The 57,671-nt window shown below is 35.3% G+C and carries 56 protein-coding genes (2 of these 56 running past the window's edge); 39 read left to right on the top strand and 17 right to left on the bottom strand.

Annotation, left to right across the window (positions count from 1 at the left end):
* A protein-coding gene (locus tag MG292_RS07770) for an LOG family protein (RefSeq protein WP_264533290.1) crosses the window boundary here: on the top strand, positions 1-118 show its final stretch. 494 nt of this gene lie to the left of the window's left edge; 118 of the gene's 612 nt are visible here — the last part of the coding sequence; its start codon lies off the left edge, out of view; the stop codon is at positions 116-118.
* On the opposite strand, the gene MG292_RS07765 is transcribed toward MG292_RS07770, so the two are convergent.
* On the bottom strand, positions 111-2,234 hold the full coding sequence (locus MG292_RS07765; RefSeq protein WP_264533291.1) for a PAS domain-containing hybrid sensor histidine kinase/response regulator: 2,124 nt from the start codon (positions 2,232-2,234) through the stop codon (positions 111-113). The genes MG292_RS07770 and MG292_RS07765 overlap by 8 nt on opposite strands.
* A 368-nt stretch (positions 2,235-2,602) precedes the next feature.
* Between MG292_RS07765 and MG292_RS07760 the strand changes: the two genes are divergently transcribed.
* The 3 genes from MG292_RS07760 to MG292_RS07750 are packed head-to-tail and all read left to right on the top strand — an operon-like array spanning position 2,603 to position 4,302.
* The gene (locus tag MG292_RS07760) at positions 2,603-3,058 is read left to right on the top strand and encodes a MarR family winged helix-turn-helix transcriptional regulator (protein ID WP_264533292.1); all 456 of its coding nucleotides are present in this window, start codon (positions 2,603-2,605) and stop codon (positions 3,056-3,058) included.
* 15 nt (positions 3,059-3,073) lie between these two features.
* Positions 3,074-3,706, top strand: coding sequence for an NAD(P)H-dependent oxidoreductase (locus MG292_RS07755; protein WP_264533293.1), 633 nt, complete (start codon positions 3,074-3,076; stop codon positions 3,704-3,706).
* A gap of 29 nt (positions 3,707-3,735) precedes the next feature.
* On the top strand, positions 3,736-4,302 hold the full coding sequence (locus tag MG292_RS07750; protein ID WP_264533294.1) for a YceI family protein: 567 nt from the start codon (positions 3,736-3,738) through the stop codon (positions 4,300-4,302).
* Between the two features lie 59 nt (positions 4,303-4,361).
* On the opposite strand, the gene MG292_RS07745 is transcribed toward MG292_RS07750, so the two are convergent.
* A protein-coding gene (locus MG292_RS07745; RefSeq protein WP_264532517.1) for an IS3 family transposase occupies positions 4,362-5,629 on the bottom strand; the annotation gives its coding sequence in 2 pieces (ribosomal slippage) (positions 4,362-5,290 and positions 5,290-5,629; 1,269 coding nt in all).
* Positions 5,630-5,791: 162 nt separating this feature from the next.
* Here MG292_RS07745 and kdsA point away from each other — a divergent pair.
* Both kdsA and MG292_RS07735 read left to right on the top strand, forming a co-directional pair.
* Complete coding sequence (gene kdsA, locus MG292_RS07740; RefSeq protein WP_264533295.1) at positions 5,792-6,610, top strand: 3-deoxy-8-phosphooctulonate synthase; 819 nt, start codon at positions 5,792-5,794, stop codon at positions 6,608-6,610.
* 6 nt (positions 6,611-6,616) lie between these two features.
* A complete protein-coding gene (locus MG292_RS07735) occupies positions 6,617-7,459 on the top strand; it encodes a hypothetical protein (RefSeq protein ID WP_264533296.1) in 843 nt (280 codons plus the stop codon).
* A 43-nt stretch (positions 7,460-7,502) separates the two neighbouring features.
* Here the strand turns inward: MG292_RS07735 and MG292_RS07730 are convergent, their stop codons facing one another.
* From MG292_RS07730 to corA, 5 genes are all read right to left on the bottom strand, one after another.
* Positions 7,503-8,879 (bottom strand): M20/M25/M40 family metallo-hydrolase, encoded by a 1,377-nt coding sequence (locus MG292_RS07730; RefSeq protein WP_264533297.1) that lies wholly within the window; start codon positions 8,877-8,879, stop codon positions 7,503-7,505.
* Between the two features lie 103 nt (positions 8,880-8,982).
* The gene (locus tag MG292_RS07725; protein WP_264533298.1) at positions 8,983-11,082 is read right to left on the bottom strand and encodes a glycoside hydrolase family 97 protein; all 2,100 of its coding nucleotides are present in this window, start codon (positions 11,080-11,082) and stop codon (positions 8,983-8,985) included.
* Between the two features lie 45 nt (positions 11,083-11,127).
* The gene (locus tag MG292_RS07720) at positions 11,128-12,321 is read right to left on the bottom strand and encodes an acetate/propionate family kinase (protein WP_264533299.1); all 1,194 of its coding nucleotides are present in this window, start codon (positions 12,319-12,321) and stop codon (positions 11,128-11,130) included.
* An 18-nt stretch (positions 12,322-12,339) separates the two neighbouring features.
* Positions 12,340-14,433, bottom strand: coding sequence for a phosphate acetyltransferase (gene pta, locus MG292_RS07715; protein WP_264533300.1), 2,094 nt, complete (start codon positions 14,431-14,433; stop codon positions 12,340-12,342).
* A 27-nt stretch (positions 14,434-14,460) separates the two neighbouring features.
* Positions 14,461-15,531, bottom strand: a complete 1,071-nt coding sequence (gene corA / locus MG292_RS07710) for a magnesium/cobalt transporter CorA (protein ID WP_264533301.1) — start codon at positions 15,529-15,531, stop codon at positions 14,461-14,463.
* Positions 15,532-15,792: 261 nt separating this feature from the next.
* Here corA and MG292_RS07705 point away from each other — a divergent pair, with 261 nt between their 5' ends.
* The gene (locus MG292_RS07705; protein WP_264533302.1) at positions 15,793-18,354 is read left to right on the top strand and encodes a zinc-dependent metalloprotease; all 2,562 of its coding nucleotides are present in this window, start codon (positions 15,793-15,795) and stop codon (positions 18,352-18,354) included.
* An 89-nt stretch (positions 18,355-18,443) separates the two neighbouring features.
* Here MG292_RS07705 and dnaK read toward each other — a convergent pair whose 3' ends face one another.
* Positions 18,444-20,330: a molecular chaperone DnaK gene (gene dnaK / locus MG292_RS07700; RefSeq protein ID WP_264533303.1), complete on the bottom strand. Its 1,887-nt coding sequence runs from the start codon at positions 20,328-20,330 to the stop codon at positions 18,444-18,446.
* 412 nt (positions 20,331-20,742) lie between these two features.
* Between dnaK and MG292_RS07695 the strand changes: the two genes are divergently transcribed.
* Both MG292_RS07695 and MG292_RS07690 read left to right on the top strand, forming a co-directional pair.
* Positions 20,743-21,471 (top strand): restriction endonuclease, encoded by a 729-nt coding sequence (locus tag MG292_RS07695; RefSeq protein WP_342032622.1) that lies wholly within the window; start codon positions 20,743-20,745, stop codon positions 21,469-21,471.
* Positions 21,472-21,670: 199 nt separating this feature from the next.
* Entirely contained in the window at positions 21,671-22,333 is a 663-nt protein-coding gene (locus MG292_RS07690; RefSeq protein ID WP_264533304.1) for a DUF1349 domain-containing protein, read from the top strand.
* A 16-nt stretch (positions 22,334-22,349) separates the two neighbouring features.
* Here MG292_RS07690 and ytxJ read toward each other — a convergent pair whose 3' ends face one another.
* Positions 22,350-22,739, bottom strand: a complete 390-nt coding sequence (gene ytxJ, locus MG292_RS07685; RefSeq protein ID WP_264533305.1) for a bacillithiol system redox-active protein YtxJ — start codon at positions 22,737-22,739, stop codon at positions 22,350-22,352.
* Between the two features lie 144 nt (positions 22,740-22,883).
* Between ytxJ and clpB the strand changes: the two genes are divergently transcribed.
* From clpB to MG292_RS07615, 14 genes are all read left to right on the top strand, one after another.
* On the top strand, positions 22,884-25,487 hold the full coding sequence (gene clpB / locus MG292_RS07680) for an ATP-dependent chaperone ClpB (protein ID WP_264533306.1): 2,604 nt from the start codon (positions 22,884-22,886) through the stop codon (positions 25,485-25,487).
* Positions 25,488-25,756: 269 nt separating this feature from the next.
* Positions 25,757-27,157 carry an anthranilate synthase component I family protein gene (locus MG292_RS07675; RefSeq protein WP_264534599.1) on the top strand — a complete coding sequence of 467 codons (1,401 nt, stop codon included), beginning with the start codon at positions 25,757-25,759 and terminating at the stop codon, positions 27,155-27,157.
* A 72-nt stretch (positions 27,158-27,229) separates the two neighbouring features.
* On the top strand, positions 27,230-27,796 hold the full coding sequence (locus MG292_RS07670; protein ID WP_264533307.1) for an anthranilate synthase component II: 567 nt from the start codon (positions 27,230-27,232) through the stop codon (positions 27,794-27,796).
* A 104-nt stretch (positions 27,797-27,900) separates the two neighbouring features.
* The gene (gene trpD / locus MG292_RS07665; RefSeq protein WP_264533308.1) at positions 27,901-28,893 is read left to right on the top strand and encodes an anthranilate phosphoribosyltransferase; all 993 of its coding nucleotides are present in this window, start codon (positions 27,901-27,903) and stop codon (positions 28,891-28,893) included.
* A 110-nt stretch (positions 28,894-29,003) separates the two neighbouring features.
* Positions 29,004-29,783, top strand: coding sequence for an indole-3-glycerol phosphate synthase TrpC (gene trpC, locus MG292_RS07660; protein WP_264533309.1), 780 nt, complete (start codon positions 29,004-29,006; stop codon positions 29,781-29,783).
* Between the two features lie 71 nt (positions 29,784-29,854).
* Positions 29,855-30,511, top strand: coding sequence for a phosphoribosylanthranilate isomerase (locus tag MG292_RS07655; protein WP_264533310.1), 657 nt, complete (start codon positions 29,855-29,857; stop codon positions 30,509-30,511).
* A 12-nt stretch (positions 30,512-30,523) separates the two neighbouring features.
* The gene (trpB, locus tag MG292_RS07650; RefSeq protein ID WP_264533311.1) at positions 30,524-31,705 is read left to right on the top strand and encodes a tryptophan synthase subunit beta; all 1,182 of its coding nucleotides are present in this window, start codon (positions 30,524-30,526) and stop codon (positions 31,703-31,705) included.
* Positions 31,706-31,819: 114 nt separating this feature from the next.
* Positions 31,820-32,188, top strand: a complete 369-nt coding sequence (locus MG292_RS07645) for a four helix bundle protein (RefSeq protein ID WP_264533312.1) — start codon at positions 31,820-31,822, stop codon at positions 32,186-32,188.
* A gap of 54 nt (positions 32,189-32,242) precedes the next feature.
* Positions 32,243-33,004, top strand: coding sequence for a tryptophan synthase subunit alpha (gene trpA, locus MG292_RS07640; protein ID WP_264533313.1), 762 nt, complete (start codon positions 32,243-32,245; stop codon positions 33,002-33,004).
* A gap of 11 nt (positions 33,005-33,015) precedes the next feature.
* Positions 33,016-33,465, top strand: a complete 450-nt coding sequence (locus MG292_RS07635) for a GNAT family N-acetyltransferase (RefSeq protein ID WP_264533314.1) — start codon at positions 33,016-33,018, stop codon at positions 33,463-33,465.
* A 123-nt stretch (positions 33,466-33,588) separates the two neighbouring features.
* Positions 33,589-34,218 (top strand): TetR/AcrR family transcriptional regulator, encoded by a 630-nt coding sequence (locus MG292_RS07630; protein ID WP_264533315.1) that lies wholly within the window; start codon positions 33,589-33,591, stop codon positions 34,216-34,218.
* Positions 34,205-35,533, top strand: coding sequence for a TolC family protein (locus tag MG292_RS07625; RefSeq protein ID WP_264533316.1), 1,329 nt, complete (start codon positions 34,205-34,207; stop codon positions 35,531-35,533). Before MG292_RS07630 ends, MG292_RS07625 begins: the two co-directional genes overlap by 14 nt.
* 12 nt (positions 35,534-35,545) lie before the next feature.
* The gene (locus MG292_RS07620) at positions 35,546-36,625 is read left to right on the top strand and encodes an HlyD family secretion protein (RefSeq protein ID WP_264533317.1); all 1,080 of its coding nucleotides are present in this window, start codon (positions 35,546-35,548) and stop codon (positions 36,623-36,625) included.
* A 1-nt stretch (position 36,626) separates the two neighbouring features.
* On the top strand, positions 36,627-38,204 hold the full coding sequence (locus MG292_RS07615) for a DHA2 family efflux MFS transporter permease subunit (RefSeq protein ID WP_264533318.1): 1,578 nt from the start codon (positions 36,627-36,629) through the stop codon (positions 38,202-38,204).
* A 113-nt stretch (positions 38,205-38,317) separates the two neighbouring features.
* On the opposite strand, the gene yaaA is transcribed toward MG292_RS07615, so the two are convergent.
* A complete protein-coding gene (gene yaaA, locus MG292_RS07610) occupies positions 38,318-39,076 on the bottom strand; it encodes a peroxide stress protein YaaA (RefSeq protein WP_264533319.1) in 759 nt (252 codons plus the stop codon).
* A 238-nt stretch (positions 39,077-39,314) separates the two neighbouring features.
* On the opposite strand from yaaA, the gene MG292_RS07605 reads away from it, so the two are divergent.
* From MG292_RS07605 to MG292_RS07595, 3 genes are all read left to right on the top strand, one after another.
* Positions 39,315-39,689: an iron chaperone gene (locus MG292_RS07605; RefSeq protein WP_264533320.1), complete on the top strand. Its 375-nt coding sequence runs from the start codon at positions 39,315-39,317 to the stop codon at positions 39,687-39,689.
* Positions 39,690-39,850: 161 nt separating this feature from the next.
* Positions 39,851-40,150: a helix-turn-helix domain-containing protein gene (locus tag MG292_RS07600; protein ID WP_264533321.1), complete on the top strand. Its 300-nt coding sequence runs from the start codon at positions 39,851-39,853 to the stop codon at positions 40,148-40,150.
* Between the two features lie 119 nt (positions 40,151-40,269).
* The gene (locus tag MG292_RS07595; RefSeq protein ID WP_264533322.1) at positions 40,270-40,659 is read left to right on the top strand and encodes a hypothetical protein; all 390 of its coding nucleotides are present in this window, start codon (positions 40,270-40,272) and stop codon (positions 40,657-40,659) included.
* Between the two features lie 81 nt (positions 40,660-40,740).
* Here the strand turns inward: MG292_RS07595 and MG292_RS07590 are convergent, their stop codons facing one another.
* Together MG292_RS07590 and MG292_RS07585 are read right to left on the bottom strand one after the other, a co-directional pair.
* The gene (locus MG292_RS07590) at positions 40,741-41,778 is read right to left on the bottom strand and encodes an RluA family pseudouridine synthase (protein ID WP_264533323.1); all 1,038 of its coding nucleotides are present in this window, start codon (positions 41,776-41,778) and stop codon (positions 40,741-40,743) included.
* Positions 41,768-42,388 carry a PASTA domain-containing protein gene (locus MG292_RS07585; protein WP_264533324.1) on the bottom strand — a complete coding sequence of 207 codons (621 nt, stop codon included), beginning with the start codon at positions 42,386-42,388 and terminating at the stop codon, positions 41,768-41,770. Before MG292_RS07585 ends, MG292_RS07590 begins: the two co-directional genes overlap by 11 nt.
* Before the next feature lie 206 nt (positions 42,389-42,594).
* Between MG292_RS07585 and MG292_RS07580 the strand changes: the two genes are divergently transcribed.
* The 3 genes from MG292_RS07580 (at position 42,595) to MG292_RS07570 (ending at position 44,680) form a co-directional block, all read left to right on the top strand.
* The gene (locus tag MG292_RS07580) at positions 42,595-43,566 is read left to right on the top strand and encodes a D-alanine--D-alanine ligase (RefSeq protein ID WP_264533325.1); all 972 of its coding nucleotides are present in this window, start codon (positions 42,595-42,597) and stop codon (positions 43,564-43,566) included.
* 10 nt (positions 43,567-43,576) lie between these two features.
* Positions 43,577-44,032 carry a pantetheine-phosphate adenylyltransferase gene (gene coaD / locus MG292_RS07575; protein WP_264533326.1) on the top strand — a complete coding sequence of 152 codons (456 nt, stop codon included), beginning with the start codon at positions 43,577-43,579 and terminating at the stop codon, positions 44,030-44,032.
* A 63-nt stretch (positions 44,033-44,095) separates the two neighbouring features.
* A complete protein-coding gene (locus MG292_RS07570; RefSeq protein WP_264533327.1) occupies positions 44,096-44,680 on the top strand; it encodes a PhnA domain-containing protein in 585 nt (194 codons plus the stop codon).
* A gap of 129 nt (positions 44,681-44,809) precedes the next feature.
* On the opposite strand, the gene MG292_RS07565 is transcribed toward MG292_RS07570, so the two are convergent.
* The gene (locus MG292_RS07565) at positions 44,810-46,153 is read right to left on the bottom strand and encodes a DEAD/DEAH box helicase (protein WP_264533328.1); all 1,344 of its coding nucleotides are present in this window, start codon (positions 46,151-46,153) and stop codon (positions 44,810-44,812) included.
* Positions 46,154-46,266: 113 nt separating this feature from the next.
* Here MG292_RS07565 and MG292_RS07560 point away from each other — a divergent pair, with 113 nt between their 5' ends.
* Positions 46,267-47,997: a M14 family metallopeptidase gene (locus MG292_RS07560; RefSeq protein ID WP_264533329.1), complete on the top strand. Its 1,731-nt coding sequence runs from the start codon at positions 46,267-46,269 to the stop codon at positions 47,995-47,997.
* Between the two features lie 321 nt (positions 47,998-48,318).
* On the opposite strand, the gene MG292_RS07555 is transcribed toward MG292_RS07560, so the two are convergent.
* Positions 48,319-48,513, bottom strand: coding sequence for a hypothetical protein (locus MG292_RS07555; protein WP_264533330.1), 195 nt, complete (start codon positions 48,511-48,513; stop codon positions 48,319-48,321).
* 139 nt (positions 48,514-48,652) lie between these two features.
* The gene (locus MG292_RS07550; protein ID WP_264533331.1) at positions 48,653-49,255 is read right to left on the bottom strand and encodes an NUDIX hydrolase; all 603 of its coding nucleotides are present in this window, start codon (positions 49,253-49,255) and stop codon (positions 48,653-48,655) included.
* A gap of 7 nt (positions 49,256-49,262) precedes the next feature.
* Here MG292_RS07550 and pyrE point away from each other — a divergent pair, with 7 nt between their 5' ends.
* Together pyrE and MG292_RS07540 are read left to right on the top strand one after the other, a co-directional pair.
* Positions 49,263-49,904 (top strand): orotate phosphoribosyltransferase, encoded by a 642-nt coding sequence (gene pyrE, locus MG292_RS07545; RefSeq protein WP_264533332.1) that lies wholly within the window; start codon positions 49,263-49,265, stop codon positions 49,902-49,904.
* A gap of 16 nt (positions 49,905-49,920) precedes the next feature.
* Positions 49,921-50,313, top strand: coding sequence for an SRPBCC family protein (locus MG292_RS07540; protein ID WP_264533333.1), 393 nt, complete (start codon positions 49,921-49,923; stop codon positions 50,311-50,313).
* Between the two features lie 50 nt (positions 50,314-50,363).
* Here MG292_RS07540 and MG292_RS07535 read toward each other — a convergent pair whose 3' ends face one another.
* Entirely contained in the window at positions 50,364-51,092 is a 729-nt protein-coding gene (locus MG292_RS07535) for a biotin--[acetyl-CoA-carboxylase] ligase (RefSeq protein WP_264533334.1), read from the bottom strand.
* 97 nt (positions 51,093-51,189) lie between these two features.
* Here MG292_RS07535 and rsfS point away from each other — a divergent pair, with 97 nt between their 5' ends.
* The 7 genes from rsfS (at position 51,190) to MG292_RS07500 (ending at position 56,794) form a co-directional block, all read left to right on the top strand.
* Positions 51,190-51,561 carry a ribosome silencing factor gene (gene rsfS / locus MG292_RS07530; RefSeq protein ID WP_264533335.1) on the top strand — a complete coding sequence of 124 codons (372 nt, stop codon included), beginning with the start codon at positions 51,190-51,192 and terminating at the stop codon, positions 51,559-51,561.
* Between the two features lie 15 nt (positions 51,562-51,576).
* A complete protein-coding gene (gene ftsH, locus MG292_RS07525) occupies positions 51,577-53,499 on the top strand; it encodes an ATP-dependent zinc metalloprotease FtsH (RefSeq protein ID WP_264533336.1) in 1,923 nt (640 codons plus the stop codon).
* Positions 53,500-53,609: 110 nt separating this feature from the next.
* On the top strand, positions 53,610-54,212 hold the full coding sequence (locus MG292_RS07520; RefSeq protein ID WP_264533337.1) for a lactate utilization protein: 603 nt from the start codon (positions 53,610-53,612) through the stop codon (positions 54,210-54,212).
* Between the two features lies 1 nt (position 54,213).
* A complete protein-coding gene (locus tag MG292_RS07515) occupies positions 54,214-55,104 on the top strand; it encodes a phosphatidate cytidylyltransferase (protein WP_264533338.1) in 891 nt (296 codons plus the stop codon).
* A complete protein-coding gene (locus MG292_RS07510) occupies positions 55,094-55,747 on the top strand; it encodes a phosphatidylserine decarboxylase family protein (protein WP_264533339.1) in 654 nt (217 codons plus the stop codon). Before MG292_RS07515 ends, MG292_RS07510 begins: the two co-directional genes overlap by 11 nt.
* On the top strand, positions 55,747-56,016 hold the full coding sequence (locus tag MG292_RS07505; protein ID WP_264533340.1) for an acyl-CoA-binding protein: 270 nt from the start codon (positions 55,747-55,749) through the stop codon (positions 56,014-56,016). Before MG292_RS07510 ends, MG292_RS07505 begins: the two co-directional genes overlap by 1 nt.
* A 7-nt stretch (positions 56,017-56,023) precedes the next feature.
* Complete coding sequence (locus MG292_RS07500) at positions 56,024-56,794, top strand: superoxide dismutase (RefSeq protein ID WP_264533341.1); 771 nt, start codon at positions 56,024-56,026, stop codon at positions 56,792-56,794.
* A 13-nt stretch (positions 56,795-56,807) separates the two neighbouring features.
* Here the strand turns inward: MG292_RS07500 and MG292_RS07495 are convergent, their stop codons facing one another.
* Positions 56,808-57,671 carry the end of an alpha-amylase family protein gene (locus MG292_RS07495; RefSeq protein ID WP_264533342.1) on the bottom strand. It continues 1,002 nt past the right edge of the window, so only the last 864 of its 1,866 coding nucleotides appear in the window; the start codon falls outside the window, past its right edge — the gene reads right to left on this strand; the stop codon is at positions 56,808-56,810.

The following is a 57,671-nucleotide window of genomic DNA, read 5'->3' as shown; positions in this document are numbered from 1 at the left end:
TTTTGTTACAGACTCTGTAAAAGAGCTTGTTAATCATATCGAAAAAAATAGTATTAAAAAATTTGGTTTAATCAAAGAAAAGTACACCCCAAGATGGTGGTATGGAGAAACTAGGTAACTATTCTTTTATCGTATAAACATTTAATAATGGCTTTTTGTAAGTCAGCTGAATTAATCGGTTTAGAAATATATCCATCCATACCTATTTCAAAGCATTTTTTCTTCTCTTCATTTAAAATACCAGCTGTCAAAGCGATGATTCCAGTTCTTTTATATTTTTCCAATTGTCTAATTTCAAAAGTGGCTTCATACCCATTTTTTTTGGGCATTTGAATATCCATCAATATAATATCTAGTGGAATACTTTTAAAAATAGTTACTGCTTGTTTTCCATTACGAGCCTCATATAGCAACGCTTTTGGAAACATTTTTGATAAAATCTTTTTTACCAAAAGCAAATTAATTTCGTTATCTTCTGCTATTAAGATTTTAATATTTTCTACTTCCATTGAATCAACTTCTGTTATTCTTGATTTAGGAATGAAAGTGGGTTTTAGTTGTTCTTTTCTATTTATTGATGTTCTAAACTGAATTGAAAAATAAAATTCACTTCCTTTTCCAAATTCACTTTTCAAAAACAATTTACTTTGCATCAATCCTAACAATTGATTGGAAATAGATAGCCCTAAACCAGTTCCTCCAAATTTTCTTGTAGTACTTGATTCTTCTTGAACAAACGAATCAAATATCTTTTCTTTATTATGCTTTTTTATCCCTAAACCGGTGTCTTTTACAGAAAAATGTAAGGTTGAGAAATTACCACAGGTTTTTAACTCTGTGATTTCTAATTGAATCTTACCTTCATTAGTAAACTTTATTGCATTGCCTATTAAGTTCACCAAAATTTGCTTCAATCGAATAGAGTCTGAATAAATATATTGAGGAATATTATTCCCAATATTTAATATAAGTTCAATATTCTTTGTAGTGGCTTGATGCTTGAATAAATTAATTACTTGATGGGATAACTCATATAAATCGGTTTCTTCTACATTCAATTCTAAACGACCTTCTTCAATTTTTGAAAAATCAAGAATATCATTAATAATTTCCATTAACAAAATTGCCGATTGATTTACAATACCCATGTACTCGGCTTGGTCTTGGTCTAATTTTGTCTTTAATAATAAATCTGTAAAACCAATTATTCCATTCAAAGGAGTTCGAATTTCATGACTCATATTGGCCAAAAAACTAGATTTTGCTTTATTTGCAGCTTCTGCCTGTTCTTTTGCTTTTATTAGTTCTGTTTCCATCTGATTTGCATCAGTAATATCTATAAAACTGATTACAATCTCTGATAATTCGCCATTATAATTTTTTAATGGAAACCCATTTACTAACAACAAACTAGAATCATTAGTTTTACTGCGGATTACTTTTGCTTTAAAATTTTTAAGTGGTCGACCTGTCTTTAAAATTACATTAACAGGATAATCCTCAACTGCTAATGGTAAATTATTTTCGTCAAAGAATAACCAATATGGATCTGTAGACAACATTGATTTCATCTCCTCAATAGTAACCCCTAAAAGTTCGGCTGCTTTTGGATTACTCATGATAATAGCGGTTTCTAAACTATGAATGACTACTCCTACATCAAGATTACGAAGTAACTCACGATGCCTATCTTCACTATCACGTAATGCCTGCTCGGCTATACTTAAATTGGTGATATCCACTACAGTTATATGACACGATTTCCTATCTAAGTTTAATACCCCTGTTAAATAAACATGGTATATTTGGTTTTCTACGGTAAGACTCAATTCACAACATTCTTTTATCTCTTTATTAAAAATTTTATCAAAAAAAAGATCAAATTCAATTTTGGTTTTTGCAGATACAAAAGTTCTAAATTTAACACCTATTAATTCTTCTTGTTTTATTGCCAATAACTTAGATCCATTATGATTTACTTCCAAGATAGATCCATCATTCGAAAGAGTAAAGTACCCTAATGGGGAAAAGTCATACAAATCAGAATACTTTTGAGTAGCTAACTCAGCCTCTTGGTTTGCTAACATTAGTACTTCGTTTTGTTTTTTAAGATAAACTTGATTCTCCTGTAATTGATGAACAAGATCGATTTTATTAGTATTTACACTATTTGAAGATAAAAATTTACTCAAATAGGGTTCATTTTGAGACATTTCACTTTCTTTATTTTCCATAAATAAAATTGTTTTAGTTTTATAATTATTTGAAAATAAATATTCCAGAAAAGCAAGCATTATAACTTCTTTTTCAAATTAGTTTTATTCATAAATAAATGAAAAAGACAGTTATTGATTTATAAATGTAAGAATTATTTTGTAAAAAAATATAATTTAAACGTTTTTTTATTGTTGTTCTTCTTTTACAAACATAATCCCTCTATTTATTTTTTTAAACCCAAAAAATAAATTAAAGTACTACAAACCAATTATTTAAAAACAAAAGACAAATCTCTTTAAATTTTTTAACAAAAAAATAACACACATTTGTATATACAAATACAAAATATACTACATTTGTATCTACAAATTACATATATACAAATATGACAATTGAAGAAATATTAAAATCTACTGTACCCATGGATAGTTCTAAAAAGATTATCATGAACATTATATATACCCAAAATGTAATTACAGAAAATTTTAATGAAATATTGAAACCTTATGATATTTCATCAGAGCAATTCAATGTGCTGCGTATCTTAAGAGGACAGAAAGGTAATCCTGCCAATATGTGTGTTATTCAAGAGCGAATGTTAGCCAAAACAAGTAATACTACCCGATTAGTTGACAAATTATTGATTAAAGACTTTGTAACAAGAAAAGTTTGCCCCGAGAATAGAAGAAAAATTGAGGTGAAAATTACGCAAAAGGGACTCGATCTACTTCGTGAATTAGACCCTAAAGTAAAAGCACATGAGGATTCATTTTCAAATAATTTAAATGAAGATGAGAAAGCACAGTTAAATCAATTGTTAGAAAAATTTAGAAATCAATAAACAACAATAAATACTATGAGTACATTTTTAGAAAATCAAAATTGGAGATACGCAACAAAGAAATTCGATGCTTCAAAGAAAATTTCAACAGCTGATTTGAATACCTTAAAAGAAGCAATTCGATTAAGTGCCTCTTCTTATGGATTACAACCCTACAAAGTTTTCATTATTGAAAATCCTGAATTAAGAGCTAAATTAGTTGGGGCAGCTTACGGACAAACACAAGTAGCCGACGCTTCTCACCTATTGGTTTTTGCAAACGAATTGAATTTTGGAGCGGCTGGAATTGACCAATTGGCTAACAATATCTGCGCGACTAGAGGTCTTCCATTAGAAGCTATTCAAGGATATGTGGATTATATGAAAGGAAACATCACTGGATTGCCAGAAGAAACTAGAAACATTTGGACATCAAAACAAACTTATTTAGCTTTAGGTAATTTATTAAACGCCGCAGCCGAACTTAAAATTGATGTTACCCCGATGGAAGGTTTTGTTCCTGCCCAAGTAAATGAAATATTAGGATTGGACAAATTAGGCCTAAATGCTTCATTATTAGCTCCTATTGGTTACAGACATGCTGATGATGACACACAATATTACAAAAAAGTAAGAAAATCAAGCGACGAATTATTTATTACACTTTAATTATTATAAACAATCAAATTTAAAAACAAATGAAAAATTTAAAATCAATTGCATTAGCATTAGTTGTAGCTTTAGCTACAGTATCGGTATCAGCTCAAACAAAAAAAATTGACGCTGCAAAAAGTTCTATCAACTGGTTAGGTAAAAAGGTAACTGGACAACACAATGGAACTGTCAACTTTAAAGAAGGTGCTTTAGTTTTCAAAGGAAAAAAAGTAGTTGGAGGAAACTTTACAGTAGATATGAATTCATTAACTGCTACTGATTTACAAGGAGAATACCAAGGAAAATTAAATGGTCACTTAAAAGCAGATGACTTCTTTGGTACAGATAAATTCCCAACTGCAAAATTAGTTTTCAAAAAAATTGCTACAAAAGCTGCTAATGTATTTGCTGTAACTGCTGATTTAACGATCAAAGGTATTACTAAACCAGTAACTTTTGATTTAACTACTACAGCTAATTCAGCAACTGCTAAATTTAATGTTGATAGAACTAAATACGATATTAAATACGGTTCAGGAAGTTTCTTTAGCAATATCGGAGATAAAGCAATTAATGATGAATTTGAGTTAGATGTAACTTTGAAATTTTAATATTTCAAACTCATTGAGTTGTCCTAAAAAAGGTTGACTCGTTAATAATTCAAAAATAGTTAAATCGTAACAGAATTAATTCTGTTACGATTTATTTTTTTCCATTGTTTTAAATGTATTGTTTTTTGTTGATGTGCTTGGTTTGGAGTTATCATATCAATAGACATATGTATCCTAAAATTGTTATATAAAGCAATCGCTTGTGTGACTTGTTTGTTTAAATTTTGATAGTTTTCAAAGATTTCATACAAACCAAATTCTTCTTTTAAGATTCCATTTACTCTTTCAGCTATTGCGTTTTCATAGGGATCGTATGCTTGTGTCATACTAATAAAAATGTTGTTTTTCTTTAACAAATCAGTATACTCTTTACTGCAATATTGTAAACCTCTATCGGAATGGTGAATGAGTTCATTTTGTGTTTTTCTGTCAATTAAAGCCATTTTTAAAGCTTTTACTGTAGTTGAACTCATTAAATTATCTGATAGTTGATGACCTACTATTTTTTTTGAACAAGCATCTGTGAGTAAATGTAAATAATATGTTTTTTCTTTTGTTCGTAAATAAGTTATATCAGCAACCCAAACTTGTTCAGGTCTGTTAAGTTCTATAGTACTAATTAAATTTGGATAACGTCTCATCCAATGTCTTGAGTTTGTTGTTTTATAATATCTTCGGGCTTTAGGAACTTGTAAATATTCGGCTTTTAAAAAATCTAAAAAGGTATCTCTTCCAATTGATATTTGATGTTTTATAAATTCATTTTGTAACATTACATAAAGTTTCTTACCCCCAGTTCGAGGTAATTGCTTACGAACATTTAGAACTAAACTTCGTAATAATTCTGAGCTATATTTAGATGTTTTAACGCTGGATTTCCGTTTGTAAAATGCCTGTTTTGTATATCCAAACAGTTGGCATAACTCATAAGTTGTCAATAAACTACTTGTGCTTATTTCTTCGACTGCTTGGAACCAGACTTTTTTACAATGTCAATTTTAAGTTCGCGTTCGGCTATTTCGATAAATCGTTTGAAAACTTTTAGTTCTTCTTCTTTTTTAGTTAATTGAGCTTCTAATTCTTTGATTCTTTGTTGCTGCGGGTCTTTCATAGGTCTACCAAGTGTTAATTTATCTTCATAGGTAAATTTACCATATTTTTTTAACCACCTTGGAATACAATTATTACCTAAAATAGTGTAGCGTCTACGAAGTTCTGCTTTAGTAAATAAACCTCGCTCAAATTCACTTACAACTTGTCTTTTGAAAGCCTCACTATAAATTTGAGGAGCTCTCTTTAATTTTTGGAATTCTTTTGTTGTTGACATAATTCTTAATTTTTAGTCAACTTTTTTCAGAACAAGACACATAATACAAAAAGCTCTAACCTTTGTTAGAGCTTTTTTTTGTTCAAAAGCAAAAATAGTTGAAAATAAAATTCCTAATTACCAATTCCTGCTTACCTTTGCAGCATTACTAAATTCATCATAATGAACTTACAAAATATCCCACAAATTAAACATACTGAAAGTGGTAACTTTTTTGTATTAGCTGGACCTTGTGCTATTGAAGGCGAAGAAATGGCTTTACGCATCGCTGAAAAATTAGTTGGAATCACAGACAAACTTGAAATCCCTTATGTATTCAAAGGCTCATTCAAAAAAGCCAATCGTTCACGAATTGACAGTTTCTCTGGAATTGGAGATGAAAAAGCATTACAAATTCTTCGTAAAGTATCTGAAACTTTTGGTGTACCAACAGTAACAGATATCCATACTAATGAAGATGCCGATAGAGCAGCACAATATGTGGACGTATTGCAAATTCCTGCTTTTTTAGTTCGCCAAACTGATTTAGTTGTGGCTGCAGCCAACACAGGAAGAGCAGTAAACTTGAAAAAAGGACAATTCATGAGTCCAGAAAGTATGAAACACGCGGTTCAAAAAGTATTGGATTGCAACAATCAAAACGTAATGGTAACGGATAGAGGCACTATGTTTGGGTATCAAGACATGATTGTTGATTTTAGAGGAATCCCTACTATGCAACACTACGCTACCACAGTTCTTGACGTAACCCATTCATTACAACAACCTAACCAGACAGCAGGTGTAACGGGTGGAAGGCCTGATATGATTGAAACCATTGCTAAAGCCGGTATTGCAGTGGGAGTTGATGGAATTTTCATAGAAACCCATTTTGACCCAGCCAATGCTAAAAGTGACGGGGCCAATATGCTCCATTTAGATTATTTTGAAGCACTAATGACTAAGTTAGTCGCTATTCGTAAAACAATTAACCAATTTTAATACACATTGAAAAAAATTGCCCTTATTTCTGCCCTTATTAGCTGTTTTATTACCCAAATTTCACAAGCACAAGACAACATAATTCGAGATAAATACACCGCTCATAACAAGGGAAAATTCTTTTTTTCTTGGGGTGGAAATCGTGAAGTATATTCTAAGTCTGATGTTACTTTCTCTGGTAGTAATTATAATTTTACCATACAAAATATGGTAGCCCATGACAAACCTAAAGGCTGGCATATTGATTATATTAATCCTGGACGTATGACCATTCCTCAAACTAATTTGCGAATGGGATATTTCATCAATGATCATTACAGCGTTGCAATTGGTGTAGATCATATGAAATACGTTATGACTCAAAACCAGATAGCAAATGTAACAGGAACAATTGGAGCGGGACTTCCTTTTAGCGGGACCTATACTAACACTCCTACCGTTATGTCAGAAAGTTTTTTAATGTTTGAGCATACTGATGGATTGAATTATGTAAATACTGAATTTTCAAGACATGATGATATTTCTCAATGGTTTTCAATTTCTGATACCGATAAACTACAAATTAATCTAACAGAAGGAATCGGAGTTGGAATGTTATATCCTAGAACAAATACTACTTTACTTAGTAAACCAAGGTACGATGAATTTCATGTTGCTGGTTATGGCACATCAATCAAAGCTGGGTTGAACTTTACTTTTTTCAAACATTTTTATTTACAAACAGAGATTAAAGGGGGATATATTAACATGCCCGATATTCGAACTACCCAAAGTACCACTGATAGTGCTTCACAAGAATTTTTCTTTTTCCAAAAAATCATTGCTTTTGGTGGAATCTTCAAAATCTAATATAATTGATCCTACAAAAAAAGGCTTCTTTCGAAGCCTTTTTTTATTTTATAATTCCGTTTTGATCTATCAAATACATCAGGGAAGCCATTGTTGCTGCCCCTAATTCTAATTCTCTTTTATTGATAGCATCAAATTTGTCATTCAAAGCGTGATGATAATCAAAATAGCGTTGTGAGTCGGGTTTTAATCCTGCTTTAACCATTTTAAATGAACTCAACGGACCAATATCTGCACCAGCATGACCTTTCACAAAACTATGAATCAAATATGGCTCAAATACATTTTTCCAAGACAAAATTCGTTCAAAATTAGCATCGTCTGCTTCAATAGAAAAACCTCTTGGACTAAATCCCCCCGAATCACTCTCTAATGCAAAAATGTGATTCTCTTTATTGATTTGTGCCAATTCTTCGTATTTCTTACCTCCTCTACCTCCATTTTCTTCATTCATAAATAGGACTACACGAATGGTATTTTTAGGTTGATAACCTATCTGTTTAAAAATACGCAATACCTCCATACTTTGTACAACTCCTGCTCCATCATCATGAGACCCATCTGCCAAATCCCACGAATCTAAATGACCACCAACAACCATAATATTTTCGGGATGTTCGCTTCCTTTAATTTCTCCAACTACATTATACGAAAGCGCCTCCGGCATTTGTACACAAGATTGTTTAAAATAAAATTTCAAACTTGGATTTACTTTTAATTTTTGACTTAACAATTCAGCACCATTAGTACTAATTGCTGCTGTCGGAATATATTCGGCTGGAGGTAAATCGCCATAACTTTGCGCACCCGTATGTGGAAAATCATCCAATCGTAAATTCATGGAACGCACAATGGTTCCCACTGCTCCAAATTTAGCTGCTTCTTTAGCTCCAGCATAACGTTGATCCACACATCCACCATAGGATTTAAAAGTTTCAATATTTACAGGATCCATAGGTCTATTGTAAAAAACAATTTTTCCTTTGATTTTGTCTCCTAGTATTTTTAAGTCTTCAATCCCTTGTACTTCAATCACTTCAGCGGTCAAGCCATTTTTGGGAGTAGCAATTGAACCTCCTAAAGCAGCAATTGGCACAGTGATTTTCGTTTTATTATCCAAAATATACGCGCTTTCCTTTTCGCCACGAACCCATTTTGGCACCATTACTTCTTGTAAGTACACTTTATCTAATCCTAAAGTTTCTAATTGCGTTTTGGTATATTGAACGGCTTTTTCAGCATTTTCTGAACCCGATAATCGAGCACCAATTTTATTTGATAAATGTTCTAACCAAGAATAACATTTCGCATTAGTTAATCCTGCTTTATAAATATCTTTTAGCATTTGCTCGTCTTTGGATTGTGCTACCATTGCTATTCCGTTAAGGAAAACTAATCCTGCTACTATTGACTTTTTCATTTTGTTTTGGTTTATAGATTGGGCAATTTCGGAATTCTTTTTCAAATTAGGTTAACAAAAGGATATAAAAAAACCTGCAAATGAATCTTGCAGGTTTCTAATTTTAGTTTGTCGGCTCAAAACAAATAGCGGTTCCACCTCCTGGAGCCAAGTTCAATTTAATTTTCGAATTAGCAGTAACTTCAACCGTTCGGATGCGATAGGCTATCGGATTTTTTTTCCAATCGGCATCTTTAGCATCTTCATAAATAGTGGCTTTGTATTTTTTCCCTTTGGCCAAAAAGTCCAATTTAATTTCGGTTTGTCTTGCATTTTCATCGGTAATTGCTCCTAAAAACCACGATTGTTTTCCTTTTGCTTTTCTTGCAACTGTCAAATAATCTCCTGGTTCTGCCTCTAAATAAATACTTTCATCCCAATCTAATGCTACGTCTTTGATAAACTGAAAGGCATCCGGATACTTTTCGTAATTTTCTGGTAGGTCGGCTGCCATTTGAATTGGAGAATACATCGTGAGATAGAGTGCCAATTGCTTTGCTAAGGTAGTATGTACTTGCTCCTTTTTATTTTTGTCGTAATGACTCATTTTAATTTCAAAAATTCCTGGCGTATAGTCCATCGGACCTCCCAACTGACGCGTAAACGGTAAAATCGTTTCGTGCATTGGTGGATTACCCACACTCCAAGCGTTGAACTCTGTTCCTCTCGCGGCTTCGGCAGCCACATAATTAGGATACGTTCTTCCCAATCCTGTCGGGTGTGACGACTCGTGTGAATTTACCATCAATTTATAATCAGCAGCACGTTTGACTACATGCGCAAAATGATTTACCATCATTTGTCCATCATGCATTTCACCACGTGGAATAATTTTACCCACATAGCCTGTCTTTACAGCAGGATAATTGTATTTCACCATATTTTCAAAGGCACGATCCAAGCGTCTTTCGTAATTAGACACCGAACCCGAAGTTTCATGATGCATAATCATTTTTACATTCTTTGCTTTGGCGTAAGCCGAAATCGCGGCAATATCAAAATCAGGATAAGGAGTAACAAAGTCAAATACTTCCTCTTTCCAATTGCCCGACCAGTCTTCCCAGCCTTCGTTCCAACCTTCCACTAAAACACCATCAAAACCGTGTTTAGCTGCAAAATCAATATAGCGTTTGGTATTTTCAGTAGTCGCTCCGTGACGCCCTGAAGATGCTAGTTTTGTCCCGAAATCAGTAGTGGCATTTTGCGAACCTGCATAATCCCAAGTCGAATTACCTACGTGCATTTCCCACCAAATTCCAACATATTTCATTGGTTTAATCCAAGAAGTATCGTCAATTTTTGAAGGTTCGTTCAAGTTCAAAATCATTTTAGAGCTGACAATATCACGTGCATCATCACTAATCATAATTGTTCTCCAAGGCGATACACAAGGCGTTTGCAAATAGGCTTTATCGCCAATGGCATTAGGAACTAATTCTGATTTTAATTTGTAATTGGTTACATCAGCTTTTAAATGCATCACAGGATAGTTGACAACCGCTGCTTCAAAAATATTCAAATACACTCCCGATGGCGATTTCATCATCAAAGGCGTTTGTACCGTATATTTCCCAGGAATGGATTTAACGCCAATTCCGTTATTCATATTGATTTTAGAATTGTCAATTTCAGAGAATTTGGTTTCGTTGTATTCGTATTCATTGCTATCAAAATCGCCTGGCAACCAAAATACCTTGTTGTTTTCTGTTAAGTTGAATTGCGTTTCCTCATCAGCAATAATAAAATAATTCAATTCCTTTTGCTTTGGGAAGTCATAGCGAAAAGCTACTCCCTCATCAAAAGCTCTGAATACTAAATTTACTTTTATATTTGTTCCTTTTTGAACTAACCCCACAACCAATTCGTTGTAATGATTTACTATCGAAGCTTGTTCTCCTAAAACGGGTTTCCACGATTCATTGAACGTGTTGTTTTTTGAAGTTTGAATCTCAAAATCAGCATTCAATGCGGTTTTATCTTTTAATTTAATTCCTAAATTGCTCTTCATCACCACTGTTTTGGTTTTATAATTCACCTCATAAGTTGGCTGTCCAGCAGCAGTTAATGCAAAAGTTAACGCAATTTTACCTGATGGAGAACTCACTGTTTGCGCTTGTGTAAATCCAAAAGTAAACAAGGCAAAAAGAAAAAATAGTTGTTTCATTTTTATAGTTTTTTAAGACGACGAATATAGTTTTTATTATTGAATTTAGTTCAAGGAATCATAGACTTGATTCGCAATTTCAAGTTCTTCATTGGTAGGAATAACCAATATTTTAGTTTTGGCATTTACCAAATTAATTTCGCGAAGCTGCTTCGAACGGATTTCATTTTTTTCGGTATCCAATGCCAATCCGAAATAATCCATATCGGTACAAACTAATTGTCGAATCAACGATGAATTCTCTCCGATTCCTGCTGTAAATACTATGGCATCCAATCCATTTAAAACGGCAGTATAAGAACCAATGTATTTTTTAATTCGGTAGGCATTCATTGCTAAAGCCAAACGACAATTTTCATCGCCTTTTTCAGCCTGTGCTTCAATATCTCTTAAATCGCTATAACCGGTCAAACCTAACATTCCGCTTTCTTTCTGCAAAAGCGTATTCACTTTGTCCAACGAAAATCCTAAAGTATTCACCAAATAAAAAATAACCGATTGATCAATATCGCCACTACGGGTTCCCATGATGAGTCCATTCATTGGTCCAAAACCTAAAGTATGGTCAATACTCTTCCCGTCTTTAACTGCCGTCATGCTGCATCCATTACCCAAATGAATAGTAATGATTTTTGAAGCTGCACAATTGTTTTCTTGCAAATAAGCAATGGCTTTTTCAGAAACGTATTTGTGACTGGTACCATGAAATCCATACACCCGAATTTTATTTTCGGTCAACAGTGCATTCGGAATGGCATATTTATGTGCTACTACAGGAATAGTTTGATGGAAAGCAGTGTCAAAAACCGCTACTTGTTGTGCTTCAGAAAAAATGGTTTCCGCCACAGTAATTCCTTCTAAATTAGCTGGATTGTGTAAAGGTGCTAAATCAAAAAGTTGCTTTATTTTATCTTTAACCGCTGCTGTAATGACAACCGTATCCGAAAAATCACTTCCGCCATGAACCACTCGATGTCCTACGGCTTGAATCTCTGAAGTACTTTTAATAACACCCACTTTTTCGTCTAACAATAAGTCAGCTATTTTTTCTAACCCTATGGTATGGTTGGGAATGGCTACTATTTCTTCTATTTTATTGTTTTCGGTAGTGTAAGAAAAATTAGAATTTTCCAAACCAATTCGGTCAATCATTCCGCTACAAACAACGGTTTGTGCAGGCATTTCAATCAATTGGTATTTAATAGATGAGCTACCTGAATTTAATATTACAATTTTCATTCTGATACTTTATTTTAATTACAAACCTTGTGCTTGGATTGCCGTAATGACTACTGTATTGATAATATCATCTACCGTACAACCACGGCTTAAATCGTTCACTGGTTTATTTAATCCTTGTAACATTGGGCCAATTGCCAAAGCGCCTGTTTCTCTTTGAACGGCTTTGTAGGTATTATTTCCCGTATTCAAATCAGGAAAAATCAATACACTAGCATGCCCGGCTACTTCAGAGTTAGGCATTTTACTTTGTCCCACTTCCAAATCTACGGCCGCATCGTATTGAATTGGACCTTCAATTTTTAAATCGGGACGTTGTGCTTTCACTATTTCAGTTGCTTTGCGAACTTTATCCACCTCATCCCCTTTTCCAGAAGTCCCTGAGGAGTACGAAAGCATCGCTACTTTGGGTTCGATACCAAAAGCCAGACTTGAGTCGGCAGAAGAAATTGCAATCTCAGCCAATTGCTCCGCTGTTGGATTCGGATTAATCGCACAATCGCCAAAAACCGAAACACGGTCTTCCAAACACATAAAAAATACCGAAGAAACAACCGAACAATTGGGTTTTGTTTTAATAAATTGTAAAGCCGGTAAAATTGTATGTTGTGTCGTGTGCGCCGCTCCCGAAACCATTCCATCAGCATGCCCTTTGTACACCATCATCGTTCCAAAATACGACACATCCTCTAACAAATCTTTGGCCATAGCCATAGACACATTCTTCGCTTTTCGCAATTCATAATACGTATTGACATAATCGTCATAGTGTTCCGATTCAATTGGATTGATGATTTGCACTTTGGAAAAATCAAAGTCCAAACCTAATTCGGTAACTTTATTTTCTATTTGTTTTTTGTTACCAATAATCGAAATATCCACCACATCCATAGCTAAAAGTCGGGCTGCTGCAATGATAATTCGCTCATCACTACCTTCGGGCAAGACAATATGTTTTCGGTGCATTTTGGCACGTTTAACTAAGTTGTATTGGAACATTTTTGGTGTCATACCCTCGGCTTTAAAAGTGATTAACTTTTGAGCCAAATTCTCCATATCAACAAACTTTTCAAACGTAGTAATTGAAGTGGCTATTTTTTGTTTGTTATTGGCATAGATTTTAGATTTAATAGATCCTATTCTATTGGTAATATAATACGTCCCTTCTTCTACAGAAATAATGGGAACCACTGGCGAAAGCCCTTCAATCAATTTCAAAATACTAGGCTCAGGCAAAATGTTTCCTGTCAAAACAATACCTGCTATCGTAGGATAATTAACCGACTCATTGGCTTGTAAAGCTCCTAAAATTATATCGGCACGATCGCCTGGTGTAATGACCAAACTATCTTCTTTAAGATGGACTAAATAATTACACAATTGCATTGCTCCTACACTAAAATTACTGGTTTGGTTATTCAAATACGTTTCTCCAAACAATACTTTAGCATTCAAATCGGTTACAATTTCTTGAACTGTAGGATGGTTCAAACTTGCAATTACAGGAATTGTATTGATTAATATTGGTTCTGGAAGATTTTTTTTCAAACCAGCAGTTACTAATTCAATATTTTGAGGTTGCACTTTATTGGCAAAAATAGCCAAAACTTCTACCTCTTTGAGCTTGAACGAATCATAAACAAGATGCAAACTATCGATTAGTTCTTCCAATGTTTTACCTACTCCCGAGCCTACAATTACCGTTGGAATTCCTAAATTTTTAGCAATCAAGACATTCATGTCTAACTCAATGGCTGTTCCTTCACCTGTAAAACTAGTTCCTTCTACCAATACAAAGTCAAAGCGTTCTTCAAGACGTTTGTATTTCTCAATGATCAAATCAATGACATCCCCTAGTTTGCCTTTGTTTTTCTTCTTGATCAGTTTACTTTTAGTAATGGCATAGGCATCTTCAAATTGAATATCCAAACCAAAATGAGTAATCACCGTTTCAATGTGATTGTCAAATCCGCCTTCTTCAATATCCTCGATAATAGGTCTAAAATAACCTACTTTGGCTGTTTTGCCAATTAGCATACTCATCAAACCTAAAGTGACAATTGATTTTCCACTGCTTGGCTCACTTGTAGCTATATATATAGATTTACTCATACTTTTTCTTTTTAATTGGTAAACAAATTAAAACCATCTCCTTTTTTTGAAATAAAATAGCATTGTAATACCAATCAATACCATAATTCCAATAACAGTATAATACCCATACGAATAGTGTAACTCGGGCATATTCTCAAAGTTCATTCCGTAAACTCCAACAATAAATGTCAACGGAATAAAAATAGCCGAAACAATAGTCAAAGTTTTCATAATCTCGTTCATCTTATGTGTTTGAAATGAAAAGAAAAAATTAGAAGCGCTCTCAAGAGCTCCCATATCTGCATCTATCTGCTCTAACAATTCTAAACTCTTTTGATGCAAGCGAGCAAAAAAACTAAAATTTTCAGTTTCTATTACATTAAAAACATTGTCGTCTTTTATGCTTTTGATATCATATAATGAATCGCGCAACGGAATAATAGAACGCTTTAAAAAGTTAAAATTATCACGGTGTTTTTCTATTTTTTCAAGAATAATAGGATCATCACTTTTTTTAGAAAGATTAATTAATTCTTCTACTTTATCCTCTTCATGTTCTAAAGTAATATAAAAATTTTCCATCACTGCATCGAGTAAAATGTACATCAAATAATCGGCTTTCTTTGATCGTACAATACCCGAATGAGTACGAATACGTTCCCTAATATGAATAAAGAAATCACTTCGTTTTTCTTGAAACGACAGCAAAACGCCATCTTTAATCAAAAAACTGATTTGTTCTACCTGAATATTATCGGAATGTTCTGTGGGTAATAGCGATTTAATATTAAAAAACAACACCTCTTGTTGTTCTTCTAATTTAGTGCGTTTGGTAGTATTTAGAATATCGGCCAACATAAAGTTGTCAATGGTAAAATAATCACCAACGGCTTTAACCAATTCCAAATCATTTAGGCCATGAACATTAAGCCAATTGGTTTTTCCAACAACAATACTTTTGTCAAAATCAGCAACCTTTATTTTATGATATTCCGTTAAGTCGGAATCATTGTAGACAAACAATTGCATTTCTGATTCGTGACTTTTATGAAGTCCAGTATACTCCAAATGGAAAGGCTGTACTTTACGACCCTTCTTATATCTAATTTTTCTCATAAATAAATTCCAGTTTAAAGCATCTAATAGTATAAAAGTCATCACAAAAATAGGTAGAAATTAACTCTAACTAATATGAGATTAATCATATTTATGAAAAAATTATTGTATGTGTCTTTTGATAATATCGAAACAAAACTACCCGTCTATACAATTATTTTAAAAATATATCAATAGATTTGAATATTCGTAGTAGGTTTACGAATAACAATTGTCTTATTCTACCAATAACATAGTATTAATTTAAAAAAGAGGAATTAAATGGTAAAACTAAAATCGAGTTTAATTGTTGTGAGTTTTCTTGTGTGCTTTAGTCAAGGTGCATTGAGTCAAAACAAAAAAAAGAAAGATGCAGTAAAACCTGTTGTTGCAGCTACAGAACCCCCTAAAACTGACGCGAAAAAAGGACCAAAACCTTATAACAAAGTAATTGACACTACGGCGGTTACTCAAAAAGGGCTAATTGACATCCACAAAATGGATTCTAAATACCTTTTTGAAATTCCAGCTAGTTTATTAGATACTGAAATCATGACCATTACTAGATTTTCAAAAACTCCTGCTGGTGGTGGAATTTTTGGTGGTGAAGAAGTCAACCGACAAGTAATTCAATTTGAAAAAGGACTAAATAATACTTTGTTATTGCGTTCTATCAGTTATGTAATAATGTCGCCTGATGGAGACAAACCATTAGCCCAAGCGGTGAAAAACTCATCTACAAATCCAATTATCGGAAACTATGATATTTTAGCTATAAAAAAAGGAGATGATGGTAAAGAAGTTTCATACGTTATTGATATGACTCCTACATTTGATGCCGATGTACAAACATTTTCATTAGATCCTGTCAAAAAACAAACATTAAGTATTCAGACATTCCAAAAAGAGAAATCATTTATTCAAAAAATCAGCAGTTTTCCTATCAATACCGAAATCAGAACTGTAAAAACTTTCTCTACAGTACCTGCTTTACTTTCGGTTAATCCAATGCCTAAAATTGGAACCAACTTACCTGCTGGTTTGGATTCAGGATTTTTGACTGTAGAACTTAATACATCCATGATTGCTTTACCCAAAAATCCAATGCGCAAAAGAACATTTGATGCACGTGTAGGGTATTTTGCCAATCAATATGGTATTTTTGAAGAAGAATCACACAAATCAGACACTGAAGTTTTTGCTGTTAGATGGCGTTTGGAACCTAAATCAAAAGAAGATGCTGCCAAACAAAAAAGAGGTGAGTTAATCGAACCTGCTAAACCTATTGTGTATTATATAGATCCTGCAACACCAGACAAATGGAAAAAATACATCAAACAAGGTATTGACGATTGGCAAGTAGCTTTTGAACATGCTGGATGGAAAAATGCGATTCGTGGCGAATATTGGCCAGAAAATGATCCTACGATGAGTTTAGAAGATGCGCGTTTCTCTGTATTGCGTTATTTTGCCGCTGAAATCCAAAATGCATACGGACCAAACGTTCACGATCCAAGAACAGGTGAAATTTTGGAAAGCCACATTGGTTGGTATCATAATATTATGAGTTTATTACGCAATTGGTACTTAATTCAAACTGCTGCAGTTGATCCTGCTGCCAGAAAAAAACAATTTGATGACAACTTAATGGGTGAATTAATTCGTTTTGTGTCCTCACACGAAGTAGGTCATACTTTAGGATTGCGTCATAACATGGGAGCTAGTTCAGCTACACCTGTCGAAAAATTGAGAGATGCTACCTTCCAAGAAAAGAACGGACATACTTCTTCTATCATGGACTATGCCCGTTTCAATTATGTAGCACAACCTGAAGATGGTGTAAAACATTTGTTCCCAAGAATTGGAGATTATGACAAATGGGCTATTAAGTGGGGATATTCTTATTTTGACGATGCCAAAACTGAAAAAGAAGAAAAGGCCATCTTAAACGAGATGACTAAAGAAGCATATAAAAATCGTCGTCTTTGGTTTGGTACAGAAACTAGCCCATACGACCCACGTTACCAAACAGAAGATATCGGAGACAATGCAATGAAAGCATCGGCTTACGGAATAAAAAACCTAAAACGTATTATTCCAAACCTATTGGAATGGAGTAAAGAAAAAGGTGAAAGTTATGCTGAATTAGACGAATTATATTCAGCACTTACAGGACAGTTCAGACGTTATTTAGGGCACGTTACTAAAAACGTAGGAGGAATTTATGATTCACCTAAAACCTATGATATGGGTGGTAACCAATTTGAAGTAGTACCAAGAAGTATTCAAAAAGAAGCGGTTAGTTTCTTAAATACACATTTATTTGCTACGCCAAAATGGTTAATAAACCAAAATGTATTGGCAAAAATCAACCCAGAAAATGGTGTTGAAGCCATCAAAGCAATGCAAGAATCTACCTTGAGCAATTTATTAGCAGGAGACCGAATGGTGCGTTTGTTTGAAGGTTCGTCTATCAATAAAAACAACTATTCTGTAGATGAATTAATGACCGACTTACGAAATGGAATTTTTACCGAATTAAAATCAAACAAACCTATCGATATTTACAGAAGAAACCTTCAAAAAGTATTTATTGATAAAGTAACTGGCTTATTGAATCCAGGAAATGCTTCGGTACGTTCAGTTCCTGTTGGAGTAACATATGGTTTCAATTCAAGAACAGTTAATTTGAATCAAACTGATTTACCTTCTATTGCTAGAGGACAATTAGTGAGTTTGAAATCGAATATCAAAGCAACTGCTTCTAAATCAACAGACCGATTAAGCAAATTACATTTATTGGATTTGGTATCCAGAATTGACAAAGCTTTAGACCCAAAATAAAAAATCCGACTTTCATAAGTCGGATGAATTACAATAAAAAACCGAGCTATTACTAGCTCGGTTTTTTGTTTATATAAATGAAATAGTTATTATTTCACTTCCTCGAAGTCAACGTCTTCTACATTGTCTCCTGATTGCGCATCCCCTTGAGGTTGTGCATCTGCTTGACCTTGTTCACCTTGAGCATACATCGCTTCTGTAGCTTTTTTCCAAGCTGCATTGATATTGTCCAAAGCCGTTTGAATTGCTGGAATGTCTTGAGATTGGTGTGCCATTCTCAATTCAGTCAAAGCATACTCGATAGCCACTTTGTTATCATCAGATAATTTATCACCTAATTCTTTCAATTGACTTTCTGTTTGGAAGATCATTCCGTCAGCTTCGTTCAATTTTTCAGCTTTTTCTCTAGCTGCTTTATCTGCATCCGCATTTGCTTCAGCATCTTTTTTCATTTTCTCGATTTCTTCAGCTGTTAATCCAGAAGAAGCTTCGATGCGAATGTCGTGCGATTTTCCAGTTCCTTTATCAGTAGCCGAAACTTTGATGATACCATTAGCATCAATATCAAAAGTTACTTCAATTTGAGGCACTCCTCTTGGTGCTGGTGGAATACCATCTAAGTGGAAACGACCAATTGTTTTGTTATCAGCAGCCATTGCTCTAGCTCCTTGCAATACGTGGATTTCAACAGATGGTTGAGAATCAGCAGCAGTAGAGAATACTTGTGATTTTTTTGTTGGAATAGTGGTGTTAGCCTCAATTAATGTAGTCATTACACCACCCATAGTTTCGATACCTAAAGAAAGAGGTGTTACGTCAAGTAACAATACATCTTTTACATCTCCAGATAAAACTCCACCTTGGATAGCTGCTCCAATAGCTACTACCTCATCAGGGTTTACTCCTTTAGACGCTTTTTTACCGAAGAATTTTTCTACTTCGTCAGCAATTCTTGGCATACGAGTAGAACCTCCCACTAAGATTACTTCGTCAATATCAGAAGTAGATAAACCTGCATCTTTCAACGCTTTAGCCACTGGTTCCATAGAACGTTTTACTAAAGCATCAGACAATTGCTCAAATTTAGCTCTTGTTAATTTTTTTACTAAGTGTTTAGGTCCTGAAGCTGTCGCAGTTACATAAGGCAAGTTGATTTCAGTTTCTGCTGAAGATGACAACTCAATTTTCGCCTTTTCAGCAGCTTCTTTGATACGTTGCAAAGACATTGGGTCTTCACGCAAGTCAATTCCTTCTTCTGCTTTGAATTCGTCTGCTAACCAATCAATGATTGTTTGGTCAAAATCATCACCTCCTAAGTGTGTATCTCCATTAGTAGATAATACTTCAAATACACCATCTCCTAATTCTAGAATAGAGATATCAAAAGTTCCTCCACCTAAATCGTAAACAGCGATTTTTTGATCTTTACCTTTTTTATCTAAACCGTAGGCTAATGCAGCAGCAGTTGGTTCATTGATGATACGCATTACTTTCAAACCAGCAATTTCTCCAGCTTCTTTAGTAGCTTGACGTTGTGCATCATTAAAGTAAGCAGGAACTGTAATAACAGCTTCCGTTACAGTTTGCCCTAAATAATCTTCGGCTGTTTTTTTCATTTTTTGAAGTGTCATAGCTGACAATTCTTGCGCAGTATATAAACGACCATCAATATCTACACGTGGTGTATTGTTGTCTCCTTTTACTACTTTGTAAGGTGTTCTTTTTGCTTCTTCAGCAGTTTCAGCAAAGTTTCTTCCCATAAAACGCTTGATAGAAGCGATCGTTTTAGTAGGATTTGTTACTGCTTGTCTTTTTGCAGGATCTCCCACTTTAATTTCTCCACCCTCAACAAAAGCAATGATAGAAGGCGTTGTTCTTTTTCCTTCTGAATTAGGGATAACAACTGCCTCTTGACCTTCCATTACAGAAACGCAAGAGTTAGTGGTACCTAAGTCAATTCCGATGATTTTACCCATTTTTGATTCTATTTAATTTAATTAGATATTCGATTTACTAACTCGAACTCCATAAGTCAATCATTATGCCAAGTCCCTGACAGTATAGAAATTGTCAGTTTTCAGCCCAACTGGCGTAAAAAGGGCTGACAAGATGGCATTTTGTATTGTATTTGTACTAAAAATTGACTTATGCTTAAATGGTAATTTGTAACTTATTTCTATATTTGTTGAAATACAACATAGTTCAACAGTTTATTATGAATATCCCAAACAAAATAGAATTACCAAAATACCATGAAACTTTTATCCCAGTTCTAGAAATTTTAAATTCTGTAGAATCTATTAATAGTAGAGAATTGACATTATTAGTTCGTGATAAATATTATTCTGACTTGCCAATAGAACTACTAGTTCAGGCGCTAATGTTTTAATTGACAGAATACTATGGGGTAAATCCTATCTTAAAATGGGGAAATTTGTTTCATACCCAAAAAGAGGCCTAGTTCAAATAACGGAAAAAGGGAGAAAAAGACTTGAGACTGGTATTTTAAGCTTAAGTGATCTTCAAAATGATTTGGACTTTAAAAGTCATCGTGAAAGTATTAAAAATGAAAAAGAGAATACAATTGAACTTGATACAATTAGGGTAGATAATTCTTCACCCCAAGATTTAATCGACTCTGGATTTTCAACAATTGAGACAGAAGTTAAAAACGAACTATTAGATAAACTTAAAGAGATAAATCCTTATTACTTTGAAAAAGTAATTTTAATCCTTTTGAAAAAAATGGGTTATGGTGATTTTATTGAAACTTCTAAATCTGGTGATGGAGGAATTGATGGAATCATTAATGAAGATAAATTAGGTTTAGAAAAAATATACACTCAAGCTAAACGTTATAACGAAAATAAGATTCGTGAGAAAGATATTAGAAATTTTATTGGTGCAATGAGTGGAGATACTAGAAAAGGGGTTTTTATAACAACATCATCCTTTGATGATTCTGCCATAAAAAAAGCAAGAGAAGCACATCATACAATTATATTAATTGATGGAATAAAGTTAGTTGAATTAATGCACCAATATAACGTAGGCGTACAAGTAAAAACTACTTACGAAGTTAAAGAAGTTGATAATGATTTCTTTGAGGAAGATTAATTATAAAGTACATTCTAATCAATAAAGTTTCCTTAGAGTAATTAATCTAATCCTAATAGCTGGGATTTGCATTTCATGACTTCAAAGAAAATATAAGAAAACCAAACTACAACTGCAAAAAAGTATTGTTTTTATAATCCTTGCTACATAAAGTCTCTTAACTTTGATCAACACTAATTAATCTAAATCCGTAAAAAAAATGAAAAAACTTTTAATTGTACTACTAACACTATCTATGGTATATACTGCAACAGCTCAAGAGCCGAAAGCAATTCATATCAAATCTATACCGCATGCATTGCGATGGGAAAATACCCCTTTGTCCTTCTCTTTAGATCATAACGAACTGGTAATTGTAGCCGGTGAAAAAACAGATATGTTTAGGGATCCTAATGTAACCTACAATACTGACAATGCTCCAAAGTTACTGTTCAAAGCCGATGAAGATTTTGTTCTTTCAACTTGTATTGAACATGCTTTTACTAATAAATGGGATGGCGGTGCAATTGTAATTAAAAATGACGATTTAAATTGGGTTAAATTTTGTTTTGAAAAAGACTATACAGGAGCTAAAAGAGTGGTAAGTGTTGTTACAAAAAATATATCTGACGATTGCAACTCGGTTGAAATTGATACAACTAAAGTCTTTTATAAAATAGCCAAAGCAGCTAATGTAATTACCCTATATTATTCAACAAATGGGATACATTGGTTCTTAATTAGACATTTACAATTTGATGCAAAAACAGGATTTGAAGTGGGTTTTTTGGCTCAATCTCCTGTGGGATCAAAATGCGAAGTGCGATTTTCAAACATTCAATACCAGGCAAAAAAAATACAAGACCCCTATCTAGGAGAATAATTAGGTATCCTATACACTACACCCTCTCCTTTAACTCCAGCGCGTCAATAGCACTATGCGAAACATCGTAGACAGATTTTCCTTCTTTAATCAAAAGCAATTGTGGTGATTGGTGGTACACCTCAAAACGAGTTGCAATCTCATTTGAGATATCCCTGTGATTCAACAAATCCAAAAAATAAAGCGTTACACTACCTTCCAAATCAAATTCATTCTCAAACTGTTTCAACGCCATACGGCTAATGTTGCATCGGGTGCTATGCTTAAAAATCACTACCGGTTGTTGGTAAGACAATTCCATGATTTCATTCAATTGCCCCAAATCAGTCAATGGAATCCAATTGATTTTAGATGGATTGAAATTTTTATTTTCTGAATCTCCAAAAATAGAAGTAAATAAAGTCATTTTGTCGTTTTTAAAGTCATTTTGTCGGATGTAACTCCTTGATATACGACAAATTGACGTAAATTCAGGAGCGGAATAACAATTGACAAATTTTATGCAAAGGTATTTATTTAACCCCAAATTCAACTTTAAAAAAAGACAAAAATGAACATTAATAAATTTACTACTAAATCGCAAGAAGCCATCCAACTTTCGCAACAGTTAGCGCAAGGTTTGGGGCAACAACAAATCGAAAACGAACATATTTTCAAAGCACTTTTAGAAGTCGATGAAAATGTAACGCCTTTTCTATTAAAAAAATTGAACGTGAATGTGTCGCTTTTCAAACAAATCTTGGAAAGCACCATTCAAAGTTTCCCTAAAGTTTCGGGTGGCGATATTATGTTATCCAGAACCGCAAATAGCACTTTGAACGAAGCCGAAATCTTGGCCGGAAAAATGAACGATGAATTCGTTTCGGTAGAACATTTAGTATTGGCTATTTTTGGTTCCAAAAGTAAAATTGCCCAAATTTTAAAAGACCAAGGCGTAACCGAAAAAGGACTAAAAGCAGCCATTGACGAAATGAGAAAAGGCGAAAGAGTGACCTCTGCCTCTGCCGAAGAAACCTACAACGCCTTAAACAAATACGCTAAAAACCTGAACGATTTAGCTCGAAGTGGCAAATTGGATCCTGTTATTGGTCGTGACGAAGAAATCCGTCGTGTGCTGCAAATTCTAACCAGACGAACTAAAAACAACCCGATGTTAGTGGGTGAACCTGGCGTGGGTAAAACTGCTATTGCAGAAGGTTTAGCGCATCGAATTGTAGATGGTGACGTACCTGAAAACTTGAAAGATAAAATCATCTTCTCACTCGATATGGGCGCCTTGATTGCGGGTGCCAAGTACAAAGGTGAATTTGAAGAACGTTTAAAATCAGTGGTGAAAGAAGTCACTGCTGCCGAAGGCGATATTGTTCTTTTCATTGACGAAATCCACACGCTCGTGGGTGCCGGAGGTGGAGAAGGCGCTATGGATGCAGCTAATATTCTAAAACCGGCTTTGGCTCGTGGCGAATTACGCGCGATTGGGGCAACGACTTTGGACGAATACCAAAAATATTTTGAAAAAGACAAAGCGCTCGAAAGACGTTTCCAAAAAGTGATGGTGGAAGAACCGGATACCGAAAGTGCCGTTTCTATCTTGCGCGGTATCAAAGAAAAATACGAAACGCACCACAAAGTGCAAATCAAAGATGAGGCGATTATTGCCGCGGTAGAATTATCGCAACGCTATATTACCAACCGTTTTTTACCCGATAAAGCCATTGATTTAATGGACGAAGCGGCTTCTAAATTGCGTATGGAAATCAATTCAAAACCAGAAGAGTTGGACGTTTTGGATCGAAAAATCATGCAATTAGAAATCGAAATTGAAGCCATCAAGCGTGAAAAAGACGAAAGCAAACTAAAAGTCTTAGGCATGGATTTGGCCAACCTAAAAGAAGACCGCAACGAAATTTATGCGAAATGGAAATCAGAAAAAGATGTGGTGGATAACATCCAAGCCGTTAAAACCGAAATTGAAGATTTCAAATACGAAGCCGAACGCGCCGAGCGTGATGGCGACTATGGAAAAGTAGCCGAAATTCGTTACGGAAAAATCAAAGAAGCCCAGGAACGTTTGGACGCTTTGGTTAAACAATTGCAAGAAAATCAGTCGGGAACTTCATTGATAAAAGAAGTAGTTACCCGAGAAGATATTGCCGAAGTAGTCGCTAAATGGACGGGGATTCCGGTTACCAAAATGTTGCAAGGCGAAAGAGAAAAACTCTTGAAATTAGAAGACGAATTACACAAACGCGTCGTAGGTCAAGAAGAAGCCATTGAAGCGGTAAGTGATGCCGTGCGTAGAAGTCGCGCCGGTTTACAAGACATGAAAAAACCTGTTGGTACTTTTCTTTTCTTGGGAACAACGGGAGTTGGTAAAACGGAATTGGCGAAAGCCTTAGCTGAATACCTTTTTGACGATGAAAATGCCATGACGCGAATTGACATGAGTGAATACCAAGAACGCCACAGTGTGAGCCGTTTAGTGGGTGCGCCACCAGGATATGTAGGCTATGATGAAGGCGGACAATTGACTGAAGCCGTGCGTAGAAAACCGTATTCTGTAATCTTGTTGGACGAAATTGAAAAAGCGCATCCGGATACGTTTAATATTCTGTTGCAAGTCTTGGACGAAGGACGTTTGACAGATAATAAAGGACGCTTGGCCGACTTCAAAAACACAATTATCATCATGACGTCTAATATGGGAAGCCAAATTATTCAAGATACTTTTGAAAACTTGAAAGGCGGCATCGAAGCGGCAACAGAGTCGGCCAAAGTAGAAGTGTTAGGCTTATTAAAACAAACCGTGCGACCTGAATTCATCAACCGTATTGACGAAATTGTAATGTTCACCCCTTTAACCAATGACAATATTGCGCAAATCGTAAGCTTACAACTGAAATCGGTCACTAAAATGCTAGCACAACAAGGCATCACAATGGACGCTACGCCTGAAGCGATCGAGTATTTGTCTCAAAAAGGGTACGATCCACAATTTGGAGCCAGACCCGTAAAGCGTGTGATTCAAAGGGAGGTATTGAACCAATTGTCTAAAGAGATATTGGCAGGCAACATCAAAACCGAAAGTATTATTCTTTTGGATGCCTTTGACGGACAATTGGTCTTTAGAAATCAAGGCGAATTGGTCTCCTAACCCAAGCTTAATTTAACAAAAAAGCGAGAAAAATATATTTTTTTTCGCTTTTTTATATTGAGATAATGGAATAACCTTTATATATTTGTCAGCACATAAAAAGTTTATGATAACAAATACAAACAATACTTGGTGGTGGAACAATTTACGTCAGTCGTCGTGAACAAAGCTCCTATAGTATTACTATAAATATAAAAGGCTTGTCATGACGACAAGCCTTTTTTCATATCCAAAACGATGCTTTTGATAACATTTTAAAAATGAATATTTTGAAATCTTTTATTTTAAATACAAAATACAAACAAATCCTAGCCGACACGATTACGCCGGTGAGTGTGTACTTGAAAATACGTGATAAATTCCCGAATAGTTTGCTTTTAGAAAGTAGCGACTACCACGGAAACGACAATAGTTTTTCGTACATCTGTTGCAATCCGATAGCTTCAATTAAAATTGAAAACGAAACGATTATCAAAAACTATCCTGACGGAAGTGCTGAAAAAATAGCTATCAATGCTACAACTGATATTCCTGCCGTAATACAAGAATTTTCAGGGCAATTTGAATCGGAGAAAAATGATTTTAAGTTCATTAATAACGGTTTGTTTGGTTACATTTCGTATGATGCCGTCCGTTATTTTGAGAAAGTAAACATTGCCAAAAAAGAAAACAGCAATACAATTCATGATGTTTTTTACGCAGTGTACCAAAATATTATCGCCATCAACCATTTCAAAAATGAGGCCTATATTTTCTGTCATAGTTTGGACGGAAAAAACAACATTGCAGAAATCGAACAGTTATTACAATCTCGCAATATTGCTTCCTATTCATTTTCAAAAGACGGTCAAGGATTTTCTAATTTAACCGATGACGAATTCAAGCACAATGTGGCTTTGGCCAAAAAACATTGTTATCGTGGCGATGTGTTCCAATTGGTTTTATCCAGACGCTTTACACAAGGATTCAAAGGCGACGAATTCAATGTTTATCGTGCGTTGCGAAGCATCAACCCTTCGCCTTACCTTTTCTTCTTTGATTATGGCGATTTCAAAATATTTGGTTCTTCACCCGAAGCTCAAATCATTGTTAAAAACCGCAAAGCAGAAATTCACCCGATTGCTGGAACTTTCAAAAGAACAGGTGACGATGAAAAAGACGCGGTTTTGGCCAAACAATTATCCGAAGACAAAAAAGAAAATAGCGAACACGTGATGTTGGTGGATTTGGCCCGAAATGATTTAAGCCGAAACGGACACGATGTACAAGTAGAGAAATACCGAGAAGTACAATTCTTCTCGCATGTGATTCATTTGGTATCCAAAGTAACAGGACATTTACACGATACAGCCTCAACGATGCAAGTAGTAGCCGATACTTTTCCTGCTGGAACTTTGAGTGGTGCGCCAAAACATCGTGCCATGCAATTGATTGAAGATTACGAAAAAACAAATCGTAATTTTTATGGTGGCGCTATTGGCTTTATGGATTTCAAAGGCAATTTCAATCATGCCATTATGATTCGAACGTTCCTTAGTAAAAACCACCAATTGCATTGTCAAGCGGGTGCCGGAATCGTAGCTGATTCTGATGAAGAAAGTGAAATGCAAGAAGTGTACAACAAATTAAGAGCTTTGAATACAGCTTTAGATTTGGCAGAAACAATATAAAATATAACAATTTAAGAATTTAAAGATGCTGATTTTTCAATCTTTAAATCTTTCAATTTTTTTAATACAAAAATGAAAAAAATACTAGTCATAGACAATTACGATAGCTTTACTTACAATTTAGTCCACTATTTAGAGGATTTAGATTGCGAAGTGACTGTGTATAGAAACGATGAATTTGAAATGGAGGATATTGCTCATTTTGACAAAATTTTATTATCGCCAGGCCCTGGAATTCCAGAGGAAGCGGGTTTATTAAAACTAGTCATTCAGCACTACGGTCCTACCAAAAGTATTTTTGGCGTATGCCTAGGACAACAAGCCATTGGCGAGGTCTATGGTGGAACTCTTTCGAATCTAGACAAAGTCTATCATGGCGTAGCTACCATCGTTACGAAAGCGGTGGACGACGAATTGTTATTTGAAGGATTAGAAAATGAATTTGAAGTAGGACGTTACCATTCTTGGGTAGTAGACGCGAATTTACCCGACTGTTTAGAAGCAACCTCTTTTGACGAAAACGGACAACTGATGTCACTTCGCCACAAGACCTATGATGTTAGAGGAGTCCAATTTCACCCAGAAAGTGTATTGACCCCTAACGGAAAGAAAATGTTAGAAAATTGGGTAAAAAATTAAGTTAGAAATTAGAAGTTAGAAGTTAGAAGTTAGAGGTGAAAAGTTAATTAATCTCTTTACATATAAACTTTGTGCCTTAGCGCCCTAGTGGCAAATAAATAAAAATGAAAAACATACTCAACAGATTAATCAATCACGAAATGCTCTCCAAAGAAGAGGCTAAAAACGTTTTGGTAAACATCTCCAACGGAGAATACAATACGAGCCAAATCGCTTCTTTCTTGACGGTGTATATGATGCGTAGCATTAGTATCCAAGAATTAGCCGGTTTTCGTGAAGCATTATTGGATTTGTGCATTCGTGTCGATTTATCAGGATATAACACCATTGATTTGTGCGGAACGGGTGGCGATGGAAAAGATACGTTTAACATTTCGACCTTGGCCTCTTTTGTAGCGGCTGGTGCGGGAATTAAAGTCGCTAAACATGGAAATTATGGCGTTTCGTCTATTTCAGGTTCCAGTAATGTGATGGAGAAAATGGGAATCAAATTCAGTAATGATACTAGTTTCTTAGAAAAATGTATGGAAAAAGCAGGCATCTGTATTTTGCACGCACCGCTATTTCACCCTGCTATGAAAAATGTGGGACCTATTCGAAAAGAGTTGGGCGTAAAAACCTTTTTCAATATGTTGGGACCTATGGTGAATCCGGCGTTTCCTCAAAATCAGTTGGTAGGAGTTTTTAACTTGGAGTTGGCTCGAATGTATGCGTATTTGTATCAAAACACCGATAGAAATTTCACGATTTTACATTCGTTAGACGGTTATGACGAAGTATCGTTAACCTGTCCAACCAAATGCATCACCAACACCAAAGAACTGATGCTCAATCCAGATGATTTTGGCGTTCGCCTTTTGGCACAAACCGAAATTGAAGGCGGAAAAACAATAGAGGAATCAGCGCAATTATTTACCGATATCATCTCTGGAAAAGGAACCGAAGCCCAAAACAATGTAGTCTGTGCCAATGCAGCTATGGCTATTGCTACGGTAACCCAATGCAGTCCGTTAGAAGGTTTTGAATTAGCCAAAGAGAGTCTATTCTCCGGAAAAGGATTGCAATCGTTGCAAATTTTACAGGAATTGAGCAAGTAAAACACCGATTACACAAATTGACACAGATTTATAATTTTGTATTAGAGCAATAAAAATTACAGAATAAAATAATTAACCTTTGCGCCTTAGCGCCTTAGTGGCAGAAAAAAATGAACATACTCGACAAAATAATCCTAGACAAACGAAGAGAAGTGGTTCTCAAAAAATCGATTATTCCAGTTTCACAATTGGAGGAATCAGTGTTTTTTGAAAAACAAACTATTTCGTTGAGCCATAATTTACGAAACAGTACTTCGGGAATTATCGCCGAACACAAACGTCGTTCACCATCCAAAGCAGAAATTAATTACGGTTTTACCGTAGAAGAAGTAGTCAAAGGTTATGAAACAGCAGGTGCTTGTGGTATTTCGGTTTTAACGGACGGAAAGTATTTTGGCGGTTCTTTGGACGATTTGTTATTGGCAAGAGCTAGCGTAAACATTCCGCTTTTGCGAAAAGAATTCATTGTGGACGAATACCAAATTTTGGAAGCCAAAGCGCACGGTGCCGACTTAATTCTGTTGATTGCAGCCGTTTTGAGCCGAGAGGAAATCAAAAATTTGTCTGAATTCGCACATAGTTTAGGATTGGAAGTCCTTTTGGAAGTCCACAACCAAGAAGAATTAGAAAAATCGATTATGCCGAGTTTGGATATGATTGGTGTGAATAACCGAAATTTAAAAACATTCGAAGTGAGTTTGGATTTCAGTAAAATATTGGCTGACCAAATTCCGAATGAATTTGTAAAAGTATCCGAAAGCGGTATTTCGTCTATTGAAGCCATAACCGAATTAAAACCGTATGGTTACCAAGGATTCTTAATTGGTGAAAACTTCATGAAAACGGATAACGCAGGCCAAGCAGCGAAAGAATTTATTGCGCAATTGTAACAATACAAATTGCACGAATTATAACGAATTTAAAAAACTTCGCGCCTTAGCGTCTTAGCGGCAAAATAAATATGAAACTCAAAATCTGCGGCATGAAATACCCCGACAATATTCTCGAAGTAGGATCGCTCCTACCCGATTATATGGGCTTTATATTCTGGGAGAAATCGGCGCGCTATTTTGATGGAGCAATGCCTAATTTGCCTCAAAGCATCAAAAAAACAGGTGTATTTGTTAATGCAAGTCAAGGGGAAATTGCAACAAAAGTAGCCCAATACGATTTACAAGCCGTGCAATTACATGGACATGAGTCGGTAGTATTTTGCCAAGAATTGAGAAGTAAATTGGCGAAAAACATTGAAATCATTAAAGTGTTTTCAGTGAATGCTGATTTTGATTTTGATCAATTACACCCTTTTGAAACGGTTTGTGATTATTTCCTTTTTGATACCAAAGGAAAACTACCTGGAGGAAACGGAACGACTTTCGATTGGAAAGTCCTAGCAAAATATCCTTCGCAAAAGCCTTTCTTTTTAAGCGGAGGCATTGGATTAGACGAAATCGATTTGGTCAACGAAATACTAAAAACCGATTTACCCATTTATGCTATTGATGTAAATAGTAAATTTGAAATCGAAGCGGGATTAAAAAATATAAATTTATTAAGAGAAATTCATCCAAAAATAAGTACTGACAATTCGCGAATTGTCCGTACAAACATTAAATAAAAAATATAGATTATGTCATACAACGTCAACGAAAAAGGCTATTATGGAGAATTTGGAGGCGCCTACATTCCAGAAATGTTATATCCTAATGTAGAAGAATTACGCCAAAACTATTTAAAAATCACAGCCGAACCTGAGTTTCAAGCTGAGTTTGACGCTTTGTTACAAGATTACGTAGGCCGTCCTACTCCGCTTTACTTTGCGGCACGTTTGTCTGAAAAATACAATACCAAAGTCTATCTTAAAAGAGAAGATTTGTGCCATACAGGAGCGCATAAAGTAAACAATACAATCGGGCAAATTTTATTGGCCAAACGTTTGGGTAAAAAACGAATTATTGCCGAAACGGGTGCGGGTCAACACGGTGTAGCTACGGCAACCGTTTGTGCCTTAATGGGCTTGGAATGTATTGTCTATATGGGCGAAATTGATATCAAACGTCAGGCTCCCAATGTAGCCCGTATGAAAATGTTAGGTGCCGAAGTGCGTCCAGCGTTATCGGGTTCAAGAACATTGAAAGATGCTACCAACGAAGCCATTCGCGATTGGATTAACAATCCTGTGGATACCTATTATATCATTGGTTCTGTAGTGGGACCACACCCTTATCCTGATATGGTGGCGCGTTTCCAATCGGTGATTTCAAAAGAAATCAAAAGCCAGTTATTGGAAAAAGAAGGAAAAGAAAATCCAGATTATGTAATTGCTTGTGTGGGTGGAGGAAGTAATGCTGCGGGAGCTTATTACCACTTTTTGGACGAAAAAGAAGTCAACATCATTGCTGTAGAAGCAGCAGGTTTAGGAGTGCATTCAGGTGAAAGTGCTGCTACCTCAGCCTTAGGGAAAATTGGTGTGATACACGGAAGTAAAACCTTGTTGATGCAAACTCCTGACGGACAAATTACGGAGCCTTACTCTATTTCGGCTGGATTGGATTACCCAGGTGTTGGCCCCATGCACGCGCATTTATTTGCTTCAGGAAGAGCTCAATTCATTTCCATTACGGATGCACAAGCTATGAATTGGGGTTTGGAACTGTCTAAATTAGAAGGAATTATTCCGGCAATTGAAAGTGCGCACGCCTTTGCTGTTTTGGACGAAATGAAATTCAAACCTAACGATGTGGTCGTAATTAATCTTTCGGGACGTGGCGACAAAGATTTGAATACCTATATTGATTATTTCAAATTATAGGAATTTACGAAGTACGATATTCAATATACGATTTACTATATTGGATATACGAAGTAAGAAGTACGATTTTAAAATATAGTAGTTATAAATTAACACTTAAAGCCCCCAAATCTTATGAAAGAAGTAATGCTAAGACGAACTAAAAAGTTTGCTATTGATTGTTGGATTCTATGTAGTAAATTGCCCAAAACCAGAGAATACAATGCGTATGTCAACCAACTTATTCGTTGTTCTAGCTCGGTAGGTGCCAATTATAGAGCAACCCAAAGAGCTAAATCTGCCCCAGATTTTATTAATAAATTAAAAATTGTTGAAGAAGAGGCTGATGAAAGTCACTTTTTTCTTGAACTCATTCAAGATATTACGATGATAGAACAAATTGGATTAAATTCGGAAATTGAATTCCTCTTACAAGAAGCAAATGAAATTACAGCTATCATTGTATCATCATTAAAAACAGCTCGAATTAATAACACAAAATAACAAAATATACTATACGCCAAATCGTATATCGTAAATCGTAAATCGTAAATTACAATGAATCGAATCAATCAAAAATTACAAGAAACTAAAAAAGTATTGTCTATCTATTTTTCAGCGGGTTATCCTAGCCTGAACGATACGGTACAAATCATTCAAGATTTGGAAAAAAGTGGCATTGATATGATTGAAATAGGCTTGCCATTTAGCGACCCTTTGGCCGATGGACCAACTATTCAAGCGAGTTCTACTCAAGCCTTACACAACGGAATGACAACTCAAGTTTTGTTTGACCAATTGAAAGACATTCGCAAAACAGTTTCCATTCCGTTAGTAATTATGGGGTATTTCAACCCAATGTTGCAATACGGGGTAGAAAATTTCTGTAAAAAATGCGCCGAAATTGGCATTGACGGTTTAATCATTCCTGATTTACCAGTGGATGTATATGCGGAGCAATACAAAGCTACTTTTGAAAAATACGGCTTAATCAACGTGTTTTTAATTACACCACAAACCTCTGACGAACGTATTCGTTTTATTGATAGCGTCTCTGACGGATTTATTTATATGGTAAGTTCTGCTAGTGTAACGGGCTCGCAATCGGGTTTTGGAAGTACACAAGAAAATTATTTCAAGCGTATTGCTGCTATGAATTTGAAAAACCCACAAATCATTGGTTTTGGAATCAACAATGCCGAAACGTTCAACCAAGCAACTGAATTTGCGAAAGGCGCCATTATTGGAAGTGCTTTCATTAACCATTTAACCCAAAATGGAACAGGAAAAATTGAAGAATTTGTGAAAGAGATTCGATAAAATTTATTTCTATGACATTCGAAAGAACAACCTCTGATAACGAAAACTTTTTAAAACTAGTCACTCTATTAGACGAAGATCTAGCTATTCACGATGGTGAAGACCATGCGTTTTATGCTCAATTCGACACCTTGGATCACATTAAGAATGTCGTGGTTGGCTACCACCGTAATCATGCTGTTGGTTGCGGTGCTTTCAAACCCTACAATAACACTACCGCCGAAATAAAACGAATGTTTGTTCGCCCCGATTTTCGCGGTCAAGGCATTGCTAAAGGAATCCTATCCGCATTAGAAAATTGGGCAAGCGAATACGGTTTTACCAACTGTATTCTGGAAACAGGAACTAACAATCCGCAAGCCATTCAACTGTACACTAAAGCAGGTTATTCCGTCATTCCTAATTATGACCAATATGAAAATGTAGTAACAAGTGTTTGTTTGGGTAAATCAATAGTGTAATTATTACTTTTTCCGTATATTTTTTTTAGCGCTAATTATTTGTTAAAATGGTGTTAAATACAATTTAAACAGTCGTTTAATTAAACAGTTGTTTAATTTTGTCATTGCTAAAAAAATAATGCTTTGAAAAGCAATTTCACCGACAAACAAATTCAGATTTTAGAAGTAGCCGAAACCTTATTCGCAGAAAAGGGTTTTGACGGAACTTCTATTCGGGATATTTCGAAAATAGCCAAAATCAATATTGCAATGATTTCATACTATTTTGGGTCGAAAGAACGTTTATTGGAATCCTTACTTTTCTATAGAACATCGGATTTAAAAAATCAATTGGATCATCTGATTCAGGAAGAGTTAGAACCTATTGACAAAATCAATAAGCTGATTGAATTGTACCTCAATCGAATGAACAAAAACAAAGGAATTTATCGCATTTTACATTTTGAATTCAATTCTGAAAAAAGAGCCAAAAGTTTAGCGGCATTTTCTGAATTAAAAAAAGGAAATCTAAAAACACTCGAAACCATCATTGAAGAAGGTCAACAAAAAGGCGTTTTCAGAAAAGATATTATTGTTCCCTTGCTCACTCCTACTATTTTAGGAACTTTTTTTCATTTCCAAATGAACAAACCGTTTTTTGAAGAAGTATTGGGATTGAACACCAAAGAGGCTTTTGAAAATTACAGCACAACAGAATTAAAAAATCATATACAACAAACCATAAAAGCGCTACTGATACATGAAGAAAATTAATCGATTCTTGCTCTTTGGATTGTACGTTTTAGGAATCAATTCCATAGATGCACAAGAGAGAAAAAGCCTAACATTAGACGAAGCCGTTAATTTAGCTTGGGGCAAAAGCAATGAAGTAGGATTGGCAAATGCCAAAGTAAACTCTAAGAAATACGAGTTAGAATCGGCAAAGAACAATCAATACCCCGATTTAAGAATTTCGGGACAATACCAACGATTAGCGAATGCTTCCATCAATTTAAAGTCAAGTCAAAATAGCAATTCAGGTTCATTACCTGTGGTTGACCAACTAATGATTGGGCAAATTAATGTTTCTGTACCTGTTTTTGCTGGTTTTAGAATACAAAATAGTGTACAGATGCATGAAAATTTGTACGAAGCCGAAACAGCATCTGCAACTCATACCAAAGAGGAAGTTGCTATGAAAGTGATTAATCTTTATGCTAGTTTATTCAAGGCACAGAAAACAATTTCTCTTTTGAAAGAAAATCAAAAACGAGCTGAACAACGTGCATTTGATTTTAGCGAATTAGAAAAAAATGAAATCATCGCTCGAAATGATTTATTGAAAGCACAATTGCAAGTATCTAAAATCAAATTATCGATTGATGAAGCGGTGAATGACGAAAATATCATCAACTTTCAGTTAATTACTTTATTGAAATTGCCTGTTGGAACTCAATTAGAAATTCGTGAAGGTGATTTTGCTAATTTCAAAATGGATAATGTTCCAACAAGCGAGCAACCTGCTTTGGAAAACAGAAAAGATCTACAAGCGGTTCAATTGCAAGGAAAAGCGAGCAAAGCCAACATCAAATTAACTAAAGGAGGGTATTATCCTTCCATAAATGTAATCGGTGGTTATGTCGCATTGGATTTGAAAAATGTGGTAACTGTTCAAAATGCCATGAATTTTGGCTTAGGTTTATCGTATGACTTGAGTACTATTTTTAAAAATGGCACTGCTGTCAAATTAGCCGAAAGCAAAGCAACTGAAATTCAAAATTCAGAAGCCATGCTAACCGACTATATCAAAATTGAAGTTCAAAAAGCAATAGAAGAATACCATTTAGCCATCCAACAAAATGAAGTGTACGGACAAGCTGTGGCACAATCTTCAGAAAACTACCGAATCATTAAAGATAAATACGATAACGGATTAGCCGATACCAATGACTTATTAGAAGCCGATGTAGAACAACTAAGTGCTAATATCAATAAAACATTAGCTAAAGCCAATATCATTCAAAAATACTACGCCTTACTTAACGCAACGGGGCAATTAACCCGTACTTTCACTATTTCAAAACTATAACCAACACCTGACATGGAAAAGAAAAATACCAATAAAAAGTTCATCACTATATTTTTAGCATTAATCATTGTAGGTGGTTCTTATGGAACATACAAATACCTGCACGCACAATCTCACGAGCTAACAGATGATGCTCAAATTGAGAAAAGAATGAATCCAATTATTCCAAGAGTTTCTGGATATGTGGACAAAGTATATGTAAAAGACAACGATTTTGTAAAAAAAGGAGACACTTTATTTACGATTGACCAAAGAGATTTTAAAATTAAAATTGAAGAAGCTAATGCTGCACTAGTAGCTGCCGAAGGAAGTTTTGAAGTATCAAAAGCAGACATCAGTGGTGCTTTAGCTAGCGTAGCTGTTTCTGACGCTAACGTTCAATCAGCAGGTGGTAACATTGAGGCAGCAAAAATTCGTTTGGGACGCTTAACCAGTGATTATAACAGATACAACAATTTGTACAAAAATCACTCGATTACCAAACAACAATACGAGCAAGCTTTGGCTGCCAAACAAGAAGCCGAGACTCAGGTGCGTATTTTGCAACAACAACAAAAAGCAAGTAGCTTTCAAAAATCAGTTATTGAAGCCAAATCAAAAGTGTCTAACAAACAAACTGAAGTGGCTGCTGCCAATATTAAAAGAGCGCAAGCACAATTAGAGGCGGCTAAATTGAACTTAACTTATACTGTTGTTACTGCAGCTATCGACGGGCAAGTATCTAAAGTAGATATTCAGCCCGGGCAATTGGTTCAGGCAGGGCAATCGTTGTTCCAAATTATCAATAATGCTTCGGCTTGGGTAATTGCTAATTTCAAAGAAACGCAATTGAACAAAATGGTAGAAGGACAAAAAGTAACCATCAAAGTAGATGCCTATCCTGATTATGATTTCCAAGGAACTATTACTTCTTTTTCTCCAGCAACAGGAGCACGCTTTTCATTGCTACCTCCTGATAATGCTACGGGTAACTTTGTAAAAACCATCCAACGTTTGCCTGTAAAAATCAGTTTAGACGCTACCAACGATCCTGAAAAAATTAAATTATTACGTCCAGGAATGAATGTGGATGTTGACGTACATTTAAAATAAAATGGTACAAGCAGACGATTTAGTAGAATACGGCCATAGACGTGTAATCATCACCATTACAGCGGTACTTTGTGCCTTGCTCGAAATTGTAGACACCACTATTGTCAACGTGGCGCTAACTAATATGCGAGGAAGTCTTGGAGCGACCTTAAATGATGTAGCTTGGGTTATTACCGCTTATGCTATTGCGAATGTAATTGTCATCCCGATGACGAGTTGGCTTTCGCAACAATTTGGAAGACGAAATTATTTTGTAGTGTCGATCATCCTATTTACAACGGCTTCCTTTTTATGTGGGAATGCCAGTACTATTTGGGAATTAATCATTTTTCGATTCATCCAAGGATTGGGTGGAGGAGCGTTATTAGTAACGGCTCAAACCATTATTACCGAAAGCTATCCTGCAGAAAAACGTGGAATGGCGCAAGCTATTTACGGAATGGGAGTTATTGTAGGTCCTACATTAGGTCCGCCATTAGGAGGTTATATCGTAGATAATTTTTCTTGGCCTTACATTTTTTACATCAACATTCCTATCGGAATTATTGCAGCTGTTTTAGCATTTTCTTTTGTTCGAAGTCCGAAATACGGTGAAAAACTAAAAGCGCATCAAGTCGATTGGTGGGGAATTTTTTTGTTAAGTGCTTTTATTGGTTCGTTACAATATGTTTTAGAACACGGTCAGCAAGATGACTGGTTTAACGATACTACTATCTTGATTTTAAGCATCGTATCGGTTTTTGGTTTGTTGTTTTTTATTTGGCGCGAACTCACTTATGAACATCCCATTGTCAACTTGAGTGTTTTAAAAGACGGTAATCTCCACATTGGTATCGTGATGTGTTTTATCCTTGGATTTGGTCTGTATGGTTCGACTCTAATTATTCCTATTTACACCCAAGCTATTTTGGGTTGGACAGCTACAGATGCTGGTTTATTATTAATTCCAGGTTCCATAACTACGGCATTCATGATGCCTATCATTGGTAAAATGATTCAAAAAGGAATTCCACAAGGCTATATGGTCGCAGTCGGATTCTTGATTTTCTTTTTCTTTACTTTCTTAATGTACAGTCGAATGACGCCTGATACAGGAGTAGAACATTTATTCTGGCCATTAATTTTAAGAGGAATTGGATTAGGATTGCTTTTTGTACCCATCACTACCCTATCGCTTTCTACTTTGAAAGGAAGAAGCATTGGCGAAGGGGCAGCTTTTACCGGAATGATGCGTCAACTAGGAGGTTCTTTTGGTATTGCCATCATTACAACCTACATCTCTAGATTCAGTCAAGAACACCGTGTGAATTTATTGACTCATTTGGATCCTACAAAAACTAATGTACAACAACGTATTGCTATGCTTCAAAGAGGATTTATATCCAAAGGATATAGCAGTAATGAAGCCTTGAATAAAGCCTATCAAATACTCGATTATTCGGTCATGAAGCAATCTACCGTTATGGCGTATATGGATGTTTTTATGTATCTAGGCATCCTGTTCCTTTGCTGTATCCCGATTATTTTATTAATCAAAAAAGGGAAAAATAAAATTGATCCTGCCGAAGCAATGCACTAAAATACTTCTACACACAGATTAAAACCTCGGTTTTAGTCTGTGTTTTTTTTATTTCAAATCTAAACTCAAAGAACCCAATTATTGTAATCTGCGAATCTGCGGTGAACGAATTATTATCTCGTAAAAACCAAATTATTCCCCTTCGATAAATTGGCATCAAATTGATAACCTTCGTAGTTGAACCCTTTTAAATCGTCGATAGTTTCAGCATTCGTATCAATAATATAACGCACCATCATGCCTCTCGCCTTTTTGGCAAAGAAACTAATCATCTTTAATTTGCCGTCTTTATAGTCTTTAAAGTCGGGCGTAATAACTGGCACTTTTAACGCTTTAGTATCAATTACTGAAAAATATTCATTGCTTGCCAAGTTCACAAACAACTCTCCTTTTTTCAATTCTTTATTCAAACTAGCCGTTACCGTACTTTTCCAAAAATCATATAAGTTGTTGTTTTCGCCAATAGGCAATTTGGTTCCCATTTCCAATCGGTAAGCTTGTATCAAATCCAAAGGTTTCAGCACCCCATACAAACCGGATAAAATGCGTAAACGCTCTTGCAACACATCCAACTTTTCCATTGGAATCGAATACGCGTCTAAACCAGTATACACATCTCCATCAAAAGCATAAACCGCAGGACGGGCATTCGAACTATTGAAAGGAGTTTTCCACGCCTTATTGCGTTGCCAATTCAAATCAGCCAATTTATCTGAGATCGCCATCAATTGTGATAACTCAGCAGGTATTTTTTGTTTCAAAACCGCATGCACTTTTTTGGACTCTTTTAATAAACTAGGCTGTGTGAATTGCGTTGTAGGCAATTCTTTTTGGAAGTTCAACGACTTAGCTGGGGAAATCACTATTTTCATATAATTGAAATACTTTTTGCTATAGATAAATAATGTAAAATAAAAATCTGTTAGTGTAAGTTTTCAAATTGCTTTTTGAAATTGCTTTTTGAAATTGCTTTTTGAAATTGCTTTTTGAAATTGCTTTTTGAAATTGTTATTGTAACGGAATCAAAAGTACAAATTGAAAACCCGAAAATCAAACTTTGTTTTCGTGCCACTCAAAACTTTTATTATTTTTGAAATAAAATAGATTACAATGGCTAAAACTAAACCTAACGATACCGAAGGAGTTAACAAATATATCTCAAATCTACCCGTTGAGCAACAAATAGCGTTGGAGCGTGTGCGCCAAATCATAAAAAACACCGTTCCCGATGCACAAGAATACTTAAGCTACAAAATGCCAGCCTACCATTTCCACGGAATGATTGGTGGCTTTGCGGCTTTTAAAAACCATTGCAGTTTTTTCCCTTGGGATTCGAAAACTATTGATGTTTTCAAAGATGAATTAACTAGTTTCAAAACCTCAGCAGGAACCATTCAATTCACCCCAGAAAAACCACTTCCTGAAGAATTATTGCAAAAAATACTGCGCTATCGTGTAGCGAGTAATTTGGAAAAGAAAAAATAGTTTTTTTTTAACACAGATTCCACAGATTAAACGGATTGGATCCGCGGAAATCAGTAACATCTGTTTAAAATCCGTTGGTATTTTTATATCTAAAAAAGTTATACTAAAAGGCAACTTTGTTTATTTTTGTGCTAAACAAAAATCGCAAATTAAAGCCGAATATGAAAACAAATAAACTTCAAACACTTTCTGAATTTAAAGACGAGTTTTACGGAAACATAGGAACCGAAAAACGTACTGCTTTAGAAGAAGGATACCAAGAATTCAAATTAGGTGCTTTAATTCATGAAGCCCGAATCGAAAAAGGATTAACCCAAGAACAATTGGCCGAGAAATGCGGTACAACCAAATCCTATATCTCCAAAATTGAAAATAACGTCAAAGAAGTTCGTTTCTCTACCTTACAAAAAATCGTAGAATCCGGTTTGGGTGGAAAATTAGAATTGAATATTAAGTTGTAATTTTTGTGCACGAAAAAACTTTATCTTTAACAGAAAATAATCAGTTCCGAAGTTCGCAACCTCGCCAAGCGCCGGAACGTTAGCAGTAATGCGTAAATCGTAACTATATATAATTAATCATGAAAACATATACTTTTTTTTTATTAGCGATTTTAATATTATTTTCTTTAAGTTCCTGTGAACTTGCTGTAGGTGGTGAAGGTGTAATCTTAAATGAAAAAAATATTCCTATATCAAATGCTAAAATTTATTTATTATTAGATGAAAAATATGTTGATACTGCATATACAACTGAAGAAGGAAAATTTAATATTGGTTTTATGACTGGAATGAGTCTTTCACCCAAAGTAAGAAAACAAAAAATGATAATAAATAAAAAAGGATTCGAGCAACTTATTTTGGATTTGAATAAGGAAGAAAAAGACACAACGTTTAAAAGTTGGAAAATGAAATTGTTTTTAAAATCAATTGACACAATTCGCCCGCTGCGCAAAGTCTCCCGACTTTGAACCCCGTGAACGAAATGCAATTCAACGAATTCAATCCTTTCGAGTAGATATAAAAACAAAAACCCCCTATCGGGGCTTTTTCTATTCTTCTTCCGCAGTATGCGATTTGGAGTAGTTTCTCCAACGTTCCAAACAATCCTTGAAGTCGTCTGGCAATTCGGTGTCAAAACGCATCATTTCGCCTGTATTCGGGTGAATAAAGCCTAATGTTTTAGCATGTAACGCTTGTCTTGGCAACGCCTTAAAACAGTTGTCTATAAATTGCTTGTATTTTGTAAATGTAGTGCCTTTCAAAATCAAATGCCCACCGTAGCGTTCGTCATTAAACAACGGGTGACCAATGTGTTTCATGTGCGCACGAATCTGGTGAGTACGCCCCGTTTCGAGTTGGCACGAAATCAAGGTCACATACCCAAAACGCTCCAAAACTTTGTAATGCGTAATCGCAGGTTTACCAATTTCGGGATCATCAAAAACTGCCATTTGCATTCGGTCTTTAAGGTGTCGTGCTAAATTACCTTCAATCGTTCCGGCATCATTAGCAACATTACCCCAAACTAACGCCATGTATTCTCTTTCGGTCGTTTTGGCTTCAAATTGTTTGGCTAGATGCGTCATCGCTGCTTCCGTTTTGGCAATCACTAACAAGCCCGAAGTATCTTTATCAATACGATGCACCAAGCCGGGACGCTCACTGCTATTCATTGGCAAATTGTCAAAATGAAACGCCAACGCATTCACTAAAGTTCCAGTATAATTGCCATGACCTGGATGCACCACCAAACCAGGCGGTTTATTAATTAACAATACCGCATCATCTTCGTACACAATGTCTAACGGAATATTCTCGGGCAAGACATGATTTTCAAAAGGAGGATGCGACAACATTATCGTAATCACATCAAACGGCTTAACTTTGTAGTTGGATTTTACAATTTCGTCATTGACAAAAATGTTACCGCTACTCGCTGCATTTTGAATTTTATTTCGGGTGGCATTGGGAATCAGCCCCATCAAGTATTTGTCAATACGCAAAAACGCTTGCCCTTTGGGAACTTCAAACTTATAATGCTCAAATAATTCGTCTTCTAAGTCGAAGGATTCGGTATTATTGCTCATCTACTGGGGTATCTTCTTCAGGTGTTGCCGTACTGTCAATTTGTACTTCCTCTTCATAACTCATTTTTCCATCTCCTAAAACCAAGTCAATTTTAGACGATTTCATCACACGCTCACCCGGTTTTAAATTACGTCCTTTGTAACGCATGGCTAAGACCATATCTTTACCTAAACTAGGCTCATAAGTTATCGTTCCTTCTTCTAAACCAATGGCTTTTAAAGTAGGAACTGCCTCACGGTAGGTTTTATCAATCAAATCAGGTAATTTTACAGAAGAATAACCCGATGCATTTATTTTAATATATACTTTTCTGCCCACTTTCACTTTCGTGCCTGGTAATGGATCTTGCTCTACCACCGTAAAAGCAGGATAATCGCCTCTAAAATCAACACTATCCAAGAGTACATAGTCCAAATCCAACTCGTCCAACTTTTCCTCTACTTGCTCTTCAGTTAGTTTACTCAAATTTGGCACGGCAATTTCATGACCATGATCGGTTGTAAAAGTCAACCAATGCATAAACAAATAACCCAAAACTGCAATAATGGCAAGCGCAGCCAAAACTTGACCGAAAAACACACGACTCGTTAGATACTTACGTAAACTCATAAATTTATTTTTAGTAGGCACAAAGATAAACCTATTTCGTTTCAAAAAAAATGATAATTTTGTTTACTAGTTTGTTAGGAGCTTTTTCCCGCTATCCGCTCTATCTTTTTTTGGCCAAAAGCCTAAAAAAAAGGATGCCGCTCCTATCGGGGCTAGGGAAAACCTTCAACAGCTATTGAAAATAAAAAAGACTTAAACCATTTGAAATGAAAAACATTGCCATCATCATGGGCGGCTATTCTAGCGAATACAAAATTTCACTAATTAGCGGAAACGTCGTGTACCAATTCTTAGACAAAACTAAATTCAACGGATTTAGAATCCATATTTTCAAAGAGAAATGGGTCTATGTAGATGCCAATGATACCGAATTCCCAATCGACAGAAATGATTTTTCAGTAACTGTGGACGGAAAAAAAATCACTTTTGATTGTGTTTTCAACGCCATTCACGGCACTCCGGGCGAAGACGGATTAATGCAAGCCTATTTCGAATTGCTTGGTATTCCGCAAACCGCTTGCGATTATTACCAAGCAGCCTTGACTTTCAATAAACGTGATTTGCTTTCGGTTTTAAAACCCTACGGCATCAAAACGGCGACTTCCTATTATTTGAACAAAGGTGATTTAATCGACACGAACGCTATTGTAGCCAAAGTAGGTTTGCCTTGTTTTGTAAAACCGAATAAAGCAGGTTCTAGTTTCGGAATCTCCAAAGTAAAAACTGCTGCCGAATTGCCTATTGCGATTGAAGTAGCTTACAAAGAAGATAACGAAATCATCATTGAAAGTTTCTTGGATGGTACCGAAGTTTCTGTGGGAGTCATCAATTACAAAGGTGAAATCACTGTTTTACCCATCACCGAAATCGTTTCTGAAAATGATTTCTTTGATTACGAGGCTAAGTATTTAGGAAAATCACAAGAAATTACACCGGCTCGCATTTCAGATGAAATGACGCAAAAAGTGGGTGAAATTGCCAAACGTGCCTACAAAGCATTAAAAATGAAAGGATTCTCTCGTTCGGAATTCATCATTGTAGATGGCGAACCGCACATGTTGGAAATGAATACCATTCCCGGTTTAACAACCGAAAGTTTATTGCCACAACAAGCGAAAGAAGCAGGTATTTCATTAGAAGACTTGTTCACTAATGCGATTGAATTGGCTTTAGCCTAAACCTTAAACCATGAGAAAAGCCATATTTCCAGGTTCGTTTGACCCCATTACTTTAGGTCACCAAGACATCATCAACAGAGCCTTGCCTTTGTTTGACGAAATCGTGATTGCGATTGGGATCAACGCCGATAAAAAATACATGTTTTCCTTGGAAGACAGAAAACGATTCATCGAAGAAACCTTCAAAAACGAACCTAAAATTTCGGTAATCACCTACGAAGGTTTAACAATTGATTTGTGTCAAAAAATCAATGCCAACTTCATTTTACGTGGTTTACGCAACCCTGCCGACTTCGAATTTGAAAAAGCCATTGCACACACGAACAGACGTTTGTCTAAGATTGAAACCGTCTTTTTATTAACGGCTGCCAAAACTTCCTACATCAGTTCGAGTATTGTTCGCGATGTGATTCGAAATCACGGCGAATACGAACTATTAGTCCCAGAAGCCGTTCGAGTGCAGTAGTATTATTTCCTAAAATTTGTGAAAAGCACTAATTAGCGTTACTTTCGCCAAAAAAATAAAACTATGAGTTTAGATAGAGAATTAAACAAACGTAGCGGCGGACAATGTGAATTGTGTGCAGCTACTGAAAACTTAAAAGTATATACCGTTTTACCTACTCAAAAAGGAGGTATTGACGAAAGTGTTTTTGCTTGCGCTACTTGTATTGACCAAATTGAAAATCCAGATAATGTTGATTTAAACCACTGGCGTTGTTTGAACGACAGCATGTGGAGCGAACACACCGCAGTTCAAGTGGTAGCGTGGCGAATGTTAAGCCGTATGCGTGCAGCGGGTTGGCCACAAGAATTATTAGACATGATGTACCTTGACGAAGATACTTTAGCTTGGGCGCAAGCCACTGGCGAAGGAGAAGGAGAAGACGACGAAAACAAAATCATCCACCGCGATAGCAATGGGGTTATTTTGGAACACGGCGACTCTGTAGTATTAATCAAAGACTTGAAAGTAAAAGGATCTAGTATGGTGGCTAAACAAGGAACTGCCGTGCGTAACATCCGTTTGGATCATGAAAATGCCGAATACATTGAAGGAAAAGTAGATGGTCAACAAATTGTAATCATCACACAATACGTGAAGAAAATATAACTTTGGTTACACCTAAAACAAAAAAACGTCTTGATTGCTCAAGACGTTTTTTTATTTATAATTAAACCTCGTAAATCGAATATCGTAAATCGAATATCGTAAATCATATATCGTAAATCGTATATTGAATTATTCTTCTTTCTTAATGACTTTTCGAGCGACTTCAATTTTGAACTTCTTTCCTTTCATTTTTTCGTCTCTTACGTTCTGAAGTAAGTCTTTCACTTTGTTGTATTTGACTGCGGCAAACGAGATAAAATCTTTAACCTCAATCAATCCTAAATCGCCTTTTTCTAATTTTCCTTTTTGAGAAAAGAAACCTACAATGTCAATCTTATTCAGTTTATTTTTCTTTCCGCCACTAATGTAAATCGTTTGGAATTCGGGTGGTTTAGGTAAAGTTGTAGCCGAATCTACAGACAAGACTTCCATGCTATAATCCAAATAGTCCATTTTTTTTTCGGATTCGTGCGCAATAATATACGCTGTTCCCGAAGCCTGCATACGAGCCGTACGCCCATTCCGGTGCGTGAATTCGTCTTCTTTCAAAGGCAAATGGTAATGAATAACGTGTTTCATTTCTGGAATATCCAGTCCACGCGCCGCTAAATCGGTAGTGATTAAATAACTCACACTTCCATTTCTAAACTGAATCAAAGCGCGTTCACGCTCGTCCTGATCCATTCCGCCATGATAATAAGTGGCATGAATTCCTTTAGTGTTCAAAGCATCGCTAATACGTTCCGCAGCATCGCGATGATTGCAAAAAATAATTGCCGCTTGCGATTTCAACGAACAGATCAACTGAAACAAAGTATTGATTTTGTCTTTCTCTTTGGAAAAGACTAGTTTCATACTTAAGTTGTTCTCTTCTTGTGTTTCGGGAATAAAATCCAAAACGGTAGGATTTACTACACGCGTGTATTTCGGAATTTCAATATCCGAAGTTGCTGATACCAAAACACGCTTGTTCAGTTTGGTTAGTTTTCCAATGATAAACGACATTTGTTCGTGAAACCCTAGTTGTAAGGATTTATCGAATTCGTCCAAAACTAAAGTTTGAATTTTATCCAAACGAAACGTGCCACGATCTATATGGTCAGCGATTCGACCTGGAGTTCCAATTAGAACGGCTGGTGGATTGCTTAAGTTTTTGATTTCAGTATCTATCGAATGACCTCCATAGCAGGTATTCACTTTGTAATCGGTTCCCATTTTTTTCCAAACCTGTTCAATTTGCAATCCCAACTCACGAGAAGGAACTAAAATCAAACATTGCACCGACAAAATTTCGGCTTGCAATAACTCAAAAATTGGCAATAAAAAAGCGAGTGTTTTACCGGAACCTGTTGGCGAAAGCAATAAAACATTGTTATCGTTTAGAATAGCGTCTTGTGCTACTTCTTGCATTTCATTAAGACTCTCAATCCCTAAATTCAGGAGTATATTGTTGGAATGGTGTTTTGTATTCATGGGGCAAAGATAGTGCTTTGGTTGGCGAATAAGAAAACCCAAGTCTTTATTTGATTCTTTTTCAGTGATAATTTAAAAAAAGCTACATTTGATTTTTATAAAAACTACCGAAAATGAGATTTTTAACAACGTTACTTCTTTTGTGTTCCTTGACTATTTTGGCACAAACTCATACCAAATACGATACCTATTTTGAAAAAGGAAACGGCAATCAATCGGCAACTTACCAAGAGACAATCGCCTATTTTCAATTATTGGCGAATGATTTTAAAACCATCGATATAAAAACTATGGGCTTAACCGATAGTGGCGAACCCTTGCATATGGTGACTTTCAATTCGGATGCCACTTTTGACTTTGAAGCTATTCAAAAAAACAAAGCCGTGTTATTCATCAACAACGGAATTCACGCAGGAGAACCTGATGGGATTGATGCATCGATGCGGTTCTTTAGAGATTTGGCTTTAGGCAAAATAAAAGCGCCTAAAAATACCGTAATCGTGTGCATTCCGGTGTACAATATTGGTGGCGCTTTAAACCGAAACAGCTTTACAAGAGCCAATCAAAACGGTCCTGAAGAATACGGTTTTAGAGGCAATGCCCGCAACTATGATTTGAATCGGGATTTCATCAAATCGGATACGCGAAACACCAAAAGTTTTGTCGAAATTTTTCACCAAATTAATCCGGACGTTTTTATTGATAACCATGTGAGCAATGGTTCTGATTATCAATACAAACTCACCTACATCATGACAGAACCGAGTAAATTAGGAACGGTTTTGGGTTCGTATCTACGAAAAGAAATGATGCCCAACTTGGTTTCGGATTTGAAGAAGAAAAAAATCGAAACGACTCCTTATGTCAATACGTTTCACGAAACACCCGACCAAGGATTTGCGCAGTTTTACGACAGTCCGCGCTACACCACAGGCTACACTTCACTATTCAATTCCATTGGATTTGTGGTAGAAACGCACATGCTGAAAAATTATAGTGATCGTGTTAAAGTTACCTACGAATTCATGAAATCTACTTTAGAATTTACCGATGCGAATGCTACCACCATCAAACAAAAAAGACAAGAAAACGAAGCACAATTCCAACCCAACAAAAACTACACTTTGCAATGGGAAGTGGACAATAGTGTAAAAGAACCTTTTACTTTTTTGGGTTATGAAGCGGGTTACAAAAAAAGTGAGGCTACTACGGGACAACGTTTGTTTTACGACCGAAACCAACCCTTCAAAAAAGAAGTACCTTTCTTTCCGCAATACAAATCAGTAAAAGACGTAACCATTCCTAAAGCCTATGTCATTCCGCGTGGATTTTGGCCGGTGATTGAACTCTTAAAAAGCAATGGGATTGTTTGTCAATCCATTCCAAAAGACACGATTATTGAAGTAGAAAGCTACCGAATTGTAGATTACAAAACTACGCCTTCGGCTTACGAAGGTCATTATATCCACCGAAATACCGTAGTAGCATCAAAAACCGAAAAATTGGCTTTCGCCAAAGGAGATTATATTGTTCCTACCCAACAAAAAGGCATCAAATACCTTCTAGAAACACTCGAACCCGAAGCGGTGGACTCTTTTTTCAATTGGAATTTCTTTGATCCCATTTTACAACAAAAAGAAGGCTATTCAGACTATGTATTTGAAAATACCGCTGCGCAGTTGCTGAAAGACAATCCGAAATTAAAAAGTGATTTGGAAGCAAAAAAACAAAAGGAACCCGAGTTCATGAACAATCCTAAAGCGCAATTGGATTGGATTTACAAACAATCTGTCTATTATGAAAAAGCGCATTTACAGTATCCTGTTTATAGGATTAATAAATAATATCGATTTTTAGATGGAATACTAACTTTGTAAAATTAACTTGCTACGCATTCTATGACAAAAAACAACTAAAAAATTACAAAGCAATTTTCCCAAACAACATCATTATGCCAAGAATAATAAGAGTAACTGCTCCCATATAACCACCAAAATCTTTGGTTGGAAAAGTTTTGTTCGGATGCTTATAGATGTAATAAATACCAAAAATACCTACTATAATTAATCCTATTGCTTTTAATGCTCATCTTTTTACTCTCTTTAGTACTTGTTCTTTTGCAGTATCCCTCGCTATCGGTGTTTCATTATTACTTAAAATCGAACTTAATTCCTTACTAATAAATAAACAATTATTCCAGCTAATATTAAAGTAATCATATATCCAACCCAAACATTTCTGTTTTCATATTCTTTAACAAACAGGTCTGTTATTTTTCCTTTAAATCCTTTTAAAATCCAGAAGAAAAAACCTCCTATCCATAGGGAAGTGAGTTTCGCTGCGAAAGGTTCTTTTGCCATTTTATTTTTTAATTATGTGTAGTTGCTACTTTAAATATACTCGCTGCAAAGTCTACTGACTTTGAGCTAAGCTAAAACCAAATATAATGAAAATTCGTTTTATCAGATACAGCTCCAAACAAAACCCATAAAAAAGCTCCTATTTCAGGAGCTTTTCTTCTTCAAATAATAATTTGATATTTTCATAGGAGTTTTTCAAGGCTTCTTTGATTTGCAATGGACTCAACCAAGCTACTTTCTCAATGCCTTCTTCGGCTTGACCTACTAGTGTTCCATCATAATCAGAAGTCATTTCAAACCAATGCGTTATTTTAAGTCGGTACTTGCCGTTACGCTTAAAAACGTGGTAGGTTTTTTGAAGTTTTTGGGTCACTTTGAGTTTTCCAACGCCTGTTTCTTCTTCTACTTCGCGCATGGCGGTGTCTTCAATTGCTTCTCCTTTGTTGGTGCCGCCTTTAGGCAAATCCCATTTTCCATTTCTAAAAATAAAAAGCACCTCCCCTTTTTTATTGTACACCAAGCCTCCACCCGCTTTATTTACAGGGATTTTTTCTTTTAACGTTTTCAAAATTTCCTTTTCATCAGGATGATACAAATAGGCTTTTTGAATTTTATTTTGGAAAATTTTTACAATAAGCTGTTCGATGTCAATACTTTCTAACAAAAACAATTGAAAATCGGTCTCCTTAGAGATATGATTTGTTAAAAAAAGTGGTTTGTCGTTCACAAAAACTTTATACATTTGCACTATGATTTTTAATAAAGAAACAGCCGAAAAAACAGCCGAATTGCTTTTGCAAATAAATGCAATTAAATTGAATCCAAGAAATCCTTTTACATGGGCTTCTGGATGGAAATCGCCAATCTATTGCGACAACCGACTCATTCTTTCCTTTCCAGCCATCCGAAATTATGTTCGCGATGAGTTTGCCAAAAATATTGAAAAACAATTTGGTAAGCCCGACGTGATTGCAGGAGTTGCTACTGGAGCCATTGGAATTGGTATTCTTGTTGCCGAATGTATGGGATTGCCATTTGTGTATGTTCGTCCAGAACCTAAAAAACACGGTAGACAAAATCAAGTCGAAGGATTTTTACAGAAAGGACAAAATGTAGTAGTGGTGGAAGACTTAATTAGTACCGGAAACAGTAGTTTACTTGCTGTGGAAGCTTTGAAAGAAGCAGGAGCTAATGTCAAAGGAATGGCTGCTATTTTTACGTATGGATTTGATTTAGCCGAGCAAAATTTCAAAAATGCTAATGTGGAATTGTATACTTTAAGCAACTATCAAAATTTATTGAGCTTGGCTGTAGCCAAAACTTACATTACCGAAGAAGAACTACAAACCTTGAGTGAATGGAACGTGAATCCTTCGACTTGGAATGTGTAATTTGAAATAAAACCAGATGAATTTAGAAAGTCCAAAAGTGAGTGTTCAAAAATCAGCACAAGAATTATTTAATTTATTGTCTGATGTAAAAAACTTTGAACAATTAATGCCTGAAAATATTGCAAAATTTGAAGTGATTGGCGCTGACGCTTTTATTTTTGGTTTAAAAGGAATGCCTGAAATCAAATTAGTGATTAAAGAAAAACTGGCTCCAACCCAACTCGTTTTAGGTGCTGCTAGCGATAAATTGCCTTTTACTTTAACCGCTTCCATTGACGCGATTTCTGAAAATAGTGCTGATGTAAAGCTAGATTTTGAAGGCGATTTCAACCCCATGATGGCGATGATGATTAAAGGACCTATCCAAAAATTCATTGAAACCTTGGTGGAGAATATGCACAAATTATAATATTTAAATACGATAACAAAAAAGGGCTGTAAAATTACAGCCCTTTTTTGTTAATATAACATTTGAATTTCTTTGATATCAAATTCGGCAACAGAATCGTCTTCTAACAAGACTTGCAACCTCCCAACAGGAGATATTCCTTGAATCATTCCCATGAATTTTTCATCCTTCGAATTAGCAAATGGCATTGGCACTCCTTTTTTATACAACAAGTCCACAAATTGTTGCCGCAACGAAGCTGGATTTAGTTTACTCGCAGCTACATTCATTTCTAAGTGTGCAATAATTTCCAAAAGCAACTTTTCTTTATCGAATTCTTTTCCTGTTACCACTGCCAAAGAAGACGCTTTTGGCAAACCTTCAAAATTAGTTTGGTTGACATTCAATCCTAAACCAACGATTGACAAGATAGTTCCATCACTTTTAATGCTATTTTCAATCAAAATGCCTCCAATTTTTTTATTGGCTGACAGAATGTCGTTTGGCCATTTGATACTCAAATCAGGGATGTTATTCTTTTTTAAAGCTGTAATAACGGCTAAAGAAACGGCAATATTTAAGTTGAACACTTGAGTGATTTCTAATAAAAAATCCTTAACCAAAACACTCATTATTAGATTTTTACCTACTTCTGAATTCCAAACAGCTCCCATTTGCCCCTTCCCTTTGGTTTGATTTTCGGCAGTAACCACAGTAAAGTTTTCGAGCGCTTCTTTACTGGATATCCCTTTTAGAAATTCGTTAGTAGAATCTATGGCATCGAGTTTGATTAGTTTCATGTACTATTTTTTGCAAGACAGAATGTAATATTCTGTTAATGGTTCAAAAATAATCACAAAAAATGGTAACTTTACCAACTTATATTAAAAATAATTCATGGCGAAAAAGACTATAAATAATGATGTACTCATTGCAAACATCATCAAAGGAATAGAAGAAGTAAAAGGAAATGATATTGATATCTTAGATTTAAGAGAAATAGATACCGCAGTTTGCGATTACTTTATCATCTGCAACGGAACCTCGAATACTCAAGTGAACGCCATTGTGAGCTCCGTTCAAAAAACCGTTTCTAAAGAATTAAAAGACAAGCCTTGGCATGTAGAAGGAACTGATAATGCCGAATGGGTATTGATGGACTATGTCAATGTAGTAGTTCACGTTTTCCAAAAACACATTCGTGAATATTACAACATTGAAAGCCTTTGGGGAGATGCAAAAATTATTTCAATCGAAAACAAATACTAAAGAAAATCACTAAAAATGTCAAATAACAATCCAAATCCAAATAAATTCAGAGTTAGTCCTTGGTTGGTGTATGCTGGAATTCTTCTAATTTTTCTTTTTATCAGTATCGCTACTGGCGGAAGTAATTTTGAGGAGCCTGCGCAATTAACTTCCTCTAAATTCAACACTTATCTTGAAAAAGGACAGGTAGAAAAAGTTATTGTATACAATAAAAGCGAAGCTGAAGTGTATTTAACTGCAGCTGCTTTAAAAGACAAAACACATTCAAAAGTAGCTAAAGATGTTTTTGATCGTCCTAACGCTGGACCGCATTATACTTTGGAAATTGGTAACGACCAAATTTTCCAAACTAAACTAGAGAAAGCAGTTAGTGAAGGTAAATTGAAAGATTTTAAATTCGACAAAACCAGCAATTGGACGGATCTTTTTGTGAGTTTATTGCCAATTATCGTAATCATTGCTGTTTGGATATTCATCATGAGAAGAATGTCAGGTGGTGGTGCTGGTGGTGGCGGACAAATTTTCAATATTGGAAAATCGAAAGCCAAACTATTTGATGAAAAAAACGATATTAAAACTACTTTCAAAGATGTAGCTGGTCTTGAAGGCGCTAAAGAAGAAATTCAAGAGATTGTTGAATTCTTGAAAAACCCTGAAAAATATACCAATCTAGGAGGTAAAATACCAAAGGGAGCTTTACTTGTAGGGCCTCCGGGAACTGGAAAAACCTTGTTAGCGAAAGCCGTTGCTGGCGAAGCCCAGGTACCTTTCTTCTCTTTATCAGGTTCTGATTTTGTGGAAATGTTTGTGGGGGTTGGAGCGTCTCGTGTAAGGGATTTATTCAAGCAAGCCAAAGAAAAATCGCCATCTATCATCTTCATTGATGAGATAGATGCCGTGGGTAGAGCCAGAGGAAAAAGCAATATGTCAGGTGGTAACGACGAACGTGAAAACACTTTGAATCAGTTGTTAACGGAGATGGATGGTTTTGGAACCAATTCAAATGTAATTGTTTTAGCCGCTACCAACCGTGCTGATGTTTTAGACAAAGCATTGATGCGTGCAGGTCGTTTTGACAGACAAATTTTTGTTGATTTACCAGACATTCGCGAACGCGGAGAAATCTTTAAAGTGCATTTGGCTCCTTTGAAAAAAGTAGAAGGATTAGATGTGGACTTTTTAGCCAAACAAACACCTGGTTTTTCTGGTGCTGATATTGCCAATGTTTGTAACGAAGCGGCTTTGATTGCTGCAAGAAACAATAAGACAGCGGTTGACAAACAAGATTTCTTAGACGCTGTTGACAGAATTATTGGTGGTTTAGAAAAGAAAAATAAAATTGTAACTCCAGAGGAGAAAAAAGCAATTGCCATTCACGAAGCGGGTCACGCTACAGTAAGCTGGATGTTAGAACATGCTGCACCGCTAATCAAAGTAACCATTGTTCCAAGAGGACAAAGTTTAGGTGCTGCTTGGTATTTACCAGAAGAACGTTTAATTGTTCGTCCGGACCAAATGCTTGATGAAATGTGTGCTACCATGGGAGGAAGAGCTGCTGAAAAAGTAATCTTCAATAGAATTTCTACCGGAGCACTAAGTGACTTAGAAAAAGTAACTCGCCAAGCTAGAGCAATGGTTACCGTTTATGGATTGAATGAGAAAATTGGAAACGTTACTTACTATGATTCTTCGGGCCAAAGTGAATACAGTTTCTCAAAACCATATTCTGACGAAACTGCTAAAGTAATTGACGAAGAAATCTCTACTTTAATCGAAGGTCAATACCAAAGAGCGATTCAAATATTAGAGGATAATAAAGATAAACTGAATCAATTAGCAGATATTTTAATTGAAAAAGAAGTCATATTTAAAGATGATTTAGAAGCTATTTTTGGAAAAAGAGACTTTGACGAAAACTTGGAAGAAGTAGTCTCTTAATTTTAAATTATCAATTATTATTAAAATCTTAATTCAAAAGTGACTTTTGAATTAAGATTTTTTTATCTTTGAACGTTTTCAAACAATATTTTAAGTAGTTCAAATAGGATATGAGTCTTTTTAAAAAATTATTTAGTTCCAATAATCCGGCTTCTGAAGAAGATAAAGGCAACGAACAGAGCCAATTTCTACCTGAAGTAACAATGGCTGTTGACGAAGCTTTTATTTATCATTTCAAAAAGAATGGCGGAAAATTCATCTACTGTGAAAACAAAAAAGAAGTAAGTGAACAATTTGAAAACATCTTAGAGGAAAACGATTGGTTTGAAAAAGAAGTAATTTGTTTTGATACTACTCTTTTTCATTTACTTGATGAAAATAAATTACCCTATATTAAACCCGATCATCCAGCCTTTTTATTAACTAGCTGTGAAAATTTAATTGCCGAAGATGGCTCTATTTTATTTTCGTCAAATCAAATCAAACAATTCAAATTTAACGAATTGCCTGCTAGTATAGTTGTGATTGCTACTACAAGCCAAATCATCAGAGCTAAAAGCGACGGATTAAGTGCAATAAAAAAGAAATACGAGAAAAATTACCCAACTAATATTACCACAATAAAATACTTTGAAAAAGCTAGAGAAGAAGACTTTACACAGTACGGAAGTGCTGCAAAGAACTTGTATTTATTGCTTTTAGAGGATCTTTAAGATGAATGAAACACTTAAAAGAGGGATTTCTGGAGTAATTTATATTACACTCTTACTATCCTCTATTCTATATTCTACGGAAAGCTTTATCCTACTATTCGGAATTTTTCTGATTATTGCTACCTATGAGTTTTGCAATCTAGTGAAATTGAATACAATCCTTCCTCTTTCTTTTGTGAGCTTATCTTATTCTATAATTAGCTTAATCAGTTACTATCAAACAGAAACAAACGATTATTTATCAAATTTACGCGAAAGACCTACTGAACTTGGTATTGATATTGAACAATTAAATATAGGATTACTGACGATTACTATTTTAATCTTTATTAAATGCTTATTCTTTTTATTTGATAATAAAGAACAAACTATTACAAAACTTTGGAAATACTTATACCTAATAGGCTACATACTATTACCATTTATATTCATTGTTAAAATTTCTTTCGGAATAAAAGATTACAATCCTAAAATAATTATCGGATTATTTATTCTCATTTGGACTAATGATACATTTGCTTATTTGGTTGGAAAATCAATAGGAAAACATAAATTATACGAACGCATATCTCCTAAAAAAACAATTGAAGGATTCCTTGGCGGTATTGTGTTTGCTGTTTTTGCTGGATATCTAATTTCAAAATTATACATCAAACCAAATCCTGATTTTAGTGAAAGATCTATCTTAATATGGGTTTTTATCGCATTAATTGCTGGTGTTTTTGGAACTATTGGCGACTTAATTGAATCTAAATTTAAACGAATTGCCCAAGTCAAAGACAGTGGTAAAATAATGCCTGGGCATGGAGGTATTTTAGATCGTCTAGATAGTGTTATATTTGTAGCACCAATTGTATACTTATTTTATCAAATTTTATCTTATGTTTCATAAAGAAGGAGCTCAATCCATTTTATTAGGCACTTGTATCACTGCCATTGTACTATTAGTAAGTGACAATCTGATTGACACTAGCTGGATTAAAATGACGATTCAAATTATAGCAATTGTTTTTTTAATAATTATACTTCAATTTTTTAGAAATCCAAAACGAACTTTTATCTTAAACGAAGATCAAATTCTTTCTCCTGTTGATGGGAAAGTTGTTGTTATTGAAGAGGTGTACGAGGGTGAATATTTCAAAGACAAACGCCTACAAGTTTCTATATTCATGTCGCCAATAAACGTGCATGTTACCCGTTATCCAATGGGAGGTATTATAAAATTTAGCAAATACCATCCTGGAAAATTTTTAGTAGCTTGGCACCCAAAAGCTAGCGAAGAAAATGAAAGAACGACTATCGTAGTTGAAAATAAATCATTTGGAGAAGTATTGTACAGACAAATCGCTGGTGCGTTAGCAAAGCGAATTGTAAACTACGCCGAAGAAGGAATGCAAGTAATTCAAGGAACTGATGCTGGTTTCATCAAATTTGGTTCAAGAGTAGATTTATTTTTACCTTTAGGAACTCCAATTAATGTAGTATTAAATCAAAAAGCCATCGGCGGAAAAACAGTTATTGCAACCAAAGCGTAATGATTGAGAACGATCTAGATAAACAATTTGACGAAGCAGTTAATGAGGCTTCAAAAATGACGCAGGCTTCCCTACCACAAGACGTACAACTACGTTTGTATGCATTTTACAAACAAGCAACTTCTGGTTCAGCCCAATACGGACAATCCGATAATTTTGATTTACGAAATGCTTTCAAACTAAATGCTTGGATGCAAATCAGCCATATATCTATTGAGGAAGCTAAAGAAAACTATATTGAAATCATCAATTCTTTATTGAAAAAATAAACAAGTCATGAAAAAACACTTTTTAAAAGTAATTTATGTAATATTCTTTTTTATTTTATTCTCTTGCAACAAGAAAAAACTAACCGAAGTAGTTGAAGTTCCTTTGCCAAGTGCCGAAGAAAAAATAACAATGGGTATGCCTGATGATGTTAAAGCTAACGATGGTTCGTTTCAATTAGAAAAATTAGCTTTTGACTACGATGCTTTAGCACCAAATCTATCAGCAATTACTTTAGAGAACCATTACTCTAAACATTATTTGTCTTATACTAATAAATTAAACGAAGTCATTGCGGGAACTAATTTAGAAAATAGTACTATTGAAGAAGTGGTATCGCAATTAGATACTAGTAATGAAGAACAAAAAAATAACGCAGGTGGTTATTACAACCATTCCCTTTATTTTAAATGTATAGGACCTAAAGCAGGAGGCCAACCGAAAGATTCCTTAGCAACCGCAATTGAAAAAGATTTTGAATCTTTTGATAATTTTACCACTCAATTCAAGGGAGAGGCTAACAAAGTCTTTGGTTCTGGTTGGGTGTGGTTAATTGTGGATCGTTCCGGAAAATTGCAAATCACAAGTACTGCCAACCAAGATAATCCTCTAATGCGAAATGCAAAAGTACAAGGTAAACCCATCTTAGCCTTAGATGTATGGGAACATGCTTATTACTTGGATTACCAATACAAACGTAAAAACTACATTGATGCTTTCTTCAATGTGATCAACTGGAGAAAAGTAGAAGAGAATTACGAAGAAGCTATTTCAAAATAGTATTTTTTTTTAATTACTTCAATTGATAAATAAACGATTCCAACGGTTCAATAGCTATTTGTACTTTTCCTTGTCCGTTGACCACTTCTAAAGTCAAACTACTCTTTTGGTACAACTGGTCAACAATTGTATATTTTCCGTCTTTTAAATACCATTTTTGAATTACATCTTCTGGGATTTTCAATTCAAAATGACTGGTATGCACCGATGAAAAATTAGAAATAACTATCAACTTTTCTGTATATGACCAACGCACAAACGAATATACTTCAGGATAATAACCCTCTGTAGCATATCGGTTTAATCCATGAATTTCTTGGAATTCTCCCATCAAAGCCGAGCTTTTTAACGTAAAGTTCAATACCCTTTTGTAAAAATCACGTAGCGATTTCTCCGAAGACGACAATTGCCCGCCATCAAATTTACCACCATTCATCCAGCGTTGGTGATTTGGAACACCTACATAATCAAAGATAGAGGTTCTAGAATGGGTTCCAAAACCACCATTTTCATTTCCTGCCTCACCTACTTCTTGTCCAAAATAAATCATCGTTGGCGAAGTACTAATAGTTGCCGAAACCACCATTAATGGCTTTCCTTTTTCTGCTGAACCTGCAAATTCAGGACTTGCTAAACGTTGTTCATCATGATTGTCTAAAAAATGTAGCATGTGGTGCTCAATATCAGCCAATCCTTTTTGAATATCAGTAATTGGGTCCGTTTGACTTCTCCCTTGTACAATCTCTTTTAACTTGTCATACAGTTCCACTTTGTCATATAGATAATCCATTTTACCTAAACGAATGTAATTTCGGTATTCTTTTGGATTATACACTTCTGCTAATAAAAAGGCATCAGGTCTTTGTACTTTAATCGC

The organism is Flavobacterium keumense (assembly GCF_029866485.1).
Lineage (GTDB): Bacteria > Bacteroidota > Bacteroidia > Flavobacteriales > Flavobacteriaceae > Flavobacterium > Flavobacterium keumense.
This window is presented reverse-complemented; position numbering and strand designations above follow the sequence as displayed.

Coding starts and splice junctions, on each gene's coding strand:
- MG292_RS07725 (WP_264533298.1), bottom strand. CDS start 11,082: ATGAAACAACTATTTTTTCTTTTTGCCTTGTTTACTTTTGGATTTACA.
- MG292_RS07540 (WP_264533333.1), top strand. CDS start 49,921: ATGAATTTAGAAAGTCCAAAAGTGAGTGTTCAAAAATCAGCACAAGAA.
- kdsA (WP_264533295.1), top strand. CDS start 5,792: ATGAACTTACAAAATATCCCACAAATTAAACATACTGAAAGTGGTAAC.
- MG292_RS07645 (WP_264533312.1), top strand. CDS start 31,820: ATGAAAGAAGTAATGCTAAGACGAACTAAAAAGTTTGCTATTGATTGT.
- MG292_RS07535 (WP_264533334.1), bottom strand. CDS start 51,092: ATGAAACTAATCAAACTCGATGCCATAGATTCTACTAACGAATTTCTA.
- MG292_RS07555 (WP_264533330.1), bottom strand. CDS start 48,513: ATGGCAAAAGAACCTTTCGCAGCGAAACTCACTTCCCTATGGATAGGA.
- MG292_RS07600 (WP_264533321.1), top strand. CDS start 39,851: ATGAAAACAAATAAACTTCAAACACTTTCTGAATTTAAAGACGAGTTT.
- yaaA (WP_264533319.1), bottom strand. CDS start 39,076: ATGAAAATAGTGATTTCCCCAGCTAAGTCGTTGAACTTCCAAAAAGAA.
- MG292_RS07595 (WP_264533322.1), top strand. CDS start 40,270: ATGAAAACATATACTTTTTTTTTATTAGCGATTTTAATATTATTTTCT.
- MG292_RS07510 (WP_264533339.1), top strand. CDS start 55,094: ATGTTTCATAAAGAAGGAGCTCAATCCATTTTATTAGGCACTTGTATC.
- MG292_RS07585 (WP_264533324.1), bottom strand. CDS start 42,388: ATGAGTTTACGTAAGTATCTAACGAGTCGTGTGTTTTTCGGTCAAGTT.
- dnaK (WP_264533303.1), bottom strand. CDS start 20,330: ATGGGTAAAATCATCGGAATTGACTTAGGTACCACTAACTCTTGCGTT.
- MG292_RS07625 (WP_264533316.1), top strand. CDS start 34,205: ATGAAGAAAATTAATCGATTCTTGCTCTTTGGATTGTACGTTTTAGGA.
- MG292_RS07655 (WP_264533310.1), top strand. CDS start 29,855: ATGAAACTCAAAATCTGCGGCATGAAATACCCCGACAATATTCTCGAA.
- MG292_RS07615 (WP_264533318.1), top strand. CDS start 36,627: ATGGTACAAGCAGACGATTTAGTAGAATACGGCCATAGACGTGTAATC.
- MG292_RS07720 (WP_264533299.1), bottom strand. CDS start 12,321: ATGAAAATTGTAATATTAAATTCAGGTAGCTCATCTATTAAATACCAA.
- corA (WP_264533301.1), bottom strand. CDS start 15,531: ATGAGAAAAATTAGATATAAGAAGGGTCGTAAAGTACAGCCTTTCCAT.
- MG292_RS07755 (WP_264533293.1), top strand. CDS start 3,074: ATGAGTACATTTTTAGAAAATCAAAATTGGAGATACGCAACAAAGAAA.
- trpA (WP_264533313.1), top strand. CDS start 32,243: ATGAATCGAATCAATCAAAAATTACAAGAAACTAAAAAAGTATTGTCT.
- MG292_RS07505 (WP_264533340.1), top strand. CDS start 55,747: ATGATTGAGAACGATCTAGATAAACAATTTGACGAAGCAGTTAATGAG.
- trpD (WP_264533308.1), top strand. CDS start 27,901: ATGAAAAACATACTCAACAGATTAATCAATCACGAAATGCTCTCCAAA.
- MG292_RS07560 (WP_264533329.1), top strand. CDS start 46,267: ATGAGATTTTTAACAACGTTACTTCTTTTGTGTTCCTTGACTATTTTG.
- MG292_RS07730 (WP_264533297.1), bottom strand. CDS start 8,879: ATGAAAAAGTCAATAGTAGCAGGATTAGTTTTCCTTAACGGAATAGCA.
- MG292_RS07605 (WP_264533320.1), top strand. CDS start 39,315: ATGGCTAAAACTAAACCTAACGATACCGAAGGAGTTAACAAATATATC.
- ytxJ (WP_264533305.1), bottom strand. CDS start 22,739: ATGACTTTATTTACTTCTATTTTTGGAGATTCAGAAAATAAAAATTTC.
- MG292_RS07580 (WP_264533325.1), top strand. CDS start 42,595: ATGAAAAACATTGCCATCATCATGGGCGGCTATTCTAGCGAATACAAA.
- pta (WP_264533300.1), bottom strand. CDS start 14,433: ATGAGTAAATCTATATATATAGCTACAAGTGAGCCAAGCAGTGGAAAA.
- MG292_RS07760 (WP_264533292.1), top strand. CDS start 2,603: ATGACAATTGAAGAAATATTAAAATCTACTGTACCCATGGATAGTTCT.
- coaD (WP_264533326.1), top strand. CDS start 43,577: ATGAGAAAAGCCATATTTCCAGGTTCGTTTGACCCCATTACTTTAGGT.
- MG292_RS07590 (WP_264533323.1), bottom strand. CDS start 41,778: ATGAGCAATAATACCGAATCCTTCGACTTAGAAGACGAATTATTTGAG.
- rsfS (WP_264533335.1), top strand. CDS start 51,190: ATGGCGAAAAAGACTATAAATAATGATGTACTCATTGCAAACATCATC.
- trpC (WP_264533309.1), top strand. CDS start 29,004: ATGAACATACTCGACAAAATAATCCTAGACAAACGAAGAGAAGTGGTT.
- MG292_RS07570 (WP_264533327.1), top strand. CDS start 44,096: ATGAGTTTAGATAGAGAATTAAACAAACGTAGCGGCGGACAATGTGAA.
- clpB (WP_264533306.1), top strand. CDS start 22,884: ATGAACATTAATAAATTTACTACTAAATCGCAAGAAGCCATCCAACTT.
- pyrE (WP_264533332.1), top strand. CDS start 49,263: ATGATTTTTAATAAAGAAACAGCCGAAAAAACAGCCGAATTGCTTTTG.
- MG292_RS07500 (WP_264533341.1), top strand. CDS start 56,024: ATGAAAAAACACTTTTTAAAAGTAATTTATGTAATATTCTTTTTTATT.
- MG292_RS07670 (WP_264533307.1), top strand. CDS start 27,230: ATGAAAAAAATACTAGTCATAGACAATTACGATAGCTTTACTTACAAT.
- MG292_RS07515 (WP_264533338.1), top strand. CDS start 54,214: ATGAATGAAACACTTAAAAGAGGGATTTCTGGAGTAATTTATATTACA.
- MG292_RS07635 (WP_264533314.1), top strand. CDS start 33,016: ATGACATTCGAAAGAACAACCTCTGATAACGAAAACTTTTTAAAACTA.
- ftsH (WP_264533336.1), top strand. CDS start 51,577: ATGTCAAATAACAATCCAAATCCAAATAAATTCAGAGTTAGTCCTTGG.
- MG292_RS07550 (WP_264533331.1), bottom strand. CDS start 49,255: ATGTATAAAGTTTTTGTGAACGACAAACCACTTTTTTTAACAAATCAT.
- trpB (WP_264533311.1), top strand. CDS start 30,524: ATGTCATACAACGTCAACGAAAAAGGCTATTATGGAGAATTTGGAGGC.
- MG292_RS07620 (WP_264533317.1), top strand. CDS start 35,546: ATGGAAAAGAAAAATACCAATAAAAAGTTCATCACTATATTTTTAGCA.
- MG292_RS07750 (WP_264533294.1), top strand. CDS start 3,736: ATGAAAAATTTAAAATCAATTGCATTAGCATTAGTTGTAGCTTTAGCT.
- MG292_RS07520 (WP_264533337.1), top strand. CDS start 53,610: ATGAGTCTTTTTAAAAAATTATTTAGTTCCAATAATCCGGCTTCTGAA.
- MG292_RS07565 (WP_264533328.1), bottom strand. CDS start 46,153: ATGAATACAAAACACCATTCCAACAATATACTCCTGAATTTAGGGATT.
- MG292_RS07690 (WP_264533304.1), top strand. CDS start 21,671: ATGAAAAAACTTTTAATTGTACTACTAACACTATCTATGGTATATACT.
- MG292_RS07765 (WP_264533291.1), bottom strand. CDS start 2,234: ATGGAAAATAAAGAAAGTGAAATGTCTCAAAATGAACCCTATTTGAGT.
- MG292_RS07705 (WP_264533302.1), top strand. CDS start 15,793: ATGGTAAAACTAAAATCGAGTTTAATTGTTGTGAGTTTTCTTGTGTGC.